Source organism: Agrobacterium sp. FDAARGOS_525 (genome assembly GCF_003938925.1).
GTDB classification, from domain to species: Bacteria; Pseudomonadota; Alphaproteobacteria; order Rhizobiales; family Rhizobiaceae; genus Agrobacterium; species Agrobacterium pusense.
The window spans coordinates 226,585-281,984 of record NZ_RKIU01000003.1 but is presented as its reverse complement, the minus strand read 5'-3'; the positions used below and the strand labels follow the sequence as shown (position 1 = coordinate 281,984).

Below are 55,400 nucleotides of genomic sequence, written 5' to 3'. Positions count from 1 at the left end.
CTACATGCATGTGGCGCGGCAGTCGCTGACCTTTTTCCAGAACGATTTTTCCGGCCGCATCGTCACCAAGGTCTGGTCCGGCGGGCAGGCGGCGGGCGACCTTGTGACCTCGTTGATGGAAAGCGTCTGGTTCGTCGGCATCTATTCCGTCTCGATGCTGTTTCTGATCGGGGGGCTGGACTGGCGGCTTGCGGTCGTCGTCGTTGTCTGGGTGGCGATCTTCTCGCTGCTGGCGCGCTATTTCGTGCCGCGCATCCGCTATCATTCAAAAGAAACGGCGGAAGCCGCCTCCATGCTTTCCGGCCGCATGGTAGATGCCTACAGCAATATCCAGACCCTGCGGCTGTTCGGGCGCGACGACGCCAATGACCGCTACATGCGGCAGGGCTTCGATATCTTTCAGCGTGCGACGATGACGTTCACGCGGTTCATTACCGGCGTGCGGGCATCGATGGCGCTGCTGTCAGGCGTTATGATCACGTCCATGGCGGCTCTCTGCATCGATCTGTGGCTTTCCGGCAAGATCAGTTCCGGTGCGGTGGCCTTCACGCTGGCGCTGGTGCTGCGTCTCAATTTCCTGCTGGGGCGCCTGATGACGCAGTTCAACGGCATCATGCGCAATTTCGGCACGGTGCAGAACGCCGCCGAGTTGATCTCTCAGCCGATCGGTCTGGTCGATGCGCCTGACGCGGTTATGCTGGAAGTTAAAAAACCGAGCATTCGTTTCGAGAATGTCAGTTTCCACTATGGCCGAAAGAACGGCGTCATCGACCATCTCAATCTCGACATCAGGGCAGGGGAAAAGGTCGGCATCGTCGGACGCTCCGGCGCGGGAAAATCCACCCTCGTCAATCTGCTGCTGCGGTTTTACGATGTCGAGAAAGGACGCATTCTCATCGACGGGCAGGATATTGCGGGGGTAACCCAGGAATCGCTGCGGGCCCATATCGGCATGGTTACGCAGGACACCTCGCTGCTGCATCGCTCTATCAGGGACAACATCCTGTTCGGCCGCACCGACGCCAGCGAAACGCAATTGCAGGAGGCGACGCGACGGGCCAAGGCGGACGACTTCATCAAGCGGCTGGAGGATCAGCGCGGACGCACCGGTTTCGACGCCCATGTGGGCGAACGCGGGGTGAAACTCTCCGGCGGCCAGCGCCAGCGCATCGCCATTGCCCGTGTGATGCTGAAGGATGCACCAATCCTCGTGCTTGATGAGGCGACCTCGGCGCTCGATTCCGAGGTAGAGGCTGCGATCCAGAGTAATCTGGACGAGCTGATGCAGGGCAAGACGGTGCTGGCAATCGCCCACCGCCTTTCGACCATCGCGGCGCTCGACCGGTTGATCGTGATGGATCAGGGGCGCATCGTCGAGCAGGGCACACATTCGGAACTGGTCTCGCGGGGCGGACTCTATTCGGAGCTCTGGGCGCGGCAATCGGGCGGGTTTCTCGCGGCAGACGAGGCGATCTCGTAAAGCGCGGCGCTATTTGCCGATCATGAAGTCGGCCATCAGGCCGTAATGATTAGAGCCGAGACTGTCCGGCAGGCGCGTGGTTTTTATCAGCGTTGCCGGTTCACGGGCGAAGATATGGTCGATGGCTATGCCGAAACGTCCTGCTTCCGTTGGCCAAGTCGCGGGCTCCCAGGGGGCTTTCCTGAGATCGTTGGCGGCCAGAAAATCCCGCATATCGGGAGCGATGCTTGCCGAATTGAAGTCTCCTGCAAGAATGAGCGGCCCGGTGACGCGGTAGAGAATTTCGCTGACCTCGTCCAGCTCGTCGCGATGATAATCGTCGAAATAGGGCTTGGTAAGATGTGCCGCGGCAAGCGTGACTTCCCTGCCGTCGAGATCGATTTTGGCGATCGCGAAACGGTCGCGGCGCAGGTCGCTAAGACTATGAAAATGGCCTTCGAGCAAAGGCCGCTTCGACAGGATCACGAGGTCACAGCCCGGCGTTCCCTCGAAGCAGCCCAGCCTGTGCGGATATGTCTGTTGCAGACGCGGCAGAGCCGATTGCAGGGCGTCCGCTTCAAAGAGATAAACCGCATCGGCGTGTGATTCGACAATCGCGTCGGCAATAACCTCCGCATTGGCGGCGTTATCCATCAGAACATTGAAAGAAAGCAGCCGGAACGGCTGCGCATCCGGTGCGGCCGTGGCCGATGTCGAAAAATCCAGAAGCATGGCCACCGCATGGACGGCGAGCGCAATCGACCAGACCAAGAGCACGGCGGAAAAGGCGTCGCGCATGAGCCAAAATACCAGCCATGACAACAGGATGCAGATGATGGCGATATGAAGCTGGAAGCTGGTGACGAAGGCAAGAAGCCAGAAATCGATAATGTAGCGCAGACTTGCAATGACGAGAACGGCAGCAACCGCCGTGGAAACCATGCACGAGAGCTTCGCCGTCATCCGAATCCCTGCTTTCCAAGCTCTCCCTCGTAGTCTCCTAACATGGCGCCTTTGGGTGCACAATGTTGCCCGACTGCCAGAGGCGGCGAAAAAATGAGAAGCAAATCGGGCGCTTCGGGCAGAATTACGGCAGCTTTGTGTGCTTTGCTCTTGCCAAGTCGGTCAATATTTTGCGATCACACAGAGTGACGCGGTTTCTTGATGCCGCAGTTGTGTCCAGGACGGTGGGACGGAGATTGTCCTGGATCAAATCATAGCGGGAGGACTCATGCGATTTACGGCAAAAACAGCGCAGAGGATGGTGTAGCGGTGAGCGAGCACGTAACCAATCACGACGCTTCGGGTGAACCGACCCGTCGCGATTTTCTTTATCTAGTGACAGGAATGGCGGGCGCCGTCGGTGCCGCCGCAGTTGCATGGCCTTTCATTGACCAGATGCGCCCCGATGCATCGACGCTGGCGCTGGCCTCCATCGAAGTGGATGTCGCGGCGGTCGAGCCGGGCATGTCACTTACCGTCAAGTGGCGCGGCAAGCCGATTTTCATCCGCAACCGCACGGAAAAGGAAATCGAGGAAGCCAAGGCGGTCGCTCTTGGCGAACTCAAGGATCCGGTGGCGCGCAACGCCAACATTGCCGCCGACGCGCAGGCGACCGATATCGACCGTTCCGCCGGCGAGGGTAAGGAAAACTGGATCGTCATGGTCGGTTCCTGCACCCATCTCGGCTGCGTTCCGCTCGGCCAGGCCGGCGATTTCGGCGGATGGTTCTGTCCCTGCCATGGCTCGCACTACGATACGGCGGGCCGCATACGTAAGGGTCCGGCGCCGCAGAACCTCGCCATCCCGACATTTGCATTCACATCCGATACCGTGATCAAGATCGGATAAGGGGACAGATATTCATGAGTGGTCATTCCAGTTATCAGCCGTCTACCGGCATCGAGAGGTGGATCGATTCGCGGCTTCCCTTGCCGCGCATGATCTATGACAGCTTCGTTGCCTATCCTGTCCCGCGTAATTTGAACTACGCCTACACTTTCGGCGCGATGCTTTCCGTCATGCTGATCGTGCAGATCCTCACCGGCGTCGTGCTGGCCATGCATTATGCGGCCGAAACGACGGTTGCCTTCAATTCCGTCGAAAAGATCATGCGCGACGTCAACCACGGCTGGCTGCTGCGCTACATGCATGCCAACGGCGCGTCGTTCTTCTTTATCGCGGTTTACCTGCACATCGCCCGTGGCCTCTATTACGGCTCCTACAAGGCGCCGCGTGAAATCCTCTGGATTCTTGGCTGCGTCATCTTCCTGCTGATGATGGCGACGGGCTTCATGGGCTATGTTCTGCCCTGGGGTCAGATGTCCTTCTGGGGCGCGACCGTCATCACCGGCTTCTTCACGGCGTTTCCTGCCATCGGCGAATGGATCCAGCAGTTCCTGCTCGGCGGCTTTGCCGTGGATCAGCCGACGCTGAACCGCTTCTTTGCGCTTCACTATCTGCTGCCCTTCATGATTGCGGGCGTCGTTATCCTGCATATCTGGGCGCTGCACGTCACCGGCCAGACCAATCCTACCGGCGTCGAAGTGAAGAGCAAGACCGACACCGTTCCCTTCACGCCCTATGCGACGCTGAAGGATGCGCTCGGTGTTTCCGTGTTCCTGATCGGTTATGCCTGGTTCGTCTTCTACATGCCGAACTTCCTTGGCCACCCTGATAACTACATCATGGCAGATCCCTTGAAGACCCCGGCGCATATCGTTCCGGAATGGTACTTCCTGCCGTTCTACGCCATGCTGCGCGCCATCACCTTCAACATCTGGGTCATCGACTCCAAGCTGGGTGGCGTTCTCGTGATGTTCGGCGCAATCGTCGTGCTGTTCTTCCTGCCCTGGCTCGATACGTCGAAGGTTCGCTCCGCCGTCTATCGTCCCTGGTACAAGATGTTCTTCTGGCTGTTCGTGGTGAACGCCATCATGCTCGGCTGGCTGGGTTCGCGCCCGGCGGAAGGCACCTACGTCATCATGTCGCAGATCGGCACGCTTTATTACTTCGGTTTCTTCCTCGTCATCATGCCGATCCTCGGTCTGGTCGAAACGCCCCGGCGTATTCCGAATTCGATTACCGAGGCCGTTCTCGAAAAGAACGCCGCCAAGTCGGGTGCCGCGCCTGCGGCTGCCGAAATCTGAGCGCGAAGGAAGGATGACGACAATGAAGAAGCTTGTAACGAGCATCGCGCTTTTCGCCGCCATCGGCTGTTCCTTCACCGTCGCCTCGGCGGCGGAGGAGAGCCATGACCTCGCCACCAAGACGGAACATGCGATTGCCGGGGGCCACTTCCCGGTGATCAAGCCCGAGGAGCAGAGCTGGTCATTTGCCGGTCCTTTCGGCAAATATGACAAGGGCCAGCTGCAGCGTGGTCTCAAGGTCTACAAGGAAGTCTGCTCGGCCTGCCATTCCATGAGCCTTGTCTCTTTCCGTACGCTGGAGGATCTTGGCTATTCGGAAGAGCAGGTAAAGGCTTTCGCCGCTGAATATGAAGTGCAGGACGGTCCGAATGCCGACGGCGAAATGTATAATCGCAAGGCCGTGCCGTCAGATCATTTCCCGTCGCCATTCCCGAACCATGAGGCGGCTGCTGCCGCCAATGGTGGCGCCGCACCGCCAGACATGTCGCTGCTTGCCAAGGCGCGCGGCGTGGAGCGTGGTTTCCCGCAATTCATCATCGACATGATCCCGATCGTCGGCGGTTATCAGGAGGGCGGCCCGGATTACATCCATGCGCTGCTGACCGGATATCAGGACCCGCCGGCTGGTGTTGAAGTGGCCGAAGGCACACATTTCAATCCGTATTTCGTCAGCGCGGTCGCGTTGAAGATGGCGCCGCCGATCAGCGCCGATCAGGTGACTTACGACGATGGCGCGCCGCAGACCGTGGATCAGTATTCCAAGGATGTGGCCGCCTTCCTGATGTGGGCTGCAGAACCGCATCTGGAAGAGCGCAAGCGCACCGGCTTCATGGTCATGGTGTTCCTGTTCATCTTCACCGCGCTGATCTATCTCACCAAGAAATCGGTCTACGCCAACAAGGAACATTGATCGGCACTACGGTGCCGGCAGTCATCGGCCCCCATGGTCTCCATGGGGGCCTTTTTACTTGAAGTCTGGCATTGACCTGGTTGTCGTTCACAAGATGCGGATTTGCGATGCTCCATACCAATCGGCGTTGGCCGAAGGTTGCGCCGGTCCTTTTTAGTTGGTGCGCCGCCGTCAAGTTGATAGGGTGGCCTGAACCATCCATTTCCCATTTTTAACTGGAAATACCATGACCGTTATCGCTTCGGAGCTTTCCGCTGCCATCCGTTCCATTCCCGACTATCCGAAGCCGGGCATCATCTTCAGGGACATCACCACGTTGCTTGGCAATCCCCGCGCTTTCCGCCGCGCCGTGGACGAACTCGTACAACCTTATGCGGGAACGAAGATCGACAAGATCGCGGGCATGGAAGCGCGCGGCTTCATTCTGGGCGGCGCGGTGGCGCATCAGCTTTCTGCCGGCTTCGTGCCGATCCGAAAGAAGGGAAAGCTCCCGCATGCCACGGTAAGGGTTGCCTATAGCCTGGAATACGGCGTCGATGAAATGGAAATGCATGTTGATGCGGTGCAGCCGGGTGAAAAGGTCATTCTGGTCGATGACCTTATTGCGACCGGCGGGACTGCCGAGGGCGCGGTCAAGCTTTTGCGCCAGATGGGCGCGGAGATCGTCTCCGCCTGCTTCGTTATCGATCTGCCTGATCTCGGCGGCCGCAAGAAACTCGAGGACCTCGGTGTCGAGGTACGGACTCTGGTGGAATTTTCCGGTCATTGAGCGGCGGGTGGGGCAGGTCGCAATGACATGCCCCGAAGCTGGCTTACTCGAATTCCAGAACCCCGCTCTGGAAAGTCAGGACGGTCTCTCCCGACTGGTTGACCCCTTCGTTAAATGTGGTGTTCAGCCAGATACCGGCCCGGGATTCCAGCGCCCGGGTATCGAGCAGGGTGACGAAGTAGGTGACATCGTCTCCCGCGAAGACCGGCTTTTTCCATTTAAGTTCGCGAAAGCCCGGTGAAGGGCCGAGTTTTGGCGGTTCAAGGCCCTCAAGCTTCAGTCTTTTAACCTCTTTGGCCCAGTACGAGAGAAAACACTTCATCCAGCCTGCACCAGTGTGCCATCCAGATGCGCAAAGTGCGCCGAAAACGCTGTTCTTTGCGGCTTCGGCATCAAGATGAAATGGCTGCGGATCGAAATCGCGGGCGAAGCGAATAATGTCTTCGGCCGAAAAATGCAGCGTATCGAGGGTCACTCGTTCGCCGATCGGGGAGAGTTCTGCCAGTCTCATGCCGCAATACCTCCATTGCCGCGCATCAGGAACATCACGGTGTTTTCGCCGTGCGACACCAGAACGCCGCGCTGGTTATAAAGCTCGTGGCGAAATTTCACGAGGCCGATACCGGGGCGCGAAGCCGAAGGGCGCTGCTCCAGCACGATGGATTTCCCAGAAAGCGTATCTCCTGCCAGAACCGGCTTCTTCCAATCAACGTAGTCGATGCCGGGGCTGCCCTGCGACGTCGAATCCGAGATATAGCTGTCCGCCATCATCCGCATCAGCAGACTGCAGGTGTGCCAGCCGGAAGCTGCAAGCCCACCAAGAATGCTCTGGCGGCCTGCTTCTTCGGAAAGATGCATGGGTTGCGGATCGAATTCGCTGGCGAAAGCAATGATCTGCCCTGCGGAGATCGGTTGCGGTCCAAGCGGAAACTCCCGCCCTACCGTGAAATCCTCGTAAGCATAGGTCGCGACCGGCGCCATGGTTTCCTCCCTTCGCACAGTCAATACCGTCGCATCTAAGAGGATTTTTCCCTTTACGTAAAGGTCAAATCGGTGGCGCAATATCGGAGCGGGAAGGCGCTATGGAGCGAGCGGATGCGTCTTGCATCTTCCCCCGCCGCGGAGAAGGTCGCGGCAGCGGGATGAGCGGGCGAAGGTAGCGAGCTGCGGCAACGTTGCCCTTCATCCGACCCTTGGGGCTATCTTCTCCCCGGTCGGGGAGAAGAAACAAGCGGCTAGGCCCGCCCCATAAAAGAAGCAAGCCCGTTCAGATCAAATCAGGTATTAAAGCGGAAGTGGATGACGTCACCGTCCTGAACCACATATTCCTTGCCTTCGTCGCGTCCCTTGCCAGCTTCCTTGGCGCCGACTTCGCCCTTGTAGGTAACGTAATCGTCAAAGCCGATGGTGAAGGCGCGGATGAAGCCGCGTTCGAAATCGCTGTGGATGACGCCCGCGGCGGCGGGTGCTTTGGTGCCGCGCACGATCGTCCATGCGCGTGTTTCCTTGGGGCCGACGGTGAAATAGGTGATGAGGTCGAGCAGGTGGTATCCCGCACGGATCAGCCGGTCGAGGCCGGCCTCGTTAAGACCAAGGGCCGAGAGGAATTCTTCAGCTTCATCGGCTGGAAGCTGTGCGACTTCGGCTTCGATCGCCGCCGAGATGATCACGCATTCCGCACCCTGTTGCTTCGCCATTTCTGCGACGGCTGCGGTGTGCTCGTTGCCGGACGATGCGTCGGCTTCCGAGACGTTGCAGACATAAAGCACCGGGTGCGATGTCAGAAGGTTGAGGCCTTTGAGGATTTCGATTTCCTCGTCCGCCAGTGTCTTCAAAAGCAGGCGTGCCGGCTTTCCGTCGGTGAGCAGCGCGATGACGGCTTCCATGACAGGCAGTTGGGCCAGAGATTCCTTGTCCTTGCTGGTGGCGCGCTTACGCGTTTGTTCGACGCGGCGTTCCAGGCTTTCGAGATCGGCGAGCATCAGCTCGGTCTCGATCGTTTCGGCATCGCCAACCGGGTTGATGCGGCCTTCGACATGGGTGATATCGTCGTCTTCAAAGCAGCGCAGCACGTGTACGACGGCATCGACTTCGCGGATGTTGGCGAGGAACTTGTTGCCGAGACCCTCGCCCTTCGATGCGCCGCGAACCAGACCGGCAATATCGACGAAGGAGATGCGGGTCGGGATGATTTCCTTCGAGCCGGCGATGTCGGCAAGGATTTTCATGCGCGCATCGGGCACCGCCACTTCGCCGGTATTCGGTTCGATGGTGCAGAAGGGATAGTTGGCGGCCTGTGCGGCGGCCGTTTTCGTCAGCGCGTTAAAAAGAGTGGACTTGCCGACGTTCGGCAATCCAACGATACCGCATTTGAAGCCCATGGCTTGAAACCTGTCCGTTTGAAAGAATTCGTTGAGGAGCCTTTTGCGGAAAGGGCGGGGGAAGGTCAAGCCCGCGGGTCGATTTGGGCCGGCAAAGGCTTCTTAAAGGCGAGGAATTCCTGACAGACTTGCCGATGGCGTGGTTGCGGCGCAATATAAGCGGGTCAAGCGATCGATCTTTCGTCATCAACGGGGTTTTCCCATGAGCAACCGCGATGAACGGCAGGCACGAGCGGCCACGATGAGCGACAGTCCTGTCGATCTCAAACCAAAACCGAAGGTCAAGCCAAAGCTGGAGCGGCCGAAGCTCTACAAGGTCATTCTGCTGAATGACGACTATACGCCACGTGAGTTCGTGACTGTGGTGCTGAAAGCCGTGTTCCGCATGAGCGAGGAGGCCGGCCACCGGGTGATGATGACGGCGCACCGTTTCGGCAGCGCGGTGGTCGTCGTTTGCGAACGTGATATTGCCGAGACGAAGGCCAAGGAGGCGACCGATCTCGGCAAGGAAGCGGGATTTCCGCTGATGTTCACGACCGAGCCGGAGGAGTGAGCATCAATCCTGCCGGATCTGGAAGCCGGTCTTGTTCTGCACGAAGCCGCAGCTTTCGTAAAAGGCGTGAACCTCCGGGCGTTGTTGCCCTGTCAGCAGCATCACCTTGTAACAATTCGCCGCAAAAGCCGCCTCGACGGCATGGCGCACGACCGCGCGGCCATATCCGTGGCCGCGACGGTTTTCCATTGTCACCACGTTTTCGATAAGAGCATAGGGACGGGCGGCGCGCGTGAGATTTGGAACAATCTGCAGCGTGGCGGTAGCGACCGCTTCCTCGCCTTCGGTCGCAAGAAACACGGTCAGACCCGGCTGGGCGAGCATTGCCGCAAAAGCCGTCTTTGCTTCTTCTGTCGTCATTTCCGGGTCGGATGGATTAAGCGCCCGGTAGAGATCAAGCAATCCAGCCAGATCGCTGGTTCCGGCTTCGCGCGGAGCGATGGTCTTCGAAGACATTCGCGATCTAATCCTTCTTGCCGAACATCCGCTTCAGCATCTCGGCCATCGGCCCGGTCTCCGGCAGCTTTTTAGGCTGGGCGCTGTTGCGTGCCTGGTGGATATGAGACTGCGCGGCGGGTTTGGCTGCCTTGGCCGGCTTCTCGGCTTCGGGCTTGCTGCCCGTGGCCAGCGCCAGCTTGTTCATCAGCTGGGAATCCTCAGCCTTCACCAGCATGGTGGCGTTGTCGGCAATCGCATCCAGCAGCGGCTCCAGCCAGACCCGGTCGGCCTTGGCGAAATCCCCCAGCACATGGCCGTGCACGCGCTCCTTGTCACCGGGATGCCCAATGCCGAGGCGCAGGCGTCGGTAGTCCTTGCCGCAATGGGCGTCGAGCGATTTCAGGCCGTTATGGCCACCGTGACCGCCGCCGGTCTTGATGCGCACGCGCCCGGCCGGAAGATCGAGTTCGTCATGGATGGCGATGATGTCCGCCGGCGTGAGTTTGAAGAAGCGCATCGCTTCGCCCACGGATTCGCCCGACAGGTTCATATAGGTCTGCGGTTTCATCAGCAGGACCTTTTCTCCGGCGATCTCGCCTTCGGAAATCTCGGCCTTGAATTTCTTTGACCAGGGCGCGAACGAAGGCAGGCGCTGTAACGCATCCACCGCCATGAAGCCGATATTGTGCCGGTTTCCGGCATATTGCGTGCCGGGATTACCAAGTCCTGCGATGATCTTCATGAAGCATGTCCGCGTTGTGCCTGATGATGCTGTTGTCACCACCCTGAAATCCGCTGGCTGTCAATCTTTTTGTGGGGTTGCGGCAATGCCGGCCGACGCTCAGGGCCTGATGAGATCGTAACGGTCGAAGATCCGCTGTTGTGTCCCGTCGGCGATCAGCTCATCGAGACGGGCCTGCAATTTCGCGATAACCTCGTCCGGCACGCTCTTGTTGCAGGCAAGCCCAAGCTGCTGTCTCGACAGCGTTATCACTTCCCTGAAAGTGTGCGCCGGCAGGCTTTTGAAGGTGCTTTCCGACATGGGCATAAGGTCGATGCGTCCGGCCGTCAGCTTGTGAAGCGTGATCTCGAAATCCGCGCCGACATCCACCTGCGGAAAACCGAGCGTTTCCAGAAGGGTTTCGGTGTAGTCGCCGCGCTGGGTTCCAACCCGGTATTTCTTGGCGTCTTCGAGGCTCAGGACATTGATATTCGCCTTGCGCCGCGCCACGAGAATGTTGCGATCGATATGGATTGGCGAGACCCATTTGAAGAGCTTTTCCCGCTCGGCGGTCCGCGCCGTGGCGAAGGCACAATGCATCGGCTGTGTTGTGGCAAGGGCGATCGCCCGGGCCCACGGCATGACGGCGACCTCGTAGCTGGTGCCGGTGTCCTCAAGAATGATCTTGAGCTGGTCGAAATAGACGCCGCGTACGCTGCCGTCACTGCCCTGCAGGTTGTAGGGCGGGTAGACTTCCGTGGTCAGGAAAAGCTTGGCCGCGCAGACGGGATTGGCAAGAGCAAGAAAGACCAGGCAAAAGCGGATCAATCCCATAACTACTCCCCGCGGCTCAGGCTTGTCGCGCCGCTGTGCGGCTTTGTCCAGACCCGGCCTCATAGGCGGCAATCAGCCGCTCGACGGGCTGCGGGCGAGCGAAAAAGTAACCCTGGCCATAATCGGCACCCATATCCGCCAGAAGCAGCTTCTGCTCCTCCGTCTCGACACCCTCGGCGATGACAACGCAATTCATCTTGTGCGAGATGGCTGCGATACCTTCGACCAGCATGCGGTTGCGCTGCCGGATTTCCACCGTATCGTCGCAGATCGAGCGGGTGAAGGATTGGTCGATTTTTACAATATCGACCGGAAAGCGGCTGAGATAGCTGAGCGACGAGTAACCCGTGCCGAAATCATCCAGCGCGATGCGGCAACCCAGCTGATGGATGGCGGTGAGGATCGCCCGGATCTGCGGATCGTCCTTCATGATGACCGCTTCGGTGATTTCGATGACCAGCCGCCCGGGAAGAATGCCGTGCCGGTGCAACAGTCCGGCAATGCGTGTCGGCAGTCCCGGTTCGAACTGCAATGGCGAAAAATTCACCGCCACATAGGTTTGCGCCATGCCCGGCAGGCGCGACAGCCTGGCGAGATTGGCGACCGACTGATCAAGGATCACGTTGCCGATACGGTGAATGGTTCCGTTCTCTTCCGCAAGGCTGATGATGGCAGCAGGGGAAAGCAGCCCCTTATCCGGATGGTTGAGGCGCAGCAAGGCCTCGAAACCCGCTGTCTGGCCGGTTGCAATGTTTTGAATTGGCTGAAAATAGGCCTCGAACCAGTCTTCGGAAAGCGCCTGCGCGATATCCCGTTCCAGTTCCGCATGTTCGCGGGCCCTGTCCATGATCGAGCTGTCGAAGACCTGGGAGCCGTTCTTGCCCGTCCGCTTGCGGGTATACATGGCCATGTCGGCGTTCTGCAGAAGCTCGGAGGCACTCGCGGCGTGAAGGGGGTAGACCGCCATACCAATACTGGCGCTGAGGCGGATGCTGTTGTTCTCGATTTCAAATGGAGTGTCCAGCAGGGTGCAGATGCGCTCACAGAACTGCAGGGCGCGCTCTTCCACCTTGTCACCGGCCAGCAGGATTGCGAACTCGTCTCCGCCCAGACGCGAGGCGCTGTCCAGCGGTGTCAGCAGCGGCTGCAGTTTTAATGTGAATTCGCGCAGAACGGCATCGCCTGCGGCGTGACCGAGATTGTCGTTGATGGCCTTGAACCGGTCGAGATCTATGAACAGGCACGCGAGTTCGCTGCCGTTCCTGTCCGCATCGCGAATCTGCAGGTCGAGGATGGCCTCGAAGCCCTGACGGTTGAAGAGGCCGGTCAGATGGTCGGAAATGGCCTGCTGGCGATTGCGCTTTTCCGACTGCCGAAGTTCGGTCACGTCGGTCATAACGCAGAGGCAGGTGCTGTGATGGGCCGTATCGCTGGAATCGAGGGCTTTTTCTAGGATAAGGGCATCCATGACGCTGCCATCCCTGCAGTGGAAGCGAACGGTGATGCCTGCCTGTTGGGTGTCAGCCGCCTGATGCGCCGCCTTGCGTTCCTGGAATAATGTCCGGTCATCGGGGTGGATGAGGTCGGCGAAATTCAGGCCGAGTATTCTGGCGCGGTCATAACCGGTCGCCTGCACCCAGTAGTCGCTGACGGCGGCGATCCTGTCGTGCCTGTCCAGCGAAAACAGCATGGCCGGCGTGCGGTTGTAGATTTCCGTCTTGCGGGCGTGGGCGTTCTTTATCTCCAGCTCTTCCTTTTCGAGCTGGCTCTGCATTTCGTTGAAGCTTTTCGCCAGCCGGCCGATCTCGTCTTTCGACCGCCAGTCGACGTGGTGGCGGGAGCCGAGGCGTCGTGTCGCTTCTATTGCCGCGGCCAGCCGCATCAGCGGGCGGATGACCATGAAGCGGTTACCGGCAATGGCGGCAAGGACCATGGTGAGAATGGCGAGGATGAAAATCGTGATAAAGGCCAGTTCGGTGCGGCTTAGAGAGGTCAGAAGACCGACATCATCGTAATACACCGTCAATTGGCCGACCGTGACGGGCCCCTTGGTCGTCTTGTAGATAACCTCGCGCGTCGTCGAGGCGGCATCCTGGATGATGTCGCTGCCGGCGGTCTGAACGACATCAAGCTGGCCGGACGTATCCTTGACCTCGACCATACGGATCATGGGATCGGAGACAAGGGTTCCGGTAATCTGGTTTATCGTGTCGTCATCGAGGTCCCACAGGGGGCGGGCCAGCGCCTGCGTATTCGTCGACAGCAGAATTTCGATATGGTTGCGCTGGCTGCGAATAGCCTCGTTATAGGAAAGTGTGAGCAAAAGCGTGAAGAGCGGGGCGACCACTGTAAGAAGTGCGCCGGAAACAATCGCGATAAAGCGACTTTCGACGGAATGAGCCATGTTCGATTGCAGCTACCCTTTGCCCCAGACTTGCTGCGCCCTGTTTCATCCTTTCGGACAGAGATGCGTCAGATTCCGGGCCGAGCCCTTTCCCCACGCTATTTCTCGACCCGCCGGTGTTTCCATGAGGGCGCAAGGGTATCGTTTCATGGAAGTGTTAATCGACGCTGAAACAGGGCCCGCATCGCTGGCGGGGAGCGGGCTTTCTGTTTTTAAAGTTCATAAAAACTAAAAGGCCCGTTCCGGAAACGGAACGGGCCTTGTTCTTCAAAGCTGTCCGGCCTTACGGCCGCCGATTTTATTCTTCGGAAGCTTCTTCAGTTGCCTCTTCTTCAACGCCTGCTGCCGGGGCAACGATCGTTGCGATCGTGAAGTCACGGTCGGCGATAACGGGCGTGATGTTCTTCGGCAGCTTGACGTTCGAGATGTGAACGCTGTCGCCGATCTTCAGGCCGGAGAGGTCAACCGTGATGGCTTCCGGAATGTCGTTGGCCGGGCAGTGGAATTCCACCGTGTGGCGAACGATGTTCAGAACGCCGCCGATCTTGATGTCCGACTTTTCTTCGTTTTCGAAGTGAACCGGAATTTCGACGTTGACGAGCGTGTTGCCCGAAACGCGCAGGAAGTCGACATGCATGGTGAAGTCGCGGACCGGATCAAGCTGGTAATCCTTCGGGAGAACCTTGATCTTCTTGCCGTCGACGTCGATCGTCGCAACCGTCGTCATGAAACCGCCGGCGTGGATACGCTTGGTGACTTCGTTGGTGGACAGGGCGATAGAAATGGGGGCCTGCTTGTCACCATAGATGACAGCGGGAATCAAACCGTTGCGGCGAAGTTCACGAGAGGACCCCTTACCAACTCGTTCGCGCGCCTCGGCCTTGAGCTCATACGATTCTTTGCTCATGGCAATTCCTTTCGAGGTTATATGGAGAGTTCATGCCCGCGGGCGCTGAACTGGGGAGGCGGCAAGCGCCATCCCACCCGCGTTGCCTCCAAGGGTGTCTACACGGGTGCGGGCGCTATAATACAAACGGGAGACAAAGACAAGAGAGGCCTGCTTTTCGATCGCACGCCTTGCGGGTTTATTAGGTTGTACTAATTCACTCGCATGTTGCAACTTTTAATATGTGCTTATCCATTCATGTAAACCGGGCGAAAACTTGGCGAATGATAAGGCTACGCGAAATTCCAATTGCGTAGATGACAATGCTCAAAGTTCTCCAGTGCCTTACCATCGATCACGACTATCGATATACCGTCGCAGCGGTTTTCGTCTGCATGCTCGGTAGTTTCGTGTCGATGCGCCTTTTTTCGAAAGCACGTCTGGCGACGGGGGTGCAGAAGGTCAACTGGCTGTTTCTGGCAGGTGTCAATGGCGGCGCGGCGATATGGACCACCCATTTCGTGGCGATGCTGGGCTATGTTGCCGCGGGTGACGTGGGATACGATCCGTATCTGACCGGGCTGTCACTTCTGATTGCGATTACCACAACGACTGCCGGTTTCGGAATTTCTGCCTATGGCGGACGCAGCGTGCTGGTGGAAGCCGGCGGGATCATCCTTGGTCTCGGCATTGCAGCCATGCACTACACCGGCATGGCGGCCTACAATGTTCAGGGCATGATTTTCTGGGATCAGAACTATGTCATCGCGTCCCTGGTGCTGGGGGCAGTGCTGGGCGCCGTTGCAGTCAATCGGGTCTCGCGGCCCGTCAATCGGTTCTGCCAGTACAGCGCGGTGGCGTTTCTGATCCTGGCGATAGCGTCGATGCATTATACCGGCATGGCCTCCATGTCTTTCGCCTTCGACCCGCGCATCGTCATTCCTGAAAATCTGCTGCCGCCGGCCATCATGGGCGGAGGCGCCATTGCGGTAACGCTGTTGCTGCTGGCGCTGGGGCTTTCCACTTATGTCATCGACGCCCAGTCCACCCAGCAGGCGGTCGCCCGCTATCGCCATCTTTCCCTGCACGATCCGCTGACCGGCATTCCCAACCGGGCAGCCTTCATCGAACATCTCAATCGTCGCACGCGTCATATTTCGTTGGGCGCACACACGGCGCTTCTTTCCATCGATCTCAACCGTTTCAAGGAAATCAATGACGTTCACGGCCATGCGGCGGGCGACGCCGTGCTTCGCACCATCGCCGACCGGGCGAGTTCCGTGCTGAAGGCCGGCGAATTTCTGGCGCGCATGGGCGGTGATGAATTCGTGGCGATGACAAATTCCTATTATACCCGCGCCGATGGCGCCGAATTCGCCCAGAGGCTGATCGACCAGATCAGCAGACCGGTGGAATGGAACGGGCAGACATTTTCGGTCGGTGCGAGTGTGGGCATTTCGGTCCGCAATACCGGCTCCATCGATGCCGATACGCTGATGGCGCAGGCGGATGTCGCCATGTACCGGGCAAAAAGCGGCAGTTCGGATACGATCTGCTTTTACGACAAATCGATGGATGAGGCCGCGCGTGAACGCAATGTGCTTGCCGTCGCCATGCGTAGCGGCCTCGCCAATAACGAGTTCGAGCTTTATTACCAGCAGCAGAACGACACCAGAAGCGGCAGTATCGTCGGCTTCGAGGCGCTTTTGCGCTGGAACCATCCCGATCGGGGCATGATTTCTCCCGCCGAATTCATCCCGATCGCGGAGCAGACGGGGTTCATCGTCGAACTCGGCGAGTGGGTTCTGAGAGAAGCCTGCGCGCAGGCGGCACTCTGGAAAAAATCGCTTTCCATTGCGGTGAATGTGGCGCCGCAGCAGCTTGCGGATAACGAGTTCCCGGACAAGGTCGAAAAAATCCTGGCAGAAACGGGCCTTGCGCCTGAAAGGCTCGAGCTGGAAATCACCGAGGGCAGCATCATCGCCGATCACCGCCATGCGCTTGTCACCATCCGCAAGCTCAAGGCGCTCGGCGTCAAGATCGCGATGGATGATTACGGCACGGGCTATTCCTCGCTTTCGACGTTGCAGAGTTTCCCTTTCGACAAGATCAAGATCGACCGCGCCTTCATCGACGGGCTGTCGACCAATGTGCAGTCCGAAGCGATCGTGCGTTCGACGCTCATTCTGGCGCATAGCCTGAATATTCCCGTGCTTGCGGAGGGTGTGGAAACCAAGGCCCATGTCGAGTTCCTGCGCCGCGAAGGCTGCCTGCAGGTGCAGGGCTTCTTTTTCGGCAAGCCCGGTCCGCTGACATCCATTGCCAGCCTCGTGGATGACACCTTCCTGTCCGTTGAGGACGAACCTGCGGTCACTGCCGGCAGGCGTTACTTCAAGGCGGTCTGACCGTCAGCTGCGCCTCCGATGCCGGTCGCGAAGTTTTTTGTTGAAACATCGACGCTTCCAGCGCACCATCGCCCAAAAGCTTTGGGAGGAGCGCATGCCGACAGACATCGCCCATGCGGAACGCGTGTATGAAACCGCACGCCACCGTTCCGCAGCCGCAAGTTCGCCGATTGTCGCCTCGTGGCGTCGCTGCATGGTCAAGCACCGTCTTGCACCGGAAGAAAATCGCAAGCCGATCTTTCTCAGCGAGACGGAGTTTCGGCGCGCCCGTGAAAGTGCCGCTGGCCTGATTGCTGAAAGCACCGACGAACTTGACCGAATTTTCCACAGTGTCGGGAGATCCGGCTGCTGCCTGCTCCTGACCGATGCTCAGGGCGTTGCGCTGGAGCGGCGAGGCGCGTCCGGCGATGATCGCGATTTCCGGGCGCTCGGCCTCTGGTCCGGCGCCGTCTGGAGCGAAGAGAGCGTTGGCACAAACGGCATAGGCACCGCGCTCGTCGACGAGCGTTCGGTGGTTGTCTATCGTGACCAACATTTCTTCACGTCGAATACGGAACTGTGCTGCACCACGGCTCCCATTCGCGATCATACCGGCCGGGTGACGGGTGCGCTCGATATTTCCACCTGCCGCGATGACATCAACGAGATGACCTTTTCTTTTGTCACCCAGGCGGTGAAGGACGCGGCGCAGCGCATTGAGGGCAATCTGTTCCGCCGTGCCTTTCCGGGGGCACGCATCGTCGTCGTGCCAAGTGGGTTCGGGGCGGCGCTTTCGCTGCTCGCCGTGGATCAGGACGATCTCGTGCTCGGCGCGACCCGCGCCGCTCGTCTTGCGCTGAAGCTGGACGATGCCCGCATCGCGCAGGGTCTCCCGGCCGCGGATATCCTGCAGGAACAGCGCCATGACAGCGGTTCCGACCTCGCGGAAGCGGAGCGTTCGGCGCTGCGGCGCGTGTTGTCGCGCACCAACGGCAATGTCACGCAGGCCGCGTCCTTGCTCGGCATCAGCCGGGCCACGCTTCATCGCAAGATGAAGAAATTCGACGTTCATTGACGTCCTTGTGGTTGCGATCCGGCCGATCACGCCGGATCAACGCGGCTTTGTCGCAGATGTGAGACAATGTGCGCTGCGGAACCGCGTCGCCCCTCTACCGAACCGCGCCATCTGGGCCCACCTTCCTTTCATGCGGTCCGCTCAGGATCGTTTTCATCAGGGAGGATGAAATCATGAATATTCAGGTTCAGCAGAAAGCGGGCGAAGCGCCCTTCAAGCTGAAATACGGCAATTACATTGGCGGCAAGTGGGTGGAGCCGAAATCCGGCCGCTACATGGACAATCTCTCGCCGGTGACCGGCCACAAGATCTGCGAAGTGCCGCGTTCGGATGCAGCCGACATCGAGTTCGCGCTCGACGCGGCCCACAAGGCCCGCGACAAATGGGGCAAGACGAGCATAACCGAGCGCTCCAACATCCTGCTCAAGATCGCCCAGCGCATTGAAGACAATCTAGATCTCATCGCCCGGGCTGAAACCTGGGATAACGGCAAGCCGCTGCGTGAAACCACCAATGCGGATATCCCGCTCGCCATCGACCATTTCCGCTATTTCGCAGGCTGCATCCGCGCTCAGGAAGGCACGATCGGCGAGATCGATAACGATACCGTCGCCTATCACTTCCATGAACCGCTCGGTGTCGTCGGCCAGATCATTCCATGGAACTTCCCGATCCTGATGGCTGCGTGGAAACTCGCACCGGCGCTTGCAGCAGGCAATTGCGTGGTGCTGAAGCCGGCCGAGCAGACGCCCGCCTCCATTCTCATCGTGATGGAGCTGATTGAAGACCTTCTGCCGCCTGGCGTCCTCAACATCGTCAATGGTACTGGCCTTGAAGCCGGCAAGCCGCTGGCGCAGAGCAACCGCATCGCCAAGATCGCCTTTACCGGTTCCACCTCGGTCGGCAAGGAAATCATGCGTTATGCCGCAGACAACGTCACCAACATCACCTTGGAACTGGGCGGCAAGTCGCCGAACATCTTCTTTGCCGACGTGATGAACGAGGACGATGCCTTCCTCGACAAGGCGCTGGAAGGTTTTGCCTTCTTCGCGCTGAACCAGGGTGAGGTCTGCACCTGCCCCTCGCGTGCTCTGGTGCATGAATCGATCTATGACCGTTTCATGGAAAAAGCGATCAAGCGCGTTCAGGCCATCAGCCAGGACGATCCGCTCAATCCGTCGACGATGCTGGGCGCACAGGCCTCGCAGGAACAGTTCGACAAGATCATGAGCTATCTGGAGATTGGCAAGAAGGAAGGTGCCAAGGTTCTGACCGGCGGCGACCGCAAGACGCTGACGGGTGATCTGAAGGACGGTTATTACATTCAGCCGACCGTCTTTGAGGGCAACAACAAGATGCGGATTTTCCAGGAGGAAATCTTTGGTCCTGTTGTCTCCGTCACGACCTTCAAGACGGTGGAAGAGGCGCTCGAAATCGCCAATGACACGGTTTACGGGCTGGGCGCTGGCGTCTGGAGCCGTGACACGAACATCGCCTACCGCGCCGGGCGAGGCATCGAAGCGGGCCGTGTTTGGACGAACTGCTATCACGTCTATCCGGCGGGTGCGGCCTTCGGCGGCTACAAGCAGTCTGGTATCGGTCGCGAGACCCACAAGATGATGCTCGACCACTACCAGCAGACCAAGAACCTGCTCGTGTCCTACAGCCCGAACAAGGTTGGTTTCTTCTGAGGTCCTCCCCGGAAGCCGGCGAGGGGCTGTGGTGCCAGGTCGCCGGCGTGTTCCCAGGGGCGCCTGCCCCTGGGAGCCCGGATCGGGCTTTCAGGCAAAATAAAAGGCCGGAGGTTTTGCCTCCGGCCCTTTTTGTTGCGCATCATGCCGCGTAACGCTGGTCTCGCCGGCGAGGATCGCCCACGGAGAATTGCCCCACCTGTTCGGTCAGGCCATCCGCCTCGTTGGCGAGCGAGAAGGCGGCGGCCGTTGTCTCCTCCACCATGGCGGCGTTCTGCTGCGTCACGTGGTCGAGTTCATTGACGGAGGCATTGATCTCGCTGAGACGGCCGGATTGTTCGCGCGACGCGGTGGCGATTTCGCCGATCTGGTCGTTGACCGACTGGATGCGTTTCTGGATCTGTTCCAGGCTTTCACCGGTCTTCAGCACCAGTGCCACACCGCTTTCCACATCACCCGCAGAGGTGGCGATGAGCTGCGTGATGTCGCGGGCGGCGGCGGCCGATTTCTGGGCTAGTTCGCGAACTTCCTGCGCCACGACTGCAAAGCCCTTGCCGGCCTCGCCGGCGCGCGCTGCTTCAACACCGGCATTCAGCGCCAGAAGATTGGTCTGGAAGGCAATCTGGTCGATGACATCGATGATCTGGCGGATTTTGGCCGAAGAGGTCTCGATGCGTTCCATGGCAACGATCGCTTCTTTGACGACAGCCGTGGATCTATGGGCATCCTGCATCGTATCCGCCGTGGCGGCGACGGCGACATTGCAGCGCGACAGCGACAGATTGACAGCCTGCGTCATGTCTCCGAGCGCCGCTGCCGCCTCCTCAAGGGCTGCTGCCTGACGTTCTGTGCGCCGCGACAGGTCTTCCGAGGCGCTTTTCAGCTCGCCGGAACCGGAGCGGATGGCATTGGCGCTTCCGCCGATATTGGAGATCGTCGCTTCCAGCCCTGCCATGGAGTTGTTGAAGTCGATGCGCAGATGATCGAGTGACGGAACGAAGGATTTTTCGATGCGAAGATCGAGCCTGCCGGCGGCCAGATTGGCAAGACCGGTGGCGAGCGCGTCCACGGCTTCTTCCAGTTCCCTGGCGCTTCTTGCCTTCTCCATCTCGCGCTGGGCGCGTTCCTCGTCCAGTTCTTCACCCTTGCGGTGGGCTTCGGCTTCCATCCGCTGTTTGTCCAGAATGCCCTGGCGGAAGGATTCCAGCGCGCGCGCCATGGTGCCGATCTCGTCGCCACGGGAAACTGCCTTGATCTCGATGTTGTTTTCACCGCCGTTCAGGCGCTCCATAAGACCGGCTAGTCCGGTCAACGGCTTGGTCAGGCTCGCGGAAACGAAAATCCCGATCAGCGTCATTATTGCAAGTACGGCCAGCGTTGCGACCGCTGCCCAGAAGGCGAGATCGTTGGCAGCGGCGAGAACCTTGCTTTCCTGCTGGCCGATGGCAAGAAGATGTTTCTGTCCGAAGACGGCGACCGGACGATAGGCATAGAAGATATTGCCCGCAGGTGTCTGCGCCATGACCGTTCCGGCGTCGTTTACGTTGGAAAGGGCAGCGAGACTTTCGGAAACGGTAGCATCCGCACCGCCCGAGAGGACACCAGCCCTGAGTTTCCCGTCGGCGCTCAGGAGAACGGCGTCATCGATGGTCTTGCCGGTTTCCTCGGGCGTCACCACCGCGCCGATGCGATCGGCGGCGATGCGCATGATAACGGCACCCTTGCGCTGGAGCTGACCCCAGTTGGAAACAGCGAGCGGCATGCCGATCATGGCCGAATTATTCTCGCCATCGCTGAAGCCCGTGGTGCTGACGACGCCGTCCTTGCCGGCTTCGATGCGGTCGAACAGCTCCTTGATCGCGGCGTTCTGCGGTTCCGTTACATTGGTCAGGAAGTTCTTTCCCTTGGTCACGGAATAGATAATCAGGCCGTTCTTGTCGATCACGTAGATATCGCTGACGCGGGTATTACGCCAGACACTGGCAATGGCGGCGTTGATGGTCGCATGACGAATGGCGTAGAGCAGCCGCAACCCTTCGCCGTTGAAGGAGGCGCGCTCCTCTTCGGAGACGCCCTCTCGGCGGAAAGCCTGGATGATGGCGTCCTTTTCCGTTGGGACAACGGTGGTCATCGTTTCCAGCGCCTGGGCCACCGCGGCGTTCTGCGACAGTTCGGAAATGCTCTGTTCGACGCGCAACGTATAGGCATCAAGCTGCTTGGACTGGTTGCCTGCAACCGTTTCGAGCCTGATCTTGCTGGCGTCGATCAGCCCCGATTTACCCATCTCGTAGGACAGCAGCCCCACCGACAGGCAGGAAACCAGTGTCGCACCGGTAACGAGCGCGGCAAATTTGGCTTTGATTGACAATGATTTAGCTTTGACAGCAGTCGGATTTCCACCCGGCATCCTGTTTTCCTCCCCCCAAAAAACGTGGCCGTACCGTTGCAAAAATTGTTTACGGTCGCGTTAAAGGACAGGGAATTGTAGGATAATTTCCCGCATGGCGTGAAAAAATCGAAGAGCCGCGCCGAAGGCACCACGTAATAAAACTGCAACAGAACGGGCGCATATCCAGCGAAGATCAACGGCTGTTCATGTTCATGCAAGCTTTTCACGCTCCTTCTCTCGCCACAATCGATGATGTTTGCGGAACCCGCGCAGACGGATGTGACGGAGCCAATTTGCGATCTGCCCCGGATTTTGCCGTTGTGGTGCCCATGCACAATGAAGAAGCGAGCGTTGAAACGCTGGTGGCAGAGATCGTGAGCGCCTGTGCGCCGGTCGGCCGCTTCGAGATCGTTGTGGTGGATGACGCTTCTTCTGACCGCACGGCGGAAGCGGTTCTGGCGCTCGCTGCCCGTTACAACATGTTGCGGCTGGTGCGGCACGACCGCCAGGGCGGTCAATCGGCTGCGATCCACAGCGGAGTGCAGGCGGCGCGCGCGCCCATCGTATGTATGCTGGACGGCGACGGCCAGAATCCGCCGGACAATCTGCCGGCACTTCTTGCACCGCTTCTGTCCACCAATGCACCGCGCCGGCTTGGGCTGGTGGCCGGCCAGCGCGTCGGCCGGCGCGACACGCTGGGAAAACGCCTTTCCTCCCGCTTTGCCAACGGGCTTCGGGCGCGAATTTTGAAGGATGGCACGCGCGATACGGGCTGCGGCCTCAAGGCCTTTCGCCGCGACGCCTACCTCGCTTTGCCCTATTTCGACCATCACCACCGCTACTTCCCGGCGCTGTTCAATCGTGACGGCTGGCAGGTCGCCCATGTCGACGTCACGCACCGGGCACGGCTGCATGGAAATTCCCATTATACCAATATCGGCCGGGCGCTGGTGGGCATCCACGATCTGATCGGCGTCGCATGGCTTTTGCGCCGGCGCAAGCGGTCAAGCTGGGCTGAAACTTTCATAACGGAGACATTGCCGTGAACGTACCGGCTTTATGGTCCATGCTGCATGTGAACAGCTGGGAAGAGTTCGTATGGGTCTTGACCGGTTTCATGGGCCAGATGCTGTTCACCATGCGTTTTCTGGTTCAATGGATTTCATCGGAACGGGCCAACCGGTCGGTCATGCCGGTGGCTTTCTGGTATTTTTCGATTCTTGGCGGTGTGGTGCTGCTCTCCTATGCACTGTGGCGGCGCGATCCGGTCTTTGTTCTCGGGCAGGCATCCGGCCTCTTTATCTATGCTCGAAATCTCTGGTTGATCCATGCAGAACGCCGCCAGCATGCATGAGGCGACGACCCTGCCTTATGCGCGGGCAGGCGCTGAGCGCCAATGGCTGACATTCGCGTTTTCGGCGATTGTCCTCGTAACTGCCCTGCGCGTCCTTGGGCTCGCCTTCAACCGCACCGACCTTTTTGTCGATGAGGCGCAATACTGGCTGTGGGGTCGCGAAATGGCGCTCGGCGCCTATTCCAAGCCACCGTTCATCGGCTGGCTTATTCGCGCGGCCACCATTCTGGGCGGCGGGGAGGGCACGTTTCAGGTGCGGCTCGCCGCACCCGTCGTGCATGGCGTTGCGGCGGCGGCCATTTTTGTGCTCGGCCGCATGATCTATGATGTCAGGCTGGCCTCGCTCGCGGCAGTGATCTATCTGACCTTGCCAGCCGTGACGCTCGGCAGCCTGCTGATCTCGACCGATACGCCGATGATGCTGTTCATCGTGCTGTCGATGATATCCGTGCGCAAGCTTGCGCTCGCCCGCAGCGAGGGCAGGGCGGCGTTGGGTTGGAGCATCGCTCTGGGTCTCTGTTTCGGCCTCGGGCTGATGTCGAAATATGCGATGATCTATTTTCTGCCGTGCTTCATCGCCGCCAGCTGGCTTTGCGAAGCATGGCGGATCCGGCTGCGTGACGCGGTTATTGCTGCGCTCGTCTGCGTTGCCGTCATCGCGCCCAATCTGTGGTGGAATGCGGCCCATGATTTCATGACGGCACGCCACACCGCCGACAATGCCAACTGGCACGGTGTCCAACTCAAGATCGGCTCCGCGCTTGAATTCTTCTTTTCCCAGGCAGGTGTGGTTGGGCCATACGTCTTCGTCGGCATGATTGTTGCGACAATCCGCGCAAAAACCGGTGAAGCACGGGCGCTCGTCGCTCTTTCTGTACCGATCGTGCTTTTGATCACGGCACAGGGCCTCATGTCGCGGGCACTCGCCAATTGGGCGGTGGGAGCTTATGCGGCAGGCGTACTGCTGGCGGTGCCGATCCTGGCATCGCGGCGTTGGCTCATCGTATCCACACTGGTCCTCGGCGGCATCGTCGCAATCGCGCTGCCGCTGATGACGATAGTGGGAACGGGCCTGCGCCTGCCGAATGGTAAACTGGCGATGGCACGTTATCTTGGAAGCTCCGAGCTGGTATCGACCGGCCTGTCGCGGGCGCGTGAAGCAGGTGCGGACGCTATTGTCGCCAATGATCGTTCGATATTGGCCGAGCTCTTTTACCAGTTGCGGGACGAGAAACAGATGTTGACGCGTGCGCTTCCGGAAACCGGCGTGCCGTCCAGCCATTATGCCCTTCTTTATCCATTGAAGCCGGGCGAAGCGAAAAATCCGCTGTTTCTGGCAAGTGCCGATGGCTTGCCGGCGTGTCTTGCAGGCGAGGCGCCGGTGGCGCACTGGACCGCCGGCCCGGGCTTTGTCGAGGGCAGGGAAATCGGGCTGTGGCGCCTGCCACCACAGTGCATCCCGGAGAGCGCCAATGGACAATGATCTCTCGCATATGCGGATCACCATCTGGGTTACGTTCGCAGCGCTTGCGCTGGTGATCCTGTTTGCGACCTTCCCCTCTATAGATCTGCGCTTTTCCGCCTTGTTTTTCTCGCCGGTGGGCCAGCCATGGCCTGGCCGGGAGCCGTTTCCCGAATGGCTGCGCGACACGTTGCGGGAAGGTGTCGAGCTCGCCGCGCTTCTGACTTTCCTGGTCCTCGTCGGCAATCTCCGGCTCGGCACTTCGCAGCGAACCGGCTGGCGAGTCTGGGCGTTCCTTTGTGGCCCTGTGATCCTCTGTGCCGGGCTGCTGGTCAACGGCGTGCTGAAGGCCATGATCGGTCGCGCGCGTCCGTTCAGCGTTACCGAATTTGGCGGGCATCAGCTTTTCACGCCACCTTTTCAGTTCAGCACGCAATGCTATTCGAACTGTTCGTTTTCTTCGGGTGAAACCGCGCTGATCGCGAGTTTTTTCCTGCCCCTCTGTGTGCTTGTCTGGCCGCGCCTGCGGCCCTATGGGCGATGGGTAGTTGGTGCCCTTGCCGCCGGGGCAATCATTCTCATGTCCGGTCTTCGCATCGCGGCCGGCGGGCATTTCCTCAGCGATGTGGTGATGTCCATCCTGTTTTCGGCCCTGACGACACTGTTTCTGTACCGGGTGCTGGCGATAAGCCACCACCGTCACCTCTTCAGCGGTGCTGCCATCTCGGCCGATACGATCAGCCTTTGGCGCAATGGCCGCCACGCCATACTTACCCGCGTTCGGGGCTGGTGGCCGAAAATCAGGGCTGCAGCCACCCGCCTCCAACGGCCCCCCGATACGGGTGCGGCGTCGTCTTAGTTGGGAGTTCGAGGTGCAGCATCGTTGGGGTGGGAGCGAGCGGCAAGACGGTTCCGACTCATCCTAGGGGTTGTCCCTATTGCCCGCGCGCCTTGATCTTATCGACGTGGTTAGCTCCTCGGCACAAGGCCGAGGATCACGTTGAGTGAATATGCGCCCACTTTGGCTCAAGCGCATGCCGGAAAAACCGGCAGACGTAGGCAACCCTCAGCGTGATTGCTGAATTTATTCAGTCGAACAGGCCGGAAACCGACTGTTCCTGCGCGGTCCGGTTGATTGCTTCGCCGAGCAGGCCGGCCGTGCTCACCACCCGGATATTATGCGCGGACTGGACACCGGTGGTCGGCTGGATGCTGTCGGTGATGACGAGTTCGCGCAGCTTGGAAGAGGCCACGCGGGCCACCGCGCCGCCGGACAGTACGCCATGGGTGATATAGGCAGTAACGCTGGTCGCGCCCTTTTTCAGCAGGGCTTCAGCGGCGTTGCAGAGCGTGCCGCCGGAATCGACGATGTCGTCGATGAGGATGCAGTCCTTGCCGGAGACATCGCCGATGACGTTCATGACTTCGGATTCGCCGGGACGGTCACGGCGCTTGTCGACGATGGCCAGAAGACAGTCGAGGCGCTTGGCCAGCGCACGGGCGCGAACCACGCCGCCGACGTCAGGCGAAACGACCATGACATTGTTGGTGTCGTAGTGATCCTTCACGTCGCGGGCGAGAATCGGTGCTGCAAAGAGATTGTCGGTGGGGATATCGAAAAAGCCCTGGATCTGTCCGGCATGAAGATCGAGGGTGAGAACGCGGTCGGCGCCGGCTTCGGTAATGAGATTGGCAACGAGCTTGGCGGAAATCGGAGTGCGGGGGCCGGCTTTGCGGTCCTGGCGGGCGTAACCGAAATAGGGAAGCACCGCGGTAATTCGTTTGGCCGAGGAGCGGCGCATGGCATCGATCATGATGAGCAGTTCCATCAGATGATCATTTGCCGGGAAGGAGGTGGACTGGACGATAAAGACGTCCTCGCCGCGCACGTTCTCGCTGATTTCTACGAATATTTCCTGGTCAGCAAACCGCTTTACAGTGGCATTTCCGAGAGGAACATTAAGATACTTGCAGATCGCTTCGGCAAGGTGCCGGTTCGAATTGCCTGCGAAAACCTTCATTGCGGCCGCCTGTTTCCATGCCATCGCCTTGCGCCACGGGGCTCAATCCGCCGTAACCAAGCGTCGTTCAAGGGGAGGAACATCCGGCTGAAAAGCCTTTGCCGGATACGCCTTGTTGCCATGCGCGCCTTAATAGCGCTGTTGCTTCCGATTGCAAGAGGACTCCGCGCTTTCACAATGATTTTCGTGAAATCTCTGTGACTTCTCCCGTCGTTTCACCTCATCCGCTTTGAGACTGCTTCCATGACGTGTAGTCGTTGAGTGTTTTTGCAGCGATGTCCTGCATGACTTTGTCGGTCACGGCGGCCCATGGATCACTGCCTCGCGCGGTCACTGCCTCCTGCCCCTGCAGGCGGTGCAGCCGCACGCCATTGGCGTCGAGAATGTCCCACACGTATACGACATTGACCTTGCCGCCATCGGCAAAGGCGGAAAAATATCCCTTCAGAATATTTTCGGCGGAATTGTCGTTGGATGCGCGGATTGTCAGCCCCTTGGCCCGCGCTTCGGCCCCCAGTTGGCGGGATAGCGGTGTCACCGCCTGTACCGGTGCGCCGATGATGGGCAGGAAGCGGATGGAATTCGCGGCGGTGGCAGGTGCAAGGGAAGCCGTCTGCTGTGATGGCGGTTGTTGCGTGACGGCGGGGGCCGCGGCCGCGGCCTGGTTCTGACGGAGCGGTTCCCCGTACTGGCTGCCATTGGACAGCGCCTGTGCCTGTGCCTGCAGAGAGTTCTGGGGTGCATAGGCAGGGACTGACGATACGATTGCAGGCCCGCCTGCGGGTGCGCGGTCGGCGGCTGCCGCCATCTGGTCGAGATCACCCTGTGTTACCGGCGTCGACTGTGATGCGTTGTGGCCAACATCCACCTGTGGCGTCAGCGCTTCCGTGGTGTTGCAGCCGGACAGGATCAGTGCCAAAGCCGGAACAATGAGGGCAACCCCCAACCGGCTCATGCGATTTTCCCTCTCATGTTCCGCTCCTTCTTGCCCAAGGTGGCGCAATGTAAGGGCGGTTTTCCCGCTGTGTCAAACCCGGGGGCGATTTAAGCTGTGAGAAGATCGAGGCTGTGACGCGACAGTGGCTCCGGCGCGCCGTCCGTGGTCAGATATGTCTGGCCGAGCGTCATGGCCGTGCCGGAATCGGAATCCATCACGATCATATGCACGAAGAGCGTCATGTCAGCGGTGATCTCCTGCGGATTGCCGGAGTGGAACATCTGATGCTCCATCCAGGACGGGGAGAAGCGCGCGCCCAGCGAATAACCGCAGGAGTTCAGCCGGTGGCGGGTGAGGCCGCGCTCGTCCATGACGCGGGCATGCACATCGAAGACATCGCCAAAGGTCTTGCCCGGCCGCAGCACCTCCTCGATGGCGGTGAGGTTTTGCAGGCAGGCGCTGTAAAGCTCCTTCTGGCGGAAATCCTGTTCGCCGATCACCACCGTGCGCATCATGGCGGCATGGTAATGGGCGCTGACGCCGGCCCATTCCAGTGTCAACTGATCCTTGCTGTCGAGGACACGACGGCCTGCCTTGTAGCGGCAGAGAAGCGCATCCGCGCCTGAGCCGATGATGAATTCATTGGCGGGGTAGTCGCCGCCGCCCGCGAGCACGGCACCCTGCATTGCCGCAAGAATGGCGGCCTCGTCCGCGCCGGGCTTGATGAGCGGCAATGCTGCATCGAGAGCCTCATCGGCCAGCTGGCCAGCCTTGCGGGCATAAGCGATTTCGGCGGGACTTTTGACGAGCCTGAGGGTGCTGACGAGATACGACGCATCGACCATCTGGCCGAAGCTCGCAAGCTGGTTATCCAGCAGGCGGGCGACACGGCCGGTCATGCCGTGGGTGTCATATTCCACGCCGATCTTTGCGCCCAGAAGGTCGAGATCGCTCAGCAGGTTTTTGAGATCGAGCGTCGGGTCGGCATTGGGTCGATCGACCCAGAGGAGGACGTTCTCGATGATCGAAGTATTGCGGGCCTGACGCAAATCGGCCGAGCGTGTCAGCAGCGTCATGGAGCCGTCCGATTTCACCACCAGCGTCTGGAAGAAGCAGTAGCCGAAAGTATCGTAGCCGGTCAGCCAGTACATGCTTTCCTGGGCGAAAAGCAGCAGCGCATCCAGCTTCTCCTCGGCCATTTTCGCGAGCAGCCGCTCGCGGCGGGCATCGAATTCCGAAAGCTCGAAATGCAGGGCCATCTTAGTCCTCCAGAATTGCGATTGCGGAAATCTGCCGGCCGTAATCGGGTTCGGCGCGGTGGGTGGTGCGGCGGTAGGAATAGAAGCGTTCTTCGTCCGGGTAGGTGCAGAGACCAAGATTTTCCGCCTTCACACCGGATTTGGTCAGGCGGTCGATGGTGAACTGCTTGAGATCGAACAAGGCGTGGCCCTCTTTCTCCGCCCTGGAGAAATAATCCGCGTAAGCGGGTTCGATATCGGTGAAACGCGCGACATATTCCGGCCCGACCTCATAATTGTCCTGGCTGATGGAGGGGCCGAGCGAGGCAGCAATACGATCGCGGCTGGCCCCGAGCTTCGTCATCGCCTCGATCGTGTTTTCCAGCACGCCGAACAAAGCACCCTTCCAGCCGGCATGGGCGGCACCCACGACGCCCGCTTCCGCATCGGCGAACAGGATGGGGCCGCAATCGGCGCTCAACACGCCGAGGACGAAACCCGGTGTCGCTGTCACCATCGCATCTGCCTGCGGACGGCTGCCGTCATAGGTTCCGTCAACCACGACGACCCCGGGAGAGTGGACCTGATGGACCGTGGCGAGGCGGTCTGGGGCAAGGCCGAACCATTGGGTTACGCGGCGGCGGTTTTCCTGCACCCGTTCCGGCTCGTCATCAGATCCGAGCCCGACATTGAGGCCTTGATAAAGGCCATCGGAAACGCCGCCCTGCCGGGTGAAAAAGCCATGGCGGATGCGATTTTTATCGAAGGCGGCGAGGAGGGGACTCTGGATGGGGAGCGGCAGCGTTACGTTCTGCATGGTGCGGGAGTTCCTTGGAGAATTTCGCTGTAGCCCAGTGGAGCAGGGTCAAGCGAGATGTTTCCTGTTGCCGCGGCGTTGCGCGGCGTGTGTGATGCAGTGTGCCTGCTTCGTGTGTCGCGACGATGTTGGCCCAGAGGTTATTACGCTGTCAATCCACTGCACGAAACGGCAGAAGATGGAGCGCGGGACTGGAAACGGCGATGACTTTGAAAAGTTCCCCCATCTTGCCGGCGCCTTCGCCGGCGAGGCGGTTGACGGCTTCGGCGATGGCGAGGGTCTGGTCCGCGGTTGCCTTGGCGGCGAGCGCCCCGGCCCGTTCCTTGAGGCCGAGGCCGTAGAGGAAATCGCCCTGCCGCAGCGTGCCGTTGACGTGAACGCCGGTCGCCTCGGCCGTTTTTACAAGACTTTCGAAATCGACATGGCTGGTCAGATCGGCTTCGCCTGGATGGGCGAGCGGCGGATCGAAGGCATGGTTGCGCATGGCCTGCAGCGTGTCGCCATAGCCGGCAACCAGATGGCCGTAATCAATGGCGAGCGCGGTGCCGCCATGGGCAGACAGGCGCTGGCAGATTGCGGTCATCACAGCTTCCCGGGCGGGCGAAATCTCGAATATCGTGCCAAGCGGCTGCCGTTCGGGCTGCGGCGGAAGCAGCGCCGGGTCTATGCTGGCAAGACCCGTGGAGAAGACGAGGTCGCCATTGGCGTCGAGGCTGACCACGCGTTCGCGGAAACCCTGCGGCGTCCTGACGAATTGCCGTATCGGAATGGCGTCGAAAAGTTCGTTGGCGACAAGCAGCAGGAAACCTTCAGGCACATCGTCGAAACTGTCATGCCATGCCAGTCGACCCGCATGTTCGGCCAGCGCCTCCTTCTGGATGGCGGAAAGGCGCGGGCTTGTCTCCACCAGATGCACCCGCATCGTCTCATAGAGCGGCGGCGCGATGCGGCGGATGACGCGCAGCATGTCCGTCATCATGGTGCCGCGGCCGGGGCCGATTTCCACCAGCCGGGTTTCAGCGGGTGCACCGTGCCTCTGCCAGGCATGAACCACGAAAACACCAAGCATTTCGCCGAAAAGCTGGCTCACCTCCGGAGCGGTGATGAAATCACCCGAACGGCCGAAGGGCTCGCGGCTCTTGTAATAGCCATGTTCCGGATCGGCGAGGCAAAGTGAAAAGAAGTCGGTGACGCTAAGCGGACCGTTGAGCCGGATAAGTGATTTGATGCGTTGCGCGAGCGGTGTGGTCATGGCTGGCCATACCGCTTTAGGCGACTTTTGCCGCGCGGCGCGCGCGCAGGACGGCCCAGAGGCCCAGAAGGAACATTGGAGTGGACAGAACCATGCCCATGGTCAGCCAGTTGCCGGCGAGATAACCGATCTGCGCGTCCGGTTCGCGAAAGAATTCCACGAAGATGCGTGACAGCGCATAACCGCAGACGAAGATGCCAGTGACGGTGCCGGGCCGCTTCAGTGCCTTGAAGGCGTAAATGGCGATGGCCAGAACGATGGCCAACACGAGGCCTTCGAGGCCAGCCTCATAAAGCTGGCTCGGATGGCGCGCGAAAGGGCCGCCTGTGGGAAAGACGACGGCCCATGGCACATCGGAAATGCGGCCCCACAACTCGCCATTGATGAAATTGGCGATGCGGCCGAACAGCAGCCCGATGGGCGCTACGGCCGCGACGATATCGAACATGCTCCAGACAGGAATGCCGTTCTTGCGGGCGAAAAGAATCATGGCGATCGTCGTGCCGATCAGGCCGCCATGGAACGACATGCCGCCATTCCATATTTCGATGGCTCTGATGGGATTGGCGGCCACGGCTGCCATATCGTAAAACAGGATGTAGCCGATGCGCCCACCGAGCACGATGCCGCCGGCTGCCCAGAGAATGAAATCATCGAGGTGCTGCGCCGAGATTGGCGACACATCGTTAGCCCACAGCCGATCCGTGCGGGCGAGGCGGCGGGCGTAAAGCCAGCCGAGCATGATGCCAGCGACGTAGGCAATGCCGTACCAGTGGATCGCCAGAGGACCGATGGACAGCGCTATCGGGTCGATATTCGGGAAGGGCATGATGGCGAGTGAAGTGGGAGCGGCTATCAATCCGTATATATTCCGTCATCGTTGCTGGGCGGACAACGGATCATCCATTGTCTCAAAGGACCGGGCGATGATGCTCACCGGTTCTTTGACGCCAAGGAAAATGGCGATTGCGGTGGCGGCGGTCAAGGTGATTCTTTAAGCTATGGCTCAACATACCAAAGGTGACGCAAGCTCTTGGGATTTTTCGATTTCGCTTGCAAGGCGACGGTGGAGTGCCTACCTGAATGCTATCAACAGCGGGCAAGACGATGCCCCTGAACCGACGAAGGATGAGCGCCATGAGCACGACAGGCACCAATCGTTTTCTCGATGAATTCGCCAAGCTGATGACGGATGCGGCCGGCGCGGCCCAGGGCGTGCGCAAGGAAGCCGAGGCTGCGTTCCACGCACAGGCCGATCGCTGGCTGAACAGCCTGGATGTCGTCCGGCGCGAGGAATTCGACGTCGTGCGGGAGATGGCTATCCAGGCGCGGGATGAAAATGACGCCCTGCGCGCCCGGATCGAGGCTCTCGAAGCAAAGCTTTCGGCCACGAAGGACTGATTCTTCATCACTTTTCTCAGAAGCCCCGGATCGCAGGCGATTCCGGGGCTTTTTTTTCGGCTCTCTCTGGCCGGCTTGATCTCCGGTTGCCGAAAGTCGTGCTCAGACGCGAATTTTTTGGGCCTGTGGACACTTCCAAAAAACACAATCGGCAGAGTCGCTTAAGACTCTCGCCTGAGGTGATGGGGGAGAAGATATCCACTGCTCAAAAAGCAAAAATGGCGAGCGAGGGGTGGCAGCGGGACTCGGCCATTATACACTGATTTTAAATGATGATTCGAAAAGACCGGTAAGCTCCAGACAGGGTGAATGCGTTATTCTGGTGGTGTCGGGCAATCGTCTCAAATGTTTATCCCGGTTTGTATGTGCGTTTTGTGCCCGGCGTTCAAAACACGACATTCCGACCGGCTGAGAAGGTGCCGCATGAGTCTGATAGAATTTGAAATTGAGCGTCAGTCCAATCCAGTCGATATGATCGAAATTGTCGCTGCCTCGAATGACTGGTCGTTCGAGCGTTCGGGCGAGGACGAGATCGCCATGACTGTGGCGGGCCACTGGGCCGATTATCACGTTTCATTTGCGTGGATGGAAGATTTCGAAGCGCTGCATCTTGCCTGCGCCTTTGACATCAAGGTGCCCGATCACCGTGTCAACGAAGTCATTTGCCTGCTGTCGCAGGTCAACGGTCAGGTGCTGATGGGGCATTTCGATCTGTGGCGGCAGGAAGATGTCGTGATCTTCCGCCAGTCGCTGCTTCTGTCAGGCGGTGCCGAGCCGAACAACCAGCAAGTAGAAGTGCTGCTCTCCAGCGCGCTGGAGGCCTGCGAGCAATATTATCAGGCATTCCAGTTCGTCGTCTGGTCGGGTCTGGATGCGAAAAGTGCAATCGAAGCGGTCATGTTCGAGACCGTTGGAGAAGCGTAACATGGTGTACAAGGCTTCCGGGCCGCTCGTCCTCGTGGGCGCCGGCAATATGGGCGGCGCCATGCTTTCTGGCTGGCTGAAAAAGGGCGTGCCGGGATCGCAGGTCATTGTCGTTGACCCGCGGCCCTCCGACGCCATGCGCACAACGATTACGGAAGCGGGTGCGGCCCATAGCGAAAGCGCGCCTGAAGGCGTCAAGGCTGGCATTCTTTTCGTGGCGGTGAAACCGCAGATGATGGAAGCAGTGCTGCCTTCGCTGAAGCCCCTGCTGGGCCCGGAAACGGTCGTCGTCTCCATCGCGGCGGGCACCACCATTGCCACCTTCGTTTCGCATTTCGGTGCGATTGCCGCGGTGCGCGCCATGCCCAATACGCCAGCGATGGTGGGCCGTGGTGTTACCGGTGCATATGCAAATGAACTTGTGACACCCGAGCTTAAAGCCGTGGTGGACGGATTGCTGAAGGTCAGCGGTCCGGTCGAATGGGTGGATGCCGAGAGCGATATCGATGCCGTGACCGCGGTTTCGGGCAGCGGGCCAGCCTATGTCTTTTATCTCGTGGAATGCATGGCTGAAGCGGGCCGTAAGGCCGGTCTGCCGGCGGATGTGGCCATGCGTCTGGCGCGTGAAACCGTGGCTGGCGCCGGCGAGCTTCTGCACCAGTCCTCCGACGAGGCGGCGCGCCTGCGCCAGAATGTGACTTCGCCGGGCGGCACCACGGCTGCCGCACTTTCCGTGCTGATGGCCGAAGACGGCATGCAGCCCCTGTTCGACAGGGCGGTCGCCGCTGCCAAGACCCGCGCAGAAGAACTGGCGGGCTGAGGAGGCGGGCGATGAGCGGCGAAATTTCCTATGCCGATTTCGAGAAGGTGGATATCCGCGTCGGTACGATCGTGGAAGCCGAGCCTTTTCCCGAGGCGCGCAAACCGGCAATCAAGGTGAAGATCGATTTCGGGCCGGAGATCGGCATCAAGAAGTCCTCGGCGCAGATCACTGTGCACTATACGCCGGAAAGCCTTATCGGCCGGCAGGTTCTGGGCGTGGTGAATTTTCCGCCGCGCCAGATCGGGCCGTTCCGCTCCGAGGTCCTGACGCTTGGCTTTGCCGACGCCAATGGAGATATCGTACTGGCTGCGGTTGAAAGGCCGGTGCCTAATGGCGAGAAAATGTGCTGATTGGCGGCCTGCCGTCAAGCCGGGATTTTGACGATAACCCTCAATCCGCCCATCGGGCTTTTATCCAGCGACACGTCGCCGCCATGGCTGCGGGCGATGTCGCGGACGATGGAAAGGCCAAGGCCGGTGCCCGAGGCATTGAGGTTGCGCGCCTCGTCCAGTCGGAAAAACGGCTTGAATACATCCTCGCGTGAATTCTCCGGAATGCCCGGACCGTCATCGTCAAAGGTCATGATAATGGAGCGTGGCGCCTTGCGGATATCGACGTGGAGGTTGCTGGCATAACGCCGGGCATTTTCGGCCAGATTGGCGACGAGCCGTGAAAGTGCGTTCGGCCGCGCGATGATCCTCTCGATATTATAGAGTTCGTAGCTGAATTTCTTGCCGTGCAGTTCGAAATCATGGCCGATTTTTTCGAGAAGTGCGGGAAGCTCCAGCGTGCCGACATCCTCTTCCACATCGGTACGGGCAAAGGTCAGATAGGCTTCCAGCATCGACTGCATGTCTTCCACATCCTTGTCGAGCCCCTCGAGATCCGGATTGTCGCCGGCGAGCGCCAGCTGCAGCTTGAAGCGGGTGAGGATGGTGCGCAGGTCGTGGCTGACACCGTTCAGCATGGCGGTGCGCTGCTCCATCTGCCGTTCAATGCGCTCCCGCATCAGGATGAAGGCAAGGCCCGCCCGGCGTACTTCATCCGCGCCGCGGGGAGAATAGGCGCTGACCTTCTGGCCCTTGCCGAAATTCTCCGCCGCCTTGGCAAGCGCTTCTATCGGCTTGATCTGGCCGCGCAGGAAGAGGATCGAAATGGCAATGAGCACCAGCGATGCGCCAACCATCCAGACAAGGAAGATGTGGGTGTTGGAGGCATAGGCCGCGCTTCTGCTGGTGAAGACGCGGAGCGTCTTGTCATCCAGCTGGACACGGATTTCCACCAGTGAGCCGTTGCCATAGGTATCGATCCAGAAGGGCCTGCCGATCTGTTGGCTGAGCTGGTTTGCGAGGATGGTATCGAGAATCGAGAACAGCGGCTCCGGCCGTGGCGCCGGCAGATCCGTCTTGGGCTCGATATAGACGCTGAGACCCAGCTTGTCGCGGGCGATACGGATGACCCGCTGATAGTCATCCTCTTCGGGGTCTGTCTGTAGAAGTTCGATGATCGCGGCGATATCCCGGGTCACCGCTGCCGAAAGGCGTTCGGTCACCAGCTGCCAGTGGCGCTCCATGAAGACGGCCGCGACCACGGCCTGTAGCAGGATCATCGGCAGGATGATGATGAGGAGCGAACGGGTGTAAAGCCCGGTGGGCAGCCAGTGTCGCAGCCATCTGCCGATGGAGCGCCAGGTCTTTGCGACGGCGCTTTTTTTAAACGTGTCGAGAAAATCGAGGCTCGCCATGGTCGTGCGTTCGCCCTTCGTTGGGTGCTCGTCAGTCCACGCTGAGGCGGTAACCGATGCCACGCACCGTTTGCAGATAGACCGGGTTGGCAGGGTCGTCTTCGATCTTGCGGCGAAGACGGTTGATCTGCACGTCGATCGTTCTTTCGCCCACTTCCGACTCCGCTTCCACCAGCTCGTGCCGTGGAATGGTATCGCCGGCGCGTAGCGCAAAAAGCAGCATGATCTCCTGTTCACGATCTGTCAGGCGGATCGTTTCCGGACCGCGCCGCAGTTCCCTTCTGGGAATGGAGAAGCTGTAGGGGCCGAACATGATCTGTTCGATCTTCGGCGTGTCCGGGGAGGTGTTGCGCCGCAGAATATTGTTGATGCGCAGGACCAGTTCGCGCGGATCAAAAGGCTTGGCGAGATAATCGTCCGCTCCCGCTTCCAGCCCGGCAATACGTGAATCCGCTTCCGAGCGGGCGGTCAGAAGAATGACCGGCACGGATTTATCTTCGTTCAGCGAGCGGGTCAGCGAAAGCCCGTTCTCTCCGGGCATCATCACGTCGAGGATCAGCAGATCGAAACGGATGCCCACCATCTTGCGGCGGGCTTCTGCTGCATCGGCCGCAACGGAGATGCGATATCCCTTGTCGCCAAGAAAACGCTGCAGGAGATCGCGGATGCGAGCGTCATCGTCGACGATCAGGAGATGAGCCGCATCGTCGTCCGCTGGTGGACGTTTTGCCGGAGCTTGCGCCATCGTCACTCATCCTCCACGCTGGTCATCGTCGCCGGACTGCGCATCTGCGCCAGAAATTTGCGCACGCAGGCGCGCGCATCGGGACCGAGGCCTTCCAGCGCGCGGTCGATGCGGCGTGATTGTGGTTCGCTGAGCGCCAACGCCAGTTCGCGGCCTGTCAGCGTCGGATAGAGCCGGCGCTGGCGGCGGTCTTCAGGACCTGCCATCTGGCGGATGTAACCGTCGTCGATCAATTGCTTCAACACTCGGGCGAGGCTCTGTTTGGTGATCTGCAGCGTATCGAGCAGATCCGCCACGGTCATGCCCGGCTGCCGGCTGACAAAATAGACCACCCGGTGATGCGCGCGTCCATAATCAAGTTTCGACAGGATGACGTCGGGATCGGAGACGAAATCGCGATAGGCGAAAAACAGTGCTTCGATCGTGTCGAAGTCAATCTTGCCGTCGTCAACCTTCGGCAGTGCCGGTGTCTGTCTGGCGGCGGCGGTTTTGAGCGATTGCGGTGGCACTGCGGTTCCTTCATATTCTGCGGCTGTCTGATCATATGTTGCAGGCGTCGATGCGCCAATATTCTGTAAACATAGCCGAAAATGCGTCCGCTCGGGAGAATGCCGCGATCATTTTCTGTTGCGGTGGATAATATGGCGAGGGTGCCGGTGCAACTGGAATCCTGAGCGACCTTTACCGCAAATACAAAAGAGCGCGGAAACTCCGCGCTCTCAGCATTACTGTGGTCATGGCCGTCTTACTGGTAGACGTAGACGATACGACGTGTCGAGGGTTCTACGAGTACAGGTACATCGTTCACCCGCACATACCGATACTGATAATCTGGAACTTCAACCAGACGGGTATCGGCCGGCAGGACGCTGCCAAGGGCAATATCACCGTCATAGGTGATGGTATCGGCAGGGTGCTCGTCAATATAGGTGATGACCGACTGAGGCGGATCGACTTCGCCGACGCGGCCCAGATTCGGATCGCCGGGGTTCGGTTCAGCCTGAACACTCGAAGTTTTTTCGTAGGTCACGACCGGCACGCTGAGTTCCGTGCGGCGTTCCTTGAGAATGACGGGCGAACCTTCATACATCACGTTCAGGTAGTCGGCATGGGCCCAGCCTCGCAGACCGTTCACCTCGATGCGACACCAGCTGCTGCCTTCCATGCAGCCGTCCAGCACGGCGTTGCTGCCACGCGTGGCGAGGCCGACTTCCGGATAGTCGTCACCGGGGCCCGACCGGACAGAAATATCCGAGGCGGTTGTTGCGACCATGGCGGCATTTGCATAGCCCGCCATCAAGGCGAAGGCGCCACCAGCGATCAGCATTTTAAGCGTCTTGTCCATGTGTCTCACTCCTTTCAAGACTGGTGCTACAACGTCGCAATCCCCAGGGCGTTCCACATTTTTCGGGAAGATGATGTCTCATCAAGCCGCCTCTTCGTGTTATCTGACTGTATGGAATAGGGATTTTCTTCGTGAACTCGCCGCTGAGAACAAGGCGACCTGTCGCCATTGTGCCGTAACCGGTAGCGGGCTATAGGATGGCGGATCTTTCAGACAGGAGACACGGGATATGGGAAAGTTGCAGGCCGGGATTATTCCGGTCACGCCATTTGAGCAGAATTGTACCGTCCTGTTTGATCAGGACACCAAGGAAGGCGTCGTCGTCGATCCTGGCGGGGATGTGGACGTCATTCTTCAGGTAGTTGCTGAAAACGGCATCACGCTCAAGGAAATATGGTTGACGCACGGCCATCTCGACCATGCCGGTGGTGCGGATGAGTTGCGCGAAAAACTCTCCCTGCCGGTGATCGGGCCGCATGAAGATGACCGGCCCCTGCTGGAGAGAATTGAGGTGCAGGCGCAGAAATACGGCATCAGCGGTCTGAAGAACGTCGTGCCGGATTCATGGCTGAAGGAGGGTGACAAGGTCTCCTTTGGCGGTCACGTCTTCGAGGTCTATCATTGCCCGGGGCACGCGCCCGGGCACGTAATCTATTACAACCGCGACCAGAACTTCGCCCATGTCGGCGACGTGCTGTTTGCCGGGTCGGTGGGGCGCACGGATCTGCCGGGTGGAAACCACGAGCAGCTGATGGCGTCCATTCGCGATAAGCTGCTGCCGCTTGGCGACGATGTCGGTTTCATCTGCGGCCACGGCCCGGGCGGACGGCTGGGTGAGGAGCGGCTGACCAACCCCTATCTCAAGGGACTGTGAGCGCCGGCCGACTGCGGCCTGCGGCGCGCACAAAAAAACCCGGCATTCCTGCCGGGCTTCAACTAGAAAAGAAAGCCGTTTTAGGGTCAGCCAGCAATCTGCAGATTGACTGCCTTCGGCCCTTTGCCGCGACGATCCGGTTCCGTGTCGAAGCTCACTTTCTGATTTTCTGAAAGTCCGGACAGGCCGGAAGCCTGTACGGCAGAGATGTGAACAAAGATATCAGCGCCACCATTGTCTGGCTTGATGAAGCCGAAGCCTTTGTCTGTATTGAAGAATTTTACGGTGCCAGTTTCGGCCATGCATCAGGTCCTTTTCGCTCTGCCCGCGTTCAGCTACAGGCAGCATTACAGTTTTGCCCCGCGTGGGCGTTGGCAGGCAGTTTTTGACTATTGAGAAAATGGACCTTCGCAGCGGGAAGTAATGGCGTTCTCATCCAACGTTTTTCGTCCCACCGCCCGAGGTTTATAGCGTCCCCAGTGCGCAAATTTATAGGCCTTCCCATGCTCGCAAATTGCCCGAACCGCAGTAGATTGCTGCGTTTATCGAAAATTGGCAAGCAAAAGTTTTTACGGGCTTTTTGTCAGATAAAAAACCTGCGGTAGAGTTGCGCGTGGGAACCGCACATTTTTTTCGCATAAGTGATAGTTGATGAAATAATTGCCGGTTGGTCTGAGCTTTCCCGGCAAAAATTTGGACGCGTGACCGCAATTTCCCGAGAAAACAGAAAAAACAGTTCTTTTCGCATCACGCCGCTTCTGTCGCGGTTTTTTGCCGTTTGCGCGTCAGTTCCGGTACCAATTCCACGATCAGGATGGCGATGAAAATGATCAGGCAGCCGACATAGCCGGCACTGGAAATGGTTTCCTTGAGGAAAATCGAGGCCAGCAGGGCGCCGAAGAGCGCCTCCGACGACAGGAAAATCGCGGCCTGCGGCGCTGTTGTGTAGCGCTGGGCAATCACCTGAAGCACAAAGGCGAGGCCGGAAGAAACGAGGCCGACATAGAGAATTTCCACCATCGACGCCTCGATGGCGCCCATGCTGATCGGTTCGGATACAACGCCGATCATGCAACTAAGAAGGGAGCAAACCGCGAATTGTGTGCAGGAGAGCGCAAGCGGCCGGCCGCTTTCGGAGACGAAGCGCCCTGCTAGCGTAATCTGGATCGCCCAGAAGAAAGCGCAGATGATGCTGAGAATATCCCCTTTCGTCAGCGTCTCGAAGGCGCCGCCGGAAAGGAGGAATATACCGCCGAGCATCATCAGCGCGCAGGGCCAGACGACCCAGTGGGGGTGACGGCGGTAAAGCAGAACGGCAATCACGGGCACGAAAATGACATAGAGCCCGGTCAGGAAGCTGGAATTGGTGACCGTCGTGGTCAGCAGCCCGACCTGCTGGGTGGTGGCGCCGCCGAACAGCGCAAGACCGACGAGAATGAAGCTGCCGATCTGACGCGGGCGGGGCGGTGATTTCAGGGACCGGGTTTCCATGAGCGCGAAGGGCAGCACGGCGATGGCGGCGATGGCGAAACGCAAACCGACGAACCAGAAAGGGCCAATCGAGGCCATGGCTGAGGATTGTGCGACAAAGCCGCCTCCCCAGATTGCTGCGGCGAGCAGAAGCAGCATATTGGCCTGAATTCGCGTCATTATTGGCACCAGCAATGCGGGGCCGGGAGATCATTGACGTCACGGCCGGGCAAACAGGGGATTTTGTGAGGTGTCATCCAGCTGTGTCGGACGACTGTTTCCCGGGTGCTTTAGCAGCAACATGCCGATGCCGCAAGTCGAGGGGAGGGCCGTTATCTATAACGGCGGGCCTCGTCCTTCAGGCTGCGCCGGGTAAGCATCAGGCCGCCAAGGCCGAGGCCGACGAACGCCGCGGCCGAGAGGACGATGAGCAGAATATGCGGACCTGCCTTCGTCGTCGCAGCCACCTGCGGTATGGCGGAGGTATGCAGGGTGTCCACCGCTTGCGCAGCAGCATTGGCCGATGTCGCGATGCCGGCTGCCATGGTGATGATGACAAGAAAAGCCGCGACCGCCATCCAGAGGGAAAACAGCGTTCTCTGTGCCCTTAACCTTTCAACGGAAGTGCGGTCGTTGGTAAACATGGCTGTCGCCTCTTGTCCCTGTTCTTAAAGGACAAAAGAGGCTTCGAAATGGACGGCTTGGAGACCGAATTCTGGCGTTCCGCGGCATTTATTGCGGCAATATTGTGGCGGGGGCGTTTTTGAACCGGAATTGGCGTCAGAGGCCGCGTTTTCCGAAGGTCCGGGTCTGGCGAAGGGGATGCGCGTCAGTGGTACGCTCCTCACGGAAAAAAGCCGCGGAGCCTTTCTCCAGTCGTGCGGCAGGGGAAAAATAAGCGCTGCCCAGCTCGGGAAAGCGCGCGTCGAAACTGGTGGGCGCAAGTTCCGGTTTTGCCAGAATGTAGCCCTGCATTAGGAAAACGCCGAGTTCCTCACATTGCTCCACCTGCCAACCGGTTTCCAACCCCTCGAAAACCGGCTCTATCCCATCCTCCCGAAACTGGCTGACAATGACGCGCAGGAGAGCGGCGCCCGCAGAATTCTGCATGAAGTCGCGCACCCAGCCCGCTTCGAATTTCACATAGTCCGGCTTGATGAGCTTTACCCGTTCGATGGCGGTATCGCCGGCGCCGTAGTCATCGAGCGCCACGCGAAAGCCGATATCGTGCATGTGGTAGGCGAAATCTGCGACCATCTGGGTGTCGGAGGCCTTCTTCTCGGAGATTTCGCAGACGATACGGTCTGCCGTCATGCCGGCCTCGTGGGCTGCGAGACGCATGCGCTCCACTTCCTGCCGCATCTTGGCTGGCGTCTGGAACAGGCCGGGATGGAAATTGACGAAGATGCGCGCGCGGGAGCGGCTGAGCCTGCCGGTGTTGAGAATGTGGATGGTCCGCAGGATGCTGTCGATATTTTCGATATCTTCCGGTGCCACCAGCGAGAAAAATTCACCTGGTGTTACCGGTTCACCGTTGCGGTGGGGTCGCACAAGACCTTCGAAGGAATCGATGTCCAGCGGGCCGCTTGATGTGCGACGGAAAATGGGCTGCAGGGCGGACTTGAGGTTGAAGCTGTTATAGGCGGTGGACCATGTGCCATCGGCCTCGCGGACAAGACTGGAAAAGATGCTTTTGGGCGCCATTTTTCAACCAGCTATAGAGAGACACGACCCCTAGGCTCGCGAATGTAGCTCAACAAGCGTTACTTCCGGGTTAAGGAAGGCTTAAATTGTACCCCACGGCGGATAGGCTGGCTTTTGGCCTTGAAACTAGGCCCGTCTTTCGACATAGAAATTGCCGCAGCAGACGAGATTTCCAAGCTCTGCGATGTCAACCCCAATAGGACCGATTAAAAATGGCCTTCCTTGCCGACATTCTCTCCCGCGTAAAGCCATCCGCCACCATCGCCGTTAGCCAGAAAGCCCGCGAGCTTAAAGCGCAGGGCCGCGATGTGATTAGCCTTGGCGCCGGCGAGCCGGATTTCGATACGCCCGACAATATCAAGGAAGCGGCCATTGACGCGATTAAACGCGGTGAAACGAAATACACGCCTGTTTCCGGCATTCCGGAACTGCGCAAGGCGATTGCCGACAAGTTCAAGCGTGAAAACGGCCTCGACTACAAGCCGGAGCAGACGATTGTCGGCACCGGCGGCAAGCAGATCCTGTTCAACGCTTTTATGGCGACGCTGAACCCCGGTGATGAAGTCGTTATCCCGGCGCCGTACTGGGTCAGCTATCCCGAGATGGTCTCGATCTGCGGCGGCACGCCGGTATTCGTCGACGCGACGCTGGAAGACAATTTCAAGCTGAAGCCGGAAGCGCTGGAAAAGGCGATCACGCCGAAGACCAAGTGGTTCGTGTTCAACTCGCCGTCCAACCCGTCGGGCGCGGCCTATTCGCACGACGAGTTGAAGGCGCTGACCGATGTGCTCGTCAAGCACCCGCATGTATGGATCCTCACGGATGACATGTATGAGCACCTGACCTATGGCGACTTTAAATTCGTCACGCCGGTGGAAGTAGAGCCTTCGCTCTATGACCGCACGCTGACGATGAACGGCGTTTCCAAGGCCTATGCCATGACCGGCTGGCGTATCGGTTACGCTGCCGGCCCGCTGCCGCTCATCAAGGCCATGGACATGATCCAGGGCCAGCAGACCTCGGGCGCGAGCTCCATCGCACAATGGGCCGCGGTCGAAGCCTTGAACGGCACGCAGGATTTCATTCCGGCGAACAAGAAAATCTTCGAAGGCCGCCGTGACCTGGTCGTCTCCATGCTCAACCAGGCCAAGGGCATCAGCTGCCCGGCTCCGGAAGGTGCGTTCTACGTTTACCCGTCCTGCGCCGGCCTGATCGGCAAGACCGCGCCGTCGGGCAAGGTCATCGAGACGGATACGGATTTCGTCTCCGAGCTTCTTGAAGCCGAAGGCGTTGCCGTTGTGCAGGGCTCGGCCTTCGGTCTCGGCCCGAACTTCCGCATTTCCTATGCCACCTCGGAAGAGTTGCTGGAAGAGGCCTGCAAGCGCATCCAGCGCTTCTGCGCCGATTGCCGCTGATCGGTTTGTAACCTCGATTGAAAAAGCCCGGCAGCGATGCCGGGCTTTTTTCGTTTCGGTCAGAGCCCCAGGAACAGCAGCATGATGAAGGTGGCGAAGAGAATGAAATGCGTCATTCCTTCAATCGCGTTGGTTTCACCGTCATTGAGGTTGATGGCGGCGGCGATGAGCGTGATGAAGACCATGACGGTCTGAACGGGCGTCATCGCCATGATGAAGGGCTGGCCGGTATAGAGCGCGATACCCTCCATCACGGGCACGGTCAGGATAACCGTCGAGAGCGATGCGCCCATGGCGATATTGACCACGGCCTGCATACGGTTGCGCAGGGCGGACCTGAGCGCGGTGAGAATTTCCGGCGATGCCGAGATCGTCGCCACCACCACGGCCATCAGCGCTGGCGGTGCGCTGGTGCCTTCAAGACTTTCGCCCAGGAAGGCGGACATGAATTCCGCCAGTACGCCGATCAGAACCACGCCGGCGATGATGAGGCCGATGGAGAGTGGTACGTTGCCTTCATCGTCCTCTTCCGCATGGCTGCCTGCTGGCTGGCCGGCCGGATGTGGCTTTCGAGGGTAAGTGTAGCTGAAAAAATAGCTGTGCGGGCCCACCTGCATTTTGAGGAACAGCGCATAGAGCGCAATCATCGCCACGATTGTGAACACCGAGTAGATGTGCCAGCTCTGTTCAGGAATGAACTCAGGCACTATCATCGATATGCCCATCGCCGTCAGGATCATCACGCCATAGGTCTTGCCGGAATCGTCGTTATACGGCTGTTCTCCGTGGCGAAGGCCTCCAAGAAGCGCGGCGAGACCAAGAATGCCGTTGATGTCGATCATCACGGCGGAATAGATCGTATCCCGCACCAGCGTGGGTGAACTGGATTCGCTCATGATGATGGCAAGGATCAGCACTTCCACCGCAACGGCCGACAGCGTCAGGATCATGGTGCCGTAGGGGTCGCCCACCTTGGCGGCCAGGATTTCGGCGTGATGGGCAACCCGCATCGAGACGAGAACAATGAGCCCGATCAGCACGACGGCAGCGATGATCGTCGCCGTCTTTCCCGCTTCGAAGATTGCATGTTCGGCCAGATAGGCGACGATTGCCGCCGGTATCGCCAGAAGCAGCATACGCTCCTGTTTCAGAATAGAACCCGCCATTGACTTCCCTTCCCCCGGATCGGCTTAGGCTGTGACGTATCGTCCCTCAGATCAAGCAGGATTTGCGCTTGAGTGCTTTTGGTAGGATAGTGATGTCGCAGGACATGCTGCTCATGCCGCGGTGTCCCCATCGGGTGCAATGCTTGAAGCGCGGTTGTGGTTGCCATGTCGCCTACCGAAACAGGAGGAACATGCATGACCAAAGTGGTGTATGAAATCGTCGAACATGACGGGGGCTTCGCCTACCGCATGAACGGCGCTTATTCCGAAACATTTCCTACCTATGCGGATGCCGTCGAGGCTGCGCGCATCGTCGCTGCCGAACAGCAGGTGGGTGGCGATGACGAGGAAATCAGCTATCAGGATGAGAGCGGCCACTGGCATGAAGAATACAGCCAGGGCGGCGACCGCCCGGAAGCCGAGGTGGTGGACAAGACAACGCAGCAGGCCGAACCATTCTGACGGGCGATCCGTGGATTTTATGCAAACCAGGATCGCTTTTCCGTTCCGCCGGTCCCTTCCAGTTGGGGATCGCGGGCTGCCTCGTATCGACGCGGCACTGCCTTAGCGCCGTTTCGGTGGCGCGCCCGGATCGGTTTCCTTGAGATGACCCTTGAGGCCTTCGACCAGGGCGCTGAAGACGGCGCGGCATCGCGGTGAGGTCTTGAGGTTTTCGTGCATCGCGACCCAGGTATGGAGCGGGATGTCGATGTTCGGCAGAACCTGAACCAGTCGCGGGTCCTTGCGGGCCAAGCCAATCTGACAGACGCCGATGCCCGCGCTGGCGCGGATCATGGCAAGTTGTGCAAGGTTGCTGTCGGCGCGTATTTCGAAGGAAATTTCCTCAACATCGGGGATGTCAGGATCGAGCGAACGCATCCGCTGGATGGCCGCCCGGATGAACGGCGTCTTGCGGTCAAAACCAACCATCCGGTGGTGGTTCAGGTCTTCCATGCTCTTTGGCGTTCCGGCTTTTGCCAGATAGTCGCGCGTCGCATGAAATCCCAGACGGAAATTGCCGATGTACCGCATGACGATCGCGTCCTGCAGCGGCTCGGTCATGCGAATGGCAATATCCGCCTCGCGTCTTAGAAGGTCTTCCAGCGTATCTGATAATGACAGCTCGATTTCAAGCCGCGGGTGAACCTCCTGCATGGCCGTGATAATCGGCGGCAACATTTCGACTCCGATGATGTCAGATGCGCTGATGCGCACCGTGCCTTCGATCTTGCCGACTTCGCCGGAGGCCGCGCGCATGAGGGCGGCGGTCGTCGCCGCCAGATTTTCCGCATAGGGGCGGAGCGCAAGGGCTGCTTCCGTCGGCATCAAGCCGTGCGGCGAGCGGATGAACAGAGGAAAGCCGACGGCCTCTTCCAGCGCGCCGATATGACGTCCCGCCGTCGGCTGGGTGATGCCAAGCTCGCGGGCGGCGGCGGACAGCGAACCGTCGCTCAGCACGCTAAGGAAGGTGCGATAAAAATCCCAGCTGACGTCGCGGTTCTTGCTCATAAAATTTTGTATAGCCGATCCACTGATTTCGATAATTTCGTATATCGCAAAACGCGACGATACTCCATCCCAGAACAAGGAGTACGGCGATGATATATGAAAACAACGCAGATTCAGCAGAGAATGATCGGCCACTGGCGCTGGTTCTGGGCGTGAATGGGGGTGTCGGCGGCCAGGTCTCCCGTATGCTGCAGCAACGGGGATGGCGCGTGAGGGCGATGACGCGGCGGAAGGCGGCTTCCCACATCACTGGCGATGTCGAGTTCGTGGTGGGTGACGCCATGAGCGGTCAGGACGTCTTGAAGGCGGCACAAGGTGTTCGGCTGATCGTCCATGCGGTTAATCCTCCCGGATACCGCGATTGGGAGAAGCAGGTATTGCCGATGCTGGACAACACGATTGCGGCTGCTGAAAGCTGTGGGGCGAGGATTGTTTTCCCGGGGACCATCTATAATTTCGGCTCTGACGCCTTTCCGCTGCTGAGCGAGGAGAGCCCGCAAAAGCCCTTTACCCGCAAGGGCGCGTTGCGTGTGGAGATGGAGCGGCGGCTTAAATTGGCTTCAATGCGCGGCGTGCCGGTGCTGATCGTCCGGGCGGGCGACTTCTTTGGGCCAGATGCGAGAAACAACTGGTTTTCGCAGATGCTGGTGCGACCCGGAAGGCCGGTTCGCAGCGTGCAGAACCCTTCCGCCCGCCATGCAGGACACCAATGGGCTTATCTGCCTGACGTGGCGGAAACCATTGGCCGACTGCTCGACCGTGCAGACGAGCTTCCGGCCTTTGCCGTCTATCACATGGAAGGTTTCTGGGATTTCGACGGGCTGCAACTGATTGAAGCGATCGAGCGGGTTGTGGGCCATCCGGTCAAGCGGCGACGTTTATCCTGGACAGGCATCAAAATAGTTGCGCCCTTCGTTCCGCTGTTCCGCGAAGTGCTGGAAATGCAATATCTCTGGCAGATGCCGATCAGGATGAGCAATCGTAAGCTGACAGATTTCCTTGGAAGCGAGCCGAAGACACCTATCGACATTGCGGTGGCGACCACGTTGGCGGGTCTCGGCTGCCTTGACGAGAGGCCGCGGCCGTCGAACCTTGCGCATCCGGCCGACGCCGAAGGCAGGGCGTGATGGGCGCGGTTGCGAACGGAATGTCGACCAGGCGTCGCGCCTTTGCCGTGATTTCGGCAAGCGTGCCCGTGCTGATCTTCGCTCAGGTGCTGCTGGCCGGGCTGTCGATCTATTACGATGGATCGCTGCTGTCGCTGCACAAGGGGCTCGGCCTTCTGATCGCCGTTCCGATCCTGTCGCTGGCGGTCCTCGCTTTGCGATACGAGGACCTGCGGCCCAATCTTGGCCGTTCGCTGGTGCTGCTTGCTATCTATTGTCTGCAGGTGGCGCTGATGAGCATCGGTCGGGAAACGGGCAATGGCCTTTTACAGGCGCTGCATCTGCCCAATGCCTTCGTAATGGGCGCCTTTTCCGATTTTGCCGCGCGGCATGCGAGAAGCGCGCAATGAACGAAAACGCCGCATCGCTTTTGAACGATGCGGCGTCTTGTTCATTGCTATTGGGCGAGGGCCGGATAGTCGGTGTAACCTTCGGCGCCGCCGCCATAGAAGGTCGGCTGGTTCGGTTCGTTCAGCGGCGCGTCGTTTTTCAGGCGGCGCACCAGATCAGGATTGGCGATGAAGGCCTTGCCGAAAGCAACGGCATCAACCTTGCCACTTTCCACGGCTTCGATGGCGCTCTGCCTGTCGTAACCATTGTTGGCGATCCACAGGCCCTTGCCGCCGGCATTGCGATAAGCCGCCTTGAAGGAAGCGTAATCGAAAGGCTTGTCGCCCTGCTTGAAATCGCGCGGACCGCCCGTCGCACCTTCAACGACATGGATGAAGGCGAGATTGCGCTTGCCCAGCTGCTCGACGACGTAATTATAGAGCGGTTGCGGATCAGCCTCGAAAATATCGTTGGCAGGGGTAACTGGCGAGAGGCGGATGCCGGTGCGGCCGGCGCCGATCTCTTCCGCCACCGCGTCGACGACTTCCAGCAGGAAGCGAGCGCGGTTTTCGATGGAGCCACCGTAATCATCCGTGCGCTGGTTGGTGCTGGATTTCAGGAACTGCTCGATCAGGTAACCATTGGCGGCATGGATTTCGACGCCGTCGAAACCGGCCTCCAGTGCCGCGCGCGCGCCGCTGCGGTAATCCTCGAGGATGAGGCCGATATCGTCGATGGTGAGGGCACGGGGCTCGGAGGTTTCGGCAAAGGCACCGGTGCCGTCATCATTGATGATATAGGTCTTCGATTTGGCGGTGATGGCCGAGGGGGCGACCGGCTGGCCACCATGCGGCTGCAGCGAGGTGTGGGAAATTCGGCCCACGTGCCAGATTTGGGCAACGATCTTGCCGCCCGCCGAATGAACGCCGTCAGTGATCTTTTTCCAGCCTTCAATCGCTTCCCGCTTATAAAGACCGGGAACATCGGCGTAACCCTGGCCCTGCTGGGAAATGGGCGTGCCTTCAGTGACGATCAGGCCGGCTGTCGCCCGCTGCTCGTAATAGGTGGCGTTGAGATTGTTGGGAATGGCGCCCGGGGAGCGATTGCGGGTGAGAGGGGCCATGACGATGCGGTTGGCGAGTTCGATATCGCCGGCCTGTGCCGGTTCGAAAAGACTGGTCATGCGACTTCACTTTCTGGTCGTTTGGCGAAATTGCGCGGCAGGCGCGCTATCCTGATATGGGTGCCGGTGCGAAACCGTGTCGCGGTTCCCGTCCGGCACCCCGGGGCTCAAAGCTTGAGAGGCTCAGAGATTGGTTTGCAGATAATTGCGGAAAGCATCGATGGTTTCCCCGTTGCGCTCAAAAAACACCCATTGCCCCACCTTCTTCGACCTTATCAGGCCCGCCGCCTGCAGTACCGCAAGATGCGAGGAGACGGTGGATTGCGACAGGCCGCTGATCTGAAACTGGTTGGCGCAAACACCCATGCTGAGCGGATGCTCCTGACAGAAGTGACTTTCCGGAGACTTCAGCCATTCCAGAAATTTCAGCCGTGCGGGGTGCGAAAGGGCTTTGAGGACTTCCTCCGGGTTCATTGGGGTTTCTTCAATATCTGACATACCCGATATTTATATCGACCATTATCGATATACAATTCACGTCTCTGTGAGGACCGCAAGGGCGCGGTGGCATCGGCAAAAAAAAGGCCGCTGGATATTTCCGCGGCCTGATAAGTTTGAAGGTCAAAACCTCCAGAGGGGAACAGCTGTCGCGTGCCTGAGCGAGCGTGACAGCCAACCAAGATATGGTGGGAGCGACAATGCAAAACAAGGTTGCATCATCCGATATTTCGCCAATTTGGAGAAAATTCTTGCGGGTAAAAAAAGAGGGCCGCCGGATGTATCCAGGGCCCTTTAAGTGTGAAGGTCAAAAACCTCCAGAGGGGAACAGCTGATGCGGTGGAACTGGGAGGAAAAGCCACCGTGTGCATCAGCTGAGAGCGATATGGTGTTTTTTTGTGCACGAAACAATTCTTTTTTGTGCAGGTCAGGCATGCGTCGGGTGCAGGCCTCGATATTTCAGGTATATTTTATGTGCAAAGCTGGCAAAGGGCGACTGGTCGCCCTTCCATGAATTCCCCTGTATTTCCTTGAAAAATAACGTCTATTTCAGCCGTTCGGCTATTTAAACGTCAGAAATTCCAGTTGCGCGCCTTGGCGACGATAAAATCGCGGAAGGCCTTCAGCTTTGCAGCATTTTTCATCTCGTCCGGATAGCAGAAATAGGTGTCGAATGACGGAATGTCGGCCGCGAGCGATAACTGGATGAGGCCGGGGTCCCGGCCGACAATGTAATCCGGCAAGCAGGCGATACCTATTCCCAGCAGGCAGGCGCGCTTGATCGAGGTCTGGCTGTTGATCTGCAGATGCGGGGTGCGGGTATTGTCGGAAGACCGCCCGGCATTTTCGAGCCAGTTGACATCTAGCAGGTAGTTCGGCGCGGGTTCGCCAAACGAGATGATGCGATGGTTGTCCAGATCCTCAACCGACTGGGGCTCGCCATGGCGATTGATGTAAGACGGCGCGGCATAGACGTGCATGTGCACCGTGAACAGCTTGCGCTGGATGAGGTCCGATTGCTGGGGCTGGCGCAGGCGAATGGCGCAATCTGCGTGGCGCATATTCACATCCAGCTCCTCATTGTCGAGGATGAGCTGGATCGACATTTCCGGATAGAGCTGCAGGAATTCCTGCACCTTGTCCGTCAGCCAGCCCTGACCGAGGCCCACCGTCGTCGTGACGCGGAGCTTGCCGCTCGGCTTTTCAGTCGTTTCGGTGAGCTGCATCTTCACCGTTTCGAGCTTCAGCAGCACATCGTGAGCGGTGCGATAGAGCAGTTCGCCCTGTTCGGTAAGAATCAGGCCGCGGGCGTGGCGATGAAACAGCTTGACGCCGACATCCTGCTCCAGCGCGCTGACCTGGCGGCTGATGGCCGACTGGGACAAATGCAGCTTGTCGGCAGCATGGGTGAAAGACCCTGCTTCGGCTGCGGCATGAAATATGCGCAGTTTATCCCAGTCCAATGGCATTGCCATGCCTATCCTGCCTTTCAGTTATTCCGCTGCGACAGCAAGCGGTTGATGCGCGGTGAGATAACGTTCCGCTTCCAGCGCGGCCATGCAACCCATGCCGGCGGCGGTGATTGCCTGACGGTAGATGTCGTCGGTGACGTCGCCGGCCGCGAAAATGCCTTCCACGTCGGTGGCGGTGGAATCGGGAGCGGTCCACATATAACCGTTGTCCTTCAGCTTCACCTTGCCCTTGAAGAGCTCCACGGCAGGCGCGTGGCCGATGGCGACGAAGACGCCGTCAATGGGCCTTTCGCTGATCGCGCCGGTTTTGGTGTCGCGCAGCTTGACGCCGGAAACGGAGGGCGGCATCGGCAGTTTTGCGGGCGCGCCGGTAATTTCGGCAACTTCCGTGTTCCAGAGGATATTGACGTTGTCCTTGGCAAAGAGCCGTTCCTGAAGGATTTTTTCCGAACGGAAGCTGTCGCGTCTGTGCACGACCGTTACCGACCTGGCGATATGGGCGAGATAAAGCGCCTCTTCCACGGCGGAATTGCCGCCGCCCACCACGATCACATCCTTGTTGCGATAGAAGAAACCATCGCAGGTGGCACAGGCGGAAACGCCGAAGCCCTGGAAATGTTGCTCGCTCTCGATGCCGAGCCACTTGGCCTTGGCGCCGGTGGCGATGATCAGCGTGTCGGCGGTCCATACCTGGCCAGAATCGGTCTTCACGACGAACGGGCGAACGCTGGTTTCAACTTCGGTCACCAGGTCACTGACGATTTCCGCGCCGACATGCGTCGCCTGCTTCAGCATCTGGTCCATCAGCCACGGGCCCTGGATAGGGTCTGCAAAGCCCGGGTAATTCTCGACATCGGTGGTGATCATCAGCTGACCGCCCTGTTCCATGCCGGCGATCAGCACTGGCTTCAGCATTGCGCGCGCCGCGTAGATCGCCGCCGTGTAGCCTGCGGGACCGGAGCCGATGATCAATACCTTGGTATGGCGGGCAGACATGGGAAATTTCCTTCTCAATAGCAGGGTCTTCAGTCGAGGGCCTTCCAGCCGCGGCAGGGCGGACGGGCCATAACCCCTTCGTTGGCGGGTATTTAAGGTTGTCTAGTGCCTTTATTCAAGGGCAGCCTTGCGTTACCAACAAGGCAGTTGTGGATGCACGCGCAATTTTGTGACCGGTTGGCGGCATATTGTTGCGAATCCCGCGCCGAATAGTACAAGGAAGTTCTCCAGCTTAACGAGGTACTCCTCCGTGACCAGCGTCGAACTCGATGCCATCGATCTGAAAATCCTGCGCGAATTGCAGCGCGACGGGCGCATGACCAATGTGGAACTGGCCGAAAGGGTCGGTATCTCGGCTCCTCCGTGCCTGAGGCGTGTCCGCAAGCTCGAGGAGGCGGGGGTAATCGAGGGTTATCACGCCATGTTGAACGCGCCGAAGCTCGGTTTTGATCTCGTTGCGTTCTGCATGATCGGTCTCAAGCGCCAGTCGGACAGCAATCTGAAGGCCTTTGCCGCGGCGACGGCCGGGTGGCCTCTCGTGCGCCAGGCCTGGATGGTATCCGGCGAAAGCGACTTCCTGTTACATTGCGTCGCAAGAAACCTGACGGAATTTCAGGACTTCGTCATCGAGGTTCTGACTGCGGATGAGAATGTCGATACGGTGCGCACCATGCTGACCATCCGTCAGGTCAAGCGCGTCGGTCTCGTGGAAATCTGATTTTCCGGTTTGCGACGCATTACCCCCGCCGCAACGCCTCATAGACTTCGCCAAGACTGGCCGCTTCTTTTTCCAGCGGAAAAGTGCTGCGCACATGCGCAAGTCCGGTACTCGCGTGGACTTTGGCCATGGCGGGATCGGCGAGATAGGTCTTTATTGCATCCCTCAGTGATGCATAGTCGCCCGCTTCAACAACCGCCCCGGTCTCGCCCGTGACGATCATTTCCTCGTAGGCACCGGCATTGCTGGCGACGACGGCCGTTTCCGAGGCCATTGCTTCAAGCGGAGTCAGCCCGAAGCCCTCGTTGCGCGAAGGCGCGACATAGAGCGTCAGCCGCCTGTACCACGGCTTGATGTCATCAACTTCACCCTGAAACACGATACGATCTGAGAGGCCGGCGGCCCTGACATCTGCTTCAAGGGTTTCGGCAAAAGCCTTGTGTTCCGCCGTCACGCGGCCTGAAACCACAGCTGTCCATTGCGGATAGGCGGGCAGAAGTTCGATCATGGCACGCACGAAAAGATCGGTCCCCTTCTGGTGGCGGACCCGCCCGAAGCAGCCGATCAGATATTGTCCCGGCAAGCCGGTCGCGGCTATCGTGTCCTCAGGACCGGTTGCCGGATGGAAAAGTTCGGTATCCACGCCATGCATGACAACGCGATGGGGCACTTCAAGAAATGAGCCCGAGCGGATGTTGGTGGCTACCACGGCATCCATCCTGGAGATCAGGAAACGGGTATAGGCGGAATGCCGCCTCTGCGCGGCCGAGGTGAAGAGAAGCTTCACCTTCATGCGCAGCACATCACGCATGAAAATTCCCGGCAACATTTCGAGGTTGCGGCGGGCATGCCAGATGCGCGGGCCGCCTTGCCAGAGCCGCCACAGGTCGCGGAAACGCACATGCGGCAGATGCGGCGGCAGGCCGGGGCCGATGGTGGCGACCTTCTGTTCCAGCCGGTTCTGCACCGGTATCAGCTGAACGATTGTGGAGGTGACGCCGGAGAGCCTGCGTTTGAAATTGGGCGCAAGCACCTGCACATCTTTCAGGCTGACGTGGGACAAGATGGGCTTCCGTCTTTGCGGCTGGTTCAGGGGAGCAACAGGTCAAAAGCAATGCGCCCGCTGGCGGGCGCATTGCATGGGGCAATCAGCCCCACTGAACCGCGAGGATCTCGTAACCCTTGGCGCCGCCAGGCGCGTTGACTTCGATGCTGTCGCCAACTTCCTTGCCGATCAGGGCGCGGGCAATCGGCGAAGAGATGGAAATACGGCCGGCCTTTACGTCGGCTTCCTGGTCGCCGACGATCTGATAGGTCTTTTCCTCATCGCTGTCTTCGTCAACCAGCTTCACGGTGGCACCGAACTTGATCTTCGAACCCGACATCTTGGAAAGGTCGATGACTTCAGCGCGCGCCGTCAGATCTTCGAGTTCCGTGATGCGGCCCTCGTTATGGCTCTGCGCTTCCTTGGCAGCATGGTACTCGGCGTTTTCCGAAAGGTCGCCATGAGCGCGCGCTTCCGCAATCGCCTCGATGATGCGGGGGCGTTCCTCCTGCTGGCGCCAGCGAAGCTCCTCCTGAAGCTTGACGAATCCACCCTGGGTCATCGGTACTTTTTCTACCATTTTTTTATCCTTCGCATTCCGGTCGCTTTACCTGCAGACACAAAAAGAAACAGGTTCCGGAGGGGAACTCCGGAACCATGCCAAAATCATAACTGAGCGGACTATATCAGAAGACGACAGCGAAATGCCAGCAAATTTGAGGCATCAATATTTCTTCGTCTTTCCAATGACTTGAACATCCTGATTGACAATCTTCAAGAGAACATATAGTGAACATTATTATGAAGAAGTCAATCAGGCAACGGCTGGCCATTCTCTCTGACGCCGCGAAATACGACGCCTCCTGCGCATCGAGCGGGACGGCGAAACGGAACTCCGCAGCCTCTGGCGGATTGGGCTCGACAGAAGGGTCTGGCATCTGTCATGCCTATGCGCCGGATGGGCGCTGCATATCGCTCCTGAAAATCCTGCTCACCAATTTCTGCATCTATGATTGCGCCTATTGCATCAACCGTTCTTCCAGCAATGTGGAACGGGCGCGGTTTACCGCAGAAGAGGTGGTGTGGCTGACGCTCGAATTTTACCGGCGCAACTATATTGAAGGGTTGTTCTTGTCCTCGGGTATCATCCGTTCCTCTGATCACACGATGGAGGAGATGGTGCGTGTGGCGCGTGAACTGCGGGTCACCCATGGCTTTCGTGGATACATCCACCTAAAATCCATCCCGGAAGCGTCTCCGAAATTGATCGAGGAGGCGGGGCTTTATGCGGACCGGTTGTCGATCAACATCGAGTTGCCCACCGATAGCGGCATCGGCCGTTTTGCGCCGGAAAAGCAGCCCGCCAATATTCGCCGCTCTATGGCCGATATTCGCCTGAAGATCGAGGAGGCGGGCGAGCCTACCGTCAGAACGCGAAAAACCAAGCGTTTTGCGCCCGCCGGACAGAGCACGCAGATGATCGTGGGCGCCGACGGCGCCGATGACAGCACCATTCTTTCCACCAGCGCGCGGCTCTATGGAAGCTATGGTCTGCGGCGCGTCTATTATTCGGCGTTCAGCCCAATTCCGGATTCGTCGAAGAACCTGCCACTCATCAAGCCGCCGCTGATGCGCGAACACCGCCTCTATCAGGCGGACTGGCTTTATCGTTTTTACGGTTTCGATATCGGCGAGATAACCGCTATCGGCGGAAACGGCATGCTGGATCTTGACATCGACCCGAAGCTTGCCTGGGCATTGAAGCATCGCGATCAGTTTCCGGTAAACGTCAATGCGGCGGATCGCGA

General features: G+C 59.2%; 56 protein-coding genes (2 of these 56 only partly in view). 24 read left to right on the top strand and 32 right to left on the bottom strand.

The window, feature by feature from the left end; genetic code table 11:
- A protein-coding gene (locus EGT36_RS02565) for an ABC transporter ATP-binding protein (RefSeq protein ID WP_037089776.1) crosses the window boundary here: on the top strand, positions 1-1,480 show its 3' portion. 389 nt of this gene lie to the left of the window's left edge; only the last 1,480 of its 1,869 coding nucleotides appear in the window; the start codon falls outside the window, past its left edge; the stop codon is at positions 1,478-1,480.
- A gap of 9 nt (positions 1,481-1,489) precedes the next feature.
- Here the strand turns inward: EGT36_RS02565 and EGT36_RS02560 are convergent, their stop codons facing one another.
- Positions 1,490-2,422 (bottom strand): endonuclease/exonuclease/phosphatase family protein, encoded by a 933-nt coding sequence (locus tag EGT36_RS02560; RefSeq protein WP_125270023.1) that lies wholly within the window; start codon positions 2,420-2,422, stop codon positions 1,490-1,492.
- Positions 2,423-2,731: 309 nt separating this feature from the next.
- On the opposite strand from EGT36_RS02560, the gene petA reads away from it, so the two are divergent.
- The 4 genes from petA (at position 2,732) to EGT36_RS02540 (ending at position 6,287) form a co-directional block, all read left to right on the top strand.
- Complete coding sequence (gene petA / locus EGT36_RS02555; RefSeq protein WP_004442965.1) at positions 2,732-3,310, top strand: ubiquinol-cytochrome c reductase iron-sulfur subunit; 579 nt, start codon at positions 2,732-2,734, stop codon at positions 3,308-3,310.
- Between the two features lie 14 nt (positions 3,311-3,324).
- The gene (locus EGT36_RS02550; protein ID WP_004442963.1) at positions 3,325-4,608 is read left to right on the top strand and encodes a cytochrome b; all 1,284 of its coding nucleotides are present in this window, start codon (positions 3,325-3,327) and stop codon (positions 4,606-4,608) included.
- 22 nt (positions 4,609-4,630) lie between these two features.
- Positions 4,631-5,518 (top strand): cytochrome c1, encoded by an 888-nt coding sequence (locus EGT36_RS02545; RefSeq protein WP_004442961.1) that lies wholly within the window; start codon positions 4,631-4,633, stop codon positions 5,516-5,518.
- A 226-nt stretch (positions 5,519-5,744) separates the two neighbouring features.
- Positions 5,745-6,287, top strand: a complete 543-nt coding sequence (locus EGT36_RS02540) for an adenine phosphoribosyltransferase (protein WP_004442960.1) — start codon at positions 5,745-5,747, stop codon at positions 6,285-6,287.
- Between the two features lie 43 nt (positions 6,288-6,330).
- Here EGT36_RS02540 and EGT36_RS02535 read toward each other — a convergent pair whose 3' ends face one another.
- From EGT36_RS02535 to ychF, 3 genes are all read right to left on the bottom strand, one after another.
- Positions 6,331-6,798, bottom strand: a complete 468-nt coding sequence (locus EGT36_RS02535; RefSeq protein WP_004442959.1) for a MaoC family dehydratase — start codon at positions 6,796-6,798, stop codon at positions 6,331-6,333.
- Positions 6,795-7,268, bottom strand: a complete 474-nt coding sequence (locus tag EGT36_RS02530) for a MaoC family dehydratase (protein ID WP_037089777.1) — start codon at positions 7,266-7,268, stop codon at positions 6,795-6,797. Before EGT36_RS02530 ends, EGT36_RS02535 begins: the two co-directional genes overlap by 4 nt.
- A 296-nt stretch (positions 7,269-7,564) precedes the next feature.
- Positions 7,565-8,668 (bottom strand): redox-regulated ATPase YchF, encoded by a 1,104-nt coding sequence (gene ychF, locus EGT36_RS02525; RefSeq protein ID WP_004442957.1) that lies wholly within the window; start codon positions 8,666-8,668, stop codon positions 7,565-7,567.
- A 241-nt stretch (positions 8,669-8,909) separates the two neighbouring features.
- Here ychF and clpS point away from each other — a divergent pair, with 241 nt between their 5' ends.
- Complete coding sequence (clpS, locus tag EGT36_RS02520; RefSeq protein ID WP_006699463.1) at positions 8,910-9,221, top strand: ATP-dependent Clp protease adapter ClpS; 312 nt, start codon at positions 8,910-8,912, stop codon at positions 9,219-9,221.
- A gap of 3 nt (positions 9,222-9,224) precedes the next feature.
- Here the strand turns inward: clpS and EGT36_RS02515 are convergent, their stop codons facing one another.
- The 5 genes from EGT36_RS02515 to EGT36_RS02495 all read right to left on the bottom strand — a co-directional run bounded on the left by EGT36_RS02515 (position 9,225) and on the right by EGT36_RS02495 (position 14,525).
- Complete coding sequence (locus EGT36_RS02515; RefSeq protein ID WP_037089778.1) at positions 9,225-9,677, bottom strand: GNAT family N-acetyltransferase; 453 nt, start codon at positions 9,675-9,677, stop codon at positions 9,225-9,227.
- Between the two features lie 7 nt (positions 9,678-9,684).
- Positions 9,685-10,401: an aminoacyl-tRNA hydrolase gene (gene pth / locus EGT36_RS02510; RefSeq protein WP_037089779.1), complete on the bottom strand. Its 717-nt coding sequence runs from the start codon at positions 10,399-10,401 to the stop codon at positions 9,685-9,687.
- 99 nt (positions 10,402-10,500) lie between these two features.
- Positions 10,501-11,214 carry a substrate-binding periplasmic protein gene (locus EGT36_RS02505; RefSeq protein ID WP_037089780.1) on the bottom strand — a complete coding sequence of 238 codons (714 nt, stop codon included), beginning with the start codon at positions 11,212-11,214 and terminating at the stop codon, positions 10,501-10,503.
- A 16-nt stretch (positions 11,215-11,230) separates the two neighbouring features.
- Positions 11,231-13,618, bottom strand: coding sequence for an EAL domain-containing protein (locus EGT36_RS02500; RefSeq protein ID WP_037089781.1), 2,388 nt, complete (start codon positions 13,616-13,618; stop codon positions 11,231-11,233).
- Between the two features lie 298 nt (positions 13,619-13,916).
- Complete coding sequence (locus EGT36_RS02495; protein WP_004442950.1) at positions 13,917-14,525, bottom strand: 50S ribosomal protein L25/general stress protein Ctc; 609 nt, start codon at positions 14,523-14,525, stop codon at positions 13,917-13,919.
- 302 nt (positions 14,526-14,827) lie between these two features.
- Here EGT36_RS02495 and EGT36_RS02490 point away from each other — a divergent pair, with 302 nt between their 5' ends.
- The 3 genes from EGT36_RS02490 to adh all read left to right on the top strand — a co-directional run bounded on the left by EGT36_RS02490 (position 14,828) and on the right by adh (position 19,654).
- Positions 14,828-16,909, top strand: a complete 2,082-nt coding sequence (locus tag EGT36_RS02490) for a putative bifunctional diguanylate cyclase/phosphodiesterase (RefSeq protein WP_034498846.1) — start codon at positions 14,828-14,830, stop codon at positions 16,907-16,909.
- 94 nt (positions 16,910-17,003) lie between these two features.
- On the top strand, positions 17,004-17,963 hold the full coding sequence (locus tag EGT36_RS02485) for a helix-turn-helix domain-containing protein (protein WP_006699467.1): 960 nt from the start codon (positions 17,004-17,006) through the stop codon (positions 17,961-17,963).
- Positions 17,964-18,136: 173 nt separating this feature from the next.
- On the top strand, positions 18,137-19,654 hold the full coding sequence (gene adh / locus EGT36_RS02480; protein ID WP_004442948.1) for an aldehyde dehydrogenase: 1,518 nt from the start codon (positions 18,137-18,139) through the stop codon (positions 19,652-19,654).
- Between the two features lie 142 nt (positions 19,655-19,796).
- Here the strand turns inward: adh and EGT36_RS02475 are convergent, their stop codons facing one another.
- Positions 19,797-22,061: a methyl-accepting chemotaxis protein gene (locus tag EGT36_RS02475; RefSeq protein WP_037089784.1), complete on the bottom strand. Its 2,265-nt coding sequence runs from the start codon at positions 22,059-22,061 to the stop codon at positions 19,797-19,799.
- Between the two features lie 188 nt (positions 22,062-22,249).
- Here EGT36_RS02475 and EGT36_RS02470 point away from each other — a divergent pair, with 188 nt between their 5' ends.
- The 4 genes from EGT36_RS02470 to EGT36_RS02455 are packed head-to-tail and all read left to right on the top strand — an operon-like array spanning position 22,250 to position 25,718.
- Positions 22,250-23,089 (top strand): glycosyltransferase family 2 protein, encoded by an 840-nt coding sequence (locus tag EGT36_RS02470; protein WP_037089786.1) that lies wholly within the window; start codon positions 22,250-22,252, stop codon positions 23,087-23,089.
- A gap of 20 nt (positions 23,090-23,109) precedes the next feature.
- Positions 23,110-23,397: a lipid-A-disaccharide synthase N-terminal domain-containing protein gene (locus tag EGT36_RS02465; protein ID WP_035209260.1), complete on the top strand. Its 288-nt coding sequence runs from the start codon at positions 23,110-23,112 to the stop codon at positions 23,395-23,397.
- Positions 23,372-24,880, top strand: coding sequence for an ArnT family glycosyltransferase (locus EGT36_RS02460; RefSeq protein ID WP_037089789.1), 1,509 nt, complete (start codon positions 23,372-23,374; stop codon positions 24,878-24,880). The genes EGT36_RS02465 and EGT36_RS02460 overlap by 26 nt, the downstream gene beginning before the upstream one ends.
- Positions 24,870-25,718 carry a phosphatase PAP2 family protein gene (locus tag EGT36_RS02455; RefSeq protein WP_037089792.1) on the top strand — a complete coding sequence of 283 codons (849 nt, stop codon included), beginning with the start codon at positions 24,870-24,872 and terminating at the stop codon, positions 25,716-25,718. The genes EGT36_RS02460 and EGT36_RS02455 overlap by 11 nt, the downstream gene beginning before the upstream one ends.
- A 229-nt stretch (positions 25,719-25,947) precedes the next feature.
- Here the strand turns inward: EGT36_RS02455 and EGT36_RS02450 are convergent, their stop codons facing one another.
- The 6 genes from EGT36_RS02450 to lgt form a co-directional block, all read right to left on the bottom strand.
- Positions 25,948-26,880 carry a ribose-phosphate pyrophosphokinase gene (locus EGT36_RS02450; protein WP_003522877.1) on the bottom strand — a complete coding sequence of 311 codons (933 nt, stop codon included), beginning with the start codon at positions 26,878-26,880 and terminating at the stop codon, positions 25,948-25,950.
- A gap of 220 nt (positions 26,881-27,100) precedes the next feature.
- Positions 27,101-27,835: a hypothetical protein gene (locus tag EGT36_RS02445; protein WP_037089795.1), complete on the bottom strand. Its 735-nt coding sequence runs from the start codon at positions 27,833-27,835 to the stop codon at positions 27,101-27,103.
- A gap of 89 nt (positions 27,836-27,924) precedes the next feature.
- On the bottom strand, positions 27,925-29,076 hold the full coding sequence (locus EGT36_RS02440) for a M24 family metallopeptidase (RefSeq protein WP_035209265.1): 1,152 nt from the start codon (positions 29,074-29,076) through the stop codon (positions 27,925-27,927).
- Position 29,077: 1 nt separating this feature from the next.
- The gene (gene pgeF, locus EGT36_RS02435) at positions 29,078-29,872 is read right to left on the bottom strand and encodes a peptidoglycan editing factor PgeF (RefSeq protein WP_037089797.1); all 795 of its coding nucleotides are present in this window, start codon (positions 29,870-29,872) and stop codon (positions 29,078-29,080) included.
- 151 nt (positions 29,873-30,023) lie between these two features.
- Positions 30,024-31,124 (bottom strand): class I SAM-dependent methyltransferase, encoded by a 1,101-nt coding sequence (locus EGT36_RS02430; RefSeq protein ID WP_035209268.1) that lies wholly within the window; start codon positions 31,122-31,124, stop codon positions 30,024-30,026.
- Positions 31,125-31,140: 16 nt separating this feature from the next.
- On the bottom strand, positions 31,141-31,953 hold the full coding sequence (gene lgt, locus EGT36_RS02425; RefSeq protein WP_037089798.1) for a prolipoprotein diacylglyceryl transferase: 813 nt from the start codon (positions 31,951-31,953) through the stop codon (positions 31,141-31,143).
- Between the two features lie 308 nt (positions 31,954-32,261).
- Here lgt and EGT36_RS02420 point away from each other — a divergent pair, with 308 nt between their 5' ends.
- From EGT36_RS02420 to EGT36_RS02405, 4 genes are all read left to right on the top strand, one after another.
- Positions 32,262-32,525 (top strand): accessory factor UbiK family protein, encoded by a 264-nt coding sequence (locus EGT36_RS02420; RefSeq protein ID WP_004442935.1) that lies wholly within the window; start codon positions 32,262-32,264, stop codon positions 32,523-32,525.
- A gap of 423 nt (positions 32,526-32,948) precedes the next feature.
- Positions 32,949-33,449, top strand: coding sequence for a type III secretion system chaperone family protein (locus EGT36_RS02415; protein ID WP_004442934.1), 501 nt, complete (start codon positions 32,949-32,951; stop codon positions 33,447-33,449).
- Position 33,450: 1 nt separating this feature from the next.
- Entirely contained in the window at positions 33,451-34,269 is an 819-nt protein-coding gene (proC, locus tag EGT36_RS02410; RefSeq protein ID WP_004442932.1) for a pyrroline-5-carboxylate reductase, read from the top strand.
- Positions 34,270-34,280: 11 nt separating this feature from the next.
- Positions 34,281-34,622 (top strand): tRNA-binding protein, encoded by a 342-nt coding sequence (locus EGT36_RS02405; RefSeq protein WP_004442931.1) that lies wholly within the window; start codon positions 34,281-34,283, stop codon positions 34,620-34,622.
- A 14-nt stretch (positions 34,623-34,636) separates the two neighbouring features.
- Here the strand turns inward: EGT36_RS02405 and EGT36_RS02400 are convergent, their stop codons facing one another.
- The 4 genes from EGT36_RS02400 to EGT36_RS02380 form a co-directional block, all read right to left on the bottom strand.
- Positions 34,637-36,016: an ATP-binding protein gene (locus EGT36_RS02400; RefSeq protein WP_022556672.1), complete on the bottom strand. Its 1,380-nt coding sequence runs from the start codon at positions 36,014-36,016 to the stop codon at positions 34,637-34,639.
- Between the two features lie 31 nt (positions 36,017-36,047).
- A complete protein-coding gene (locus EGT36_RS02395; RefSeq protein WP_006699625.1) occupies positions 36,048-36,761 on the bottom strand; it encodes a response regulator in 714 nt (237 codons plus the stop codon).
- 2 nt (positions 36,762-36,763) lie between these two features.
- The gene (locus tag EGT36_RS02390; RefSeq protein ID WP_004442928.1) at positions 36,764-37,270 is read right to left on the bottom strand and encodes a MarR family winged helix-turn-helix transcriptional regulator; all 507 of its coding nucleotides are present in this window, start codon (positions 37,268-37,270) and stop codon (positions 36,764-36,766) included.
- Positions 37,271-37,506: 236 nt separating this feature from the next.
- Positions 37,507-38,106, bottom strand: coding sequence for a DUF1236 domain-containing protein (locus EGT36_RS02380; protein WP_125270022.1), 600 nt, complete (start codon positions 38,104-38,106; stop codon positions 37,507-37,509).
- A 229-nt stretch (positions 38,107-38,335) separates the two neighbouring features.
- Here EGT36_RS02380 and EGT36_RS02375 point away from each other — a divergent pair, with 229 nt between their 5' ends.
- The gene (locus EGT36_RS02375; RefSeq protein WP_037089803.1) at positions 38,336-38,980 is read left to right on the top strand and encodes an MBL fold metallo-hydrolase; all 645 of its coding nucleotides are present in this window, start codon (positions 38,336-38,338) and stop codon (positions 38,978-38,980) included.
- A gap of 86 nt (positions 38,981-39,066) precedes the next feature.
- Here the strand turns inward: EGT36_RS02375 and EGT36_RS02370 are convergent, their stop codons facing one another.
- The 4 genes from EGT36_RS02370 to EGT36_RS02355 form a co-directional block, all read right to left on the bottom strand.
- Positions 39,067-39,282: a cold-shock protein gene (locus EGT36_RS02370; RefSeq protein ID WP_003494703.1), complete on the bottom strand. Its 216-nt coding sequence runs from the start codon at positions 39,280-39,282 to the stop codon at positions 39,067-39,069.
- A 445-nt stretch (positions 39,283-39,727) separates the two neighbouring features.
- Positions 39,728-40,630 carry a DMT family transporter gene (locus tag EGT36_RS02365; RefSeq protein ID WP_037089805.1) on the bottom strand — a complete coding sequence of 301 codons (903 nt, stop codon included), beginning with the start codon at positions 40,628-40,630 and terminating at the stop codon, positions 39,728-39,730.
- A 152-nt stretch (positions 40,631-40,782) separates the two neighbouring features.
- Positions 40,783-41,094, bottom strand: a complete 312-nt coding sequence (locus EGT36_RS02360; RefSeq protein ID WP_004442924.1) for a hypothetical protein — start codon at positions 41,092-41,094, stop codon at positions 40,783-40,785.
- A 136-nt stretch (positions 41,095-41,230) separates the two neighbouring features.
- Positions 41,231-42,154: an EAL domain-containing protein gene (locus EGT36_RS02355; protein ID WP_004442923.1), complete on the bottom strand. Its 924-nt coding sequence runs from the start codon at positions 42,152-42,154 to the stop codon at positions 41,231-41,233.
- A gap of 212 nt (positions 42,155-42,366) precedes the next feature.
- Between EGT36_RS02355 and EGT36_RS02350 the strand changes: the two genes are divergently transcribed.
- Positions 42,367-43,569 carry a pyridoxal phosphate-dependent aminotransferase gene (locus tag EGT36_RS02350; RefSeq protein ID WP_004442922.1) on the top strand — a complete coding sequence of 401 codons (1,203 nt, stop codon included), beginning with the start codon at positions 42,367-42,369 and terminating at the stop codon, positions 43,567-43,569.
- Between the two features lie 59 nt (positions 43,570-43,628).
- Here EGT36_RS02350 and EGT36_RS02345 read toward each other — a convergent pair whose 3' ends face one another.
- Entirely contained in the window at positions 43,629-44,735 is a 1,107-nt protein-coding gene (locus tag EGT36_RS02345; protein ID WP_006699630.1) for a calcium:cation antiporter, read from the bottom strand.
- 195 nt (positions 44,736-44,930) lie between these two features.
- On the opposite strand from EGT36_RS02345, the gene EGT36_RS02335 reads away from it, so the two are divergent.
- A complete protein-coding gene (locus tag EGT36_RS02335; RefSeq protein ID WP_004442919.1) occupies positions 44,931-45,197 on the top strand; it encodes a DUF2188 domain-containing protein in 267 nt (88 codons plus the stop codon).
- A 102-nt stretch (positions 45,198-45,299) separates the two neighbouring features.
- Here the strand turns inward: EGT36_RS02335 and EGT36_RS02330 are convergent, their stop codons facing one another.
- Positions 45,300-46,244 (bottom strand): LysR family transcriptional regulator, encoded by a 945-nt coding sequence (locus tag EGT36_RS02330; RefSeq protein ID WP_006699631.1) that lies wholly within the window; start codon positions 46,242-46,244, stop codon positions 45,300-45,302.
- An 89-nt stretch (positions 46,245-46,333) separates the two neighbouring features.
- Between EGT36_RS02330 and EGT36_RS02325 the strand changes: the two genes are divergently transcribed.
- Together EGT36_RS02325 and EGT36_RS02320 are read left to right on the top strand one after the other, a co-directional pair.
- Complete coding sequence (locus tag EGT36_RS02325) at positions 46,334-47,371, top strand: NAD-dependent epimerase/dehydratase family protein (protein WP_037089806.1); 1,038 nt, start codon at positions 46,334-46,336, stop codon at positions 47,369-47,371.
- Positions 47,371-47,760, top strand: coding sequence for a DUF6220 domain-containing protein (locus EGT36_RS02320; protein ID WP_035209279.1), 390 nt, complete (start codon positions 47,371-47,373; stop codon positions 47,758-47,760). Before EGT36_RS02325 ends, EGT36_RS02320 begins: the two co-directional genes overlap by 1 nt.
- Before the next feature lie 47 nt (positions 47,761-47,807).
- Here EGT36_RS02320 and EGT36_RS02315 read toward each other — a convergent pair whose 3' ends face one another.
- The 4 genes from EGT36_RS02315 to trxB form a co-directional block, all read right to left on the bottom strand.
- Entirely contained in the window at positions 47,808-48,923 is a 1,116-nt protein-coding gene (locus EGT36_RS02315; RefSeq protein ID WP_022556662.1) for an alkene reductase, read from the bottom strand.
- Between the two features lie 123 nt (positions 48,924-49,046).
- Entirely contained in the window at positions 49,047-49,337 is a 291-nt protein-coding gene (locus EGT36_RS02310; RefSeq protein WP_006699635.1) for an ArsR/SmtB family transcription factor, read from the bottom strand.
- A 596-nt stretch (positions 49,338-49,933) separates the two neighbouring features.
- Entirely contained in the window at positions 49,934-50,830 is an 897-nt protein-coding gene (locus EGT36_RS02305) for a LysR family transcriptional regulator VtlR (protein WP_034498849.1), read from the bottom strand.
- Positions 50,831-50,854: 24 nt separating this feature from the next.
- Positions 50,855-51,829 carry a thioredoxin-disulfide reductase gene (gene trxB / locus EGT36_RS02300; RefSeq protein ID WP_037089809.1) on the bottom strand — a complete coding sequence of 325 codons (975 nt, stop codon included), beginning with the start codon at positions 51,827-51,829 and terminating at the stop codon, positions 50,855-50,857.
- Between the two features lie 250 nt (positions 51,830-52,079).
- Between trxB and EGT36_RS02295 the strand changes: the two genes are divergently transcribed.
- Positions 52,080-52,547: an Lrp/AsnC family transcriptional regulator gene (locus tag EGT36_RS02295; RefSeq protein WP_004442906.1), complete on the top strand. Its 468-nt coding sequence runs from the start codon at positions 52,080-52,082 to the stop codon at positions 52,545-52,547.
- A 19-nt stretch (positions 52,548-52,566) separates the two neighbouring features.
- On the opposite strand, the gene EGT36_RS02290 is transcribed toward EGT36_RS02295, so the two are convergent.
- Both EGT36_RS02290 and greA read right to left on the bottom strand, forming a co-directional pair.
- Positions 52,567-53,610 (bottom strand): glycosyltransferase family 4 protein, encoded by a 1,044-nt coding sequence (locus EGT36_RS02290; protein ID WP_037089811.1) that lies wholly within the window; start codon positions 53,608-53,610, stop codon positions 52,567-52,569.
- A gap of 85 nt (positions 53,611-53,695) precedes the next feature.
- On the bottom strand, positions 53,696-54,172 hold the full coding sequence (gene greA / locus EGT36_RS02285) for a transcription elongation factor GreA (RefSeq protein ID WP_003522847.1): 477 nt from the start codon (positions 54,170-54,172) through the stop codon (positions 53,696-53,698).
- A 221-nt stretch (positions 54,173-54,393) separates the two neighbouring features.
- Between greA and EGT36_RS02280 the strand changes: the two genes are divergently transcribed.
- On the top strand, positions 54,394-55,400 hold the 5' portion of the coding sequence (locus EGT36_RS02280; RefSeq protein ID WP_037089813.1) for a putative DNA modification/repair radical SAM protein. 226 nt of this gene lie beyond the right edge of the window; only the first 1,007 of its 1,233 coding nucleotides appear in the window; the start codon lies at positions 54,394-54,396; its stop codon lies beyond the right edge, outside the window.

Excerpts from the sequence above, each read along its gene's own strand:
- EGT36_RS02420 (WP_004442935.1), top strand. The coding sequence starts at position 32,262 with ATGAGCACGACAGGCACCAATCGTTTTCTCGATGAATTCGCCAAGCTG.
- EGT36_RS02335 (WP_004442919.1), top strand. The coding sequence starts at position 44,931 with ATGACCAAAGTGGTGTATGAAATCGTCGAACATGACGGGGGCTTCGCC.
- adh (WP_004442948.1), top strand. The coding sequence starts at position 18,137 with ATGAATATTCAGGTTCAGCAGAAAGCGGGCGAAGCGCCCTTCAAGCTG.
- EGT36_RS02535 (WP_004442959.1), bottom strand. The coding sequence starts at position 6,798 with ATGAGACTGGCAGAACTCTCCCCGATCGGCGAACGAGTGACCCTCGAT.
- EGT36_RS02475 (WP_037089784.1), bottom strand. The coding sequence starts at position 22,061 with ATGCCGGGTGGAAATCCGACTGCTGTCAAAGCTAAATCATTGTCAATC.
- EGT36_RS02305 (WP_034498849.1), bottom strand. The coding sequence starts at position 50,830 with ATGCCATTGGACTGGGATAAACTGCGCATATTTCATGCCGCAGCCGAA.
- EGT36_RS02465 (WP_035209260.1), top strand. The coding sequence starts at position 23,110 with ATGCTGCATGTGAACAGCTGGGAAGAGTTCGTATGGGTCTTGACCGGT.
- greA (WP_003522847.1), bottom strand. The coding sequence starts at position 54,172 with ATGGTAGAAAAAGTACCGATGACCCAGGGTGGATTCGTCAAGCTTCAG.
- trxB (WP_037089809.1), bottom strand. The coding sequence starts at position 51,829 with ATGTCTGCCCGCCATACCAAGGTATTGATCATCGGCTCCGGTCCCGCA.
- EGT36_RS02345 (WP_006699630.1), bottom strand. The coding sequence starts at position 44,735 with ATGGCGGGTTCTATTCTGAAACAGGAGCGTATGCTGCTTCTGGCGATA.
- EGT36_RS02470 (WP_037089786.1), top strand. The coding sequence starts at position 22,250 with ATGTTCATGCAAGCTTTTCACGCTCCTTCTCTCGCCACAATCGATGAT.
- EGT36_RS02330 (WP_006699631.1), bottom strand. The coding sequence starts at position 46,244 with ATGAGCAAGAACCGCGACGTCAGCTGGGATTTTTATCGCACCTTCCTT.
- EGT36_RS02380 (WP_125270022.1), bottom strand. The coding sequence starts at position 38,106 with ATGGACAAGACGCTTAAAATGCTGATCGCTGGTGGCGCCTTCGCCTTG.
- EGT36_RS02460 (WP_037089789.1), top strand. The coding sequence starts at position 23,372 with ATGCAGAACGCCGCCAGCATGCATGAGGCGACGACCCTGCCTTATGCG.
- EGT36_RS02485 (WP_006699467.1), top strand. The coding sequence starts at position 17,004 with ATGCCGACAGACATCGCCCATGCGGAACGCGTGTATGAAACCGCACGC.
- EGT36_RS02440 (WP_035209265.1), bottom strand. The coding sequence starts at position 29,076 with ATGGCCCTGCATTTCGAGCTTTCGGAATTCGATGCCCGCCGCGAGCGG.
- pgeF (WP_037089797.1), bottom strand. The coding sequence starts at position 29,872 with ATGCAGAACGTAACGCTGCCGCTCCCCATCCAGAGTCCCCTCCTCGCC.
- EGT36_RS02455 (WP_037089792.1), top strand. The coding sequence starts at position 24,870 with ATGGACAATGATCTCTCGCATATGCGGATCACCATCTGGGTTACGTTC.
- EGT36_RS02315 (WP_022556662.1), bottom strand. The coding sequence starts at position 48,923 with ATGACCAGTCTTTTCGAACCGGCACAGGCCGGCGATATCGAACTCGCC.
- EGT36_RS02375 (WP_037089803.1), top strand. The coding sequence starts at position 38,336 with ATGGGAAAGTTGCAGGCCGGGATTATTCCGGTCACGCCATTTGAGCAG.
- EGT36_RS02365 (WP_037089805.1), bottom strand. The coding sequence starts at position 40,630 with ATGACGCGAATTCAGGCCAATATGCTGCTTCTGCTCGCCGCAGCAATC.
- EGT36_RS02445 (WP_037089795.1), bottom strand. The coding sequence starts at position 27,835 with ATGAGCCGGTTGGGGGTTGCCCTCATTGTTCCGGCTTTGGCACTGATC.
- EGT36_RS02530 (WP_037089777.1), bottom strand. The coding sequence starts at position 7,268 with ATGGCGCCGGTCGCGACCTATGCTTACGAGGATTTCACGGTAGGGCGG.
- EGT36_RS02545 (WP_004442961.1), top strand. The coding sequence starts at position 4,631 with ATGAAGAAGCTTGTAACGAGCATCGCGCTTTTCGCCGCCATCGGCTGT.
- ychF (WP_004442957.1), bottom strand. The coding sequence starts at position 8,668 with ATGGGCTTCAAATGCGGTATCGTTGGATTGCCGAACGTCGGCAAGTCC.
- EGT36_RS02355 (WP_004442923.1), bottom strand. The coding sequence starts at position 42,154 with ATGGCGCCCAAAAGCATCTTTTCCAGTCTTGTCCGCGAGGCCGATGGC.
- EGT36_RS02540 (WP_004442960.1), top strand. The coding sequence starts at position 5,745 with ATGACCGTTATCGCTTCGGAGCTTTCCGCTGCCATCCGTTCCATTCCC.
- pth (WP_037089779.1), bottom strand. The coding sequence starts at position 10,401 with ATGAAGATCATCGCAGGACTTGGTAATCCCGGCACGCAATATGCCGGA.
- EGT36_RS02505 (WP_037089780.1), bottom strand. The coding sequence starts at position 11,214 with ATGGGATTGATCCGCTTTTGCCTGGTCTTTCTTGCTCTTGCCAATCCC.
- EGT36_RS02415 (WP_004442934.1), top strand. The coding sequence starts at position 32,949 with ATGAGTCTGATAGAATTTGAAATTGAGCGTCAGTCCAATCCAGTCGAT.
- EGT36_RS02495 (WP_004442950.1), bottom strand. The coding sequence starts at position 14,525 with ATGAGCAAAGAATCGTATGAGCTCAAGGCCGAGGCGCGCGAACGAGTT.
- EGT36_RS02515 (WP_037089778.1), bottom strand. The coding sequence starts at position 9,677 with ATGTCTTCGAAGACCATCGCTCCGCGCGAAGCCGGAACCAGCGATCTG.
- lgt (WP_037089798.1), bottom strand. The coding sequence starts at position 31,953 with ATGCCCTTCCCGAATATCGACCCGATAGCGCTGTCCATCGGTCCTCTG.
- EGT36_RS02500 (WP_037089781.1), bottom strand. The coding sequence starts at position 13,618 with ATGGCTCATTCCGTCGAAAGTCGCTTTATCGCGATTGTTTCCGGCGCA.
- EGT36_RS02560 (WP_125270023.1), bottom strand. The coding sequence starts at position 2,422 with ATGACGGCGAAGCTCTCGTGCATGGTTTCCACGGCGGTTGCTGCCGTT.
- EGT36_RS02490 (WP_034498846.1), top strand. The coding sequence starts at position 14,828 with ATGCTCAAAGTTCTCCAGTGCCTTACCATCGATCACGACTATCGATAT.
- EGT36_RS02320 (WP_035209279.1), top strand. The coding sequence starts at position 47,371 with ATGGGCGCGGTTGCGAACGGAATGTCGACCAGGCGTCGCGCCTTTGCC.
- EGT36_RS02325 (WP_037089806.1), top strand. The coding sequence starts at position 46,334 with ATGATATATGAAAACAACGCAGATTCAGCAGAGAATGATCGGCCACTG.
- clpS (WP_006699463.1), top strand. The coding sequence starts at position 8,910 with ATGAGCGACAGTCCTGTCGATCTCAAACCAAAACCGAAGGTCAAGCCA.
- EGT36_RS02400 (WP_022556672.1), bottom strand. The coding sequence starts at position 36,016 with ATGGCGAGCCTCGATTTTCTCGACACGTTTAAAAAAAGCGCCGTCGCA.
- EGT36_RS02370 (WP_003494703.1), bottom strand. The coding sequence starts at position 39,282 with ATGGCCGAAACTGGCACCGTAAAATTCTTCAATACAGACAAAGGCTTC.
- EGT36_RS02350 (WP_004442922.1), top strand. The coding sequence starts at position 42,367 with ATGGCCTTCCTTGCCGACATTCTCTCCCGCGTAAAGCCATCCGCCACC.
- EGT36_RS02430 (WP_035209268.1), bottom strand. The coding sequence starts at position 31,124 with ATGACCACACCGCTCGCGCAACGCATCAAATCACTTATCCGGCTCAAC.
- EGT36_RS02405 (WP_004442931.1), top strand. The coding sequence starts at position 34,281 with ATGAGCGGCGAAATTTCCTATGCCGATTTCGAGAAGGTGGATATCCGC.
- EGT36_RS02450 (WP_003522877.1), bottom strand. The coding sequence starts at position 26,880 with ATGAAGGTTTTCGCAGGCAATTCGAACCGGCACCTTGCCGAAGCGATC.
- EGT36_RS02310 (WP_006699635.1), bottom strand. The coding sequence starts at position 49,337 with ATGAACCCGGAGGAAGTCCTCAAAGCCCTTTCGCACCCCGCACGGCTG.
- EGT36_RS02360 (WP_004442924.1), bottom strand. The coding sequence starts at position 41,094 with ATGTTTACCAACGACCGCACTTCCGTTGAAAGGTTAAGGGCACAGAGA.
- EGT36_RS02550 (WP_004442963.1), top strand. The coding sequence starts at position 3,325 with ATGAGTGGTCATTCCAGTTATCAGCCGTCTACCGGCATCGAGAGGTGG.
- proC (WP_004442932.1), top strand. The coding sequence starts at position 33,451 with ATGGTGTACAAGGCTTCCGGGCCGCTCGTCCTCGTGGGCGCCGGCAAT.
- EGT36_RS02395 (WP_006699625.1), bottom strand. The coding sequence starts at position 36,761 with ATGGCGCAAGCTCCGGCAAAACGTCCACCAGCGGACGACGATGCGGCT.